Source organism: Paenibacillus sp. NPDC093718, assembly GCF_050279985.1.
GTDB lineage: Bacteria > Bacillota > Bacilli > Paenibacillales > Paenibacillaceae > Paenibacillus_AQ.
Genome location: NZ_JBNNUS010000018.1, coordinates 1 through 57671, shown reverse-complemented (window position 1 = coordinate 57671; position 57671 = coordinate 1). Strand labels below are relative to the sequence as shown.

Here is a 57671-nt window from a genome sequence, read left to right as displayed (position 1 = left end):
CCGGTGATTAACGTTGGCAGCGGCGTGGTCATGCATGATCAGACGAACCATCGAATACATATTTTGATTGGTGAAGAAGAGTTGGCTTTTGTGGCCCTTGTGTAATCACTCCAGTTATCAACAGATACAGGGCAGAATAGAATAGATGACAGATAGCCCATATTACGTGTTAGTCGGCTTTAAGATAGGTTTTTTTCGGGGAGGAAGATAAAAGATGCTTTATACGCAGCAAGAAGTAGAGGCTCATCTGGAAAAGCTTGAGGGTTGGGAATTTGAACAAGGGAGATGGATTGTACGAAAGTATACCTTCTCCTCCTTCATGAAGGGAATCGCTTTTGTTGATGAAGTGGCAGCTATTTCGGAAGCTTTCGGACATCACCCCTACATCACCATAGATTATAAAGTCGTTACACTTCGTCTCACTTCTTGGGACGACGGTGGCATTACGGCTGTGGATATTAAGGAAGCGCAGCAGTTTAACGAAGCCTATGAGAAGAGTCGTTCGAAGGATGGCAAGGCGGCACAATAGAAGGGAAGACCATTAATCCCTTCAGAGGCCCCGAATATGTAAAAAACACGCTTGCACCGGGAACAACTCCAGGTGCAAGCGTGTTTTGCGTTTAAGCTGATTTATTTTTTCTCAGCAAGGTACAGCGCGATGTTTGCGATTTCATCAGGTTTAAGTTGGTCTTTAAAGGAAGGCATTCCCTTACGACCTTTGGTTACAACGTTGAAAATCGCGTCCGCATCCATGTGTCCGCCTACTTGATTCAAAGCCGGCCCAGCGCCGCCTTGAAGTTGGTCGCCGTGACAGCTAATGCAGCTTGCTTTCAGTGTGGCTTCCGCTGCGGCTGCATCGAGAGTCACTTCCGGCATGGTCGGCTTCTCTTCCTGAGCTACCTGTTCCTTACCTGGGAGCGTAAACATCAGCGCGATAGCCAACGCACATGCGACGAAGAACAATCCGCTCATGATCCATTTTTGCATCGTCATATCGTCCCTTCTATGTATACTGCACTTTTGCACTTGTCTCCATTATAAACCAACATCCATAGACAGCATAGCCAGTTGTGACAAAAAAAGCAACTATACGGCGTAGCTTCATAAAAAGTACACAAAATTGTGCTTTTTCATATAGACAAAGATTACTATTCCTCATTTGCCGGGGGCTCATACACCATACAGTGGAAAAGGGCGTTGCCCGTTGGCGTAAGCCGCTCATACGTATCGGTGATGTGAAAGCCTGCCCTTTGATAAGCGCGGATTGCTCGCTCATTCCAGGTCATTACCTCAAGGTCAATTTCGTCGGCAGGCCGCCTCCGTTTGGCTTCCTGGACAATCGACTGCATAAATCGTTTACCCATTCCACGCCCGCACCAATCAGGCCGCATGCCAAGTCCAATTCGTGTAACCTCATGCATCGGAAACAGCTGGGCAAATCCCCAGAGGGCCTCCCGCTCATCCAGAACCGAGATGTACTGTCCCAGGCGAATGTCCGGATCGCCAAACTCCACCTCAAGCCCTTTCATCTGCTCCCAGGGAAGAAAGCCATAGATATTATAGGGAGGAGGGTAGGCCCAAGCGCATATTTCTTTGGCGTGCTCTTCACGCATGACTACGGCGTGAAATGTAATCGGTGTGGCATCCATTTGCGAAGTCCTCCTATCGTCTGCATAAATAATAACCATATTACGAACATCCAAGTCGCATCAAAAAAGCCCGCAAAAGAGAGGTAAGGGCTCCTTTAACGGGCAAGCAGTATGTATAGGGAAGAATAGCCTCTATAGCTTAGGATGATTCACCGACCGACTCTTCATACTTATCATCACTCATGATACGCTTTGCACCCACGTATCGCTGATCGTAGTAATCCTCTGCCAGGCGGTTGATAACCACGCCGCGGTTGGAGGAAGCATGGGCGAATTTGCCATCACCGACATAAATGCCGACGTGGGAGATGCCCTGGCCCGATGTGTTAAAGAACACCAAATCGCCAGCGCGCAGCTCCTTACGGGACACGCTTGTCCCCATGTCGAATTGAGAGCCGGATTGATGCGGGAGCTTCAGACCGAGTTTAGCATAAACATACATGGTGAAGCCGGAACAGTCAAATCCGCTCGTGGTTGTACCGCCGTAGCTGTATCTTGTACCTAGAACTTTATCGATTTCCTGATCCAGCGCACGATCAGCAAACACGCTGCCAACGCCCAAAGTGAACAGCAGCGTGATACTTAGGGCTGCTGTCGATAATGTTTTCTTCAGCATGGTAAGCTCCTTTTTCGTTTGCCGCGAGGCATAGCAATCTATATATTAAAGCACTTACATTAATGACAAAGTTGTTACTGCGTCCATTCTAGCAGACAGCAAGCGAGATTGGCAATTATTTCTTGATGGATTTCGCTATTTTTCAATAGCATTAGCTGTCGAAGCAATAAAAAAATCAATATTTTTCCAAAATGGGTGTTTAATGAAGGGAGAGAAGGGTATATAAAGGATAGAAGATGTGAAGACATGGCAAAGTGAAGTGAACTTGTATAATAAATTTCATTTTTTTTCGAAAAGCGGGAACTTTTTCGTTGTCCTGAACGTTATAAAGGTATAGAGAGAATAAACAAAAGAAAAAGCCGCTGGATGAGATCGGCACAATCTCATAAACCCAGGGCTTTCTTGTAAGAGTAAATCAATTAAGTTCCAACATTAATTGTAGTTTACAGCTACGGATTTGTACGTATTCTGACTCATAATTCTCTTAGCGCCTACATATCGGTTGGCGTAATAGCTCTGGCTCAGCGGACTAATAATGACACCACGCGAAGATGAAGAATGAGCGAATTTGCCGCTCCCGACATAAATACCCACATGAGATACACCTCTACCGGATGTGTTGAAGAACACGAGATCGCCAGCTTTCAGGTTGCTCTTGGATACGGCCGTACCTACTTTGTATTGAGCTGCAGACGTACGGGGCAGGCTAAGGCCAAGCTTCTTGTAAACATAGCTGGTGAATCCGGAGCAGTCAAAACCATTCGTTGTAGTTCCACCTGTTTTGTAAGAGACACCAATGGCTGGTTTGATTGCAGTATTTAATTTGGAATCGGCGAAAGCGCTTCCGGTCCCTAATGTGAGTGCGAGTGCGAGGCCTAGAGAAACAGCCGTTAACTTCTTTTTCAAAACAAAAGCCCCTTCCATTGCCTGCGAGGTTAGCTTAAGGGTTCGGTTGAAGGTCCCCTATGATCCCTCTCTTGCGAGATCAATTCACCCAAAACGGATCCCCCGCTTCCCATATCGTTATGGGAATTCGGCTCCTTAAAATGTTGATGAACCCATTCATTGACGTTTGACGTTCCAACATAGTTAGCGAATTACATCGTTCCAATAAAAAGTTACAGTAAAGATGACAAAGTTGTTACTAACATATTCGTTATTTTAGCAGAGTATTAACAATTTGGCAAACGAGGAAAGATTATTTTTAAACAAAAAAACCTGTCCCCCTCTTGGGGAAACAGGTTTTTTTGTAATTTGGCGTTCAGAAATTTGTAATATGGAGGATAAAAGAACTCTTATTCTCTGTAAAATCAAGCCCGGGATAGAAACGTGTCGCTTCCGATTACAGCTTATTCGCGAGCATGTTTCATTATTTTAGGGTGACGAATTGTAACCATTAAGGATGCTGTGAGGAGGAATCTCTCCACAAATGATATTGAGCGGACATTGCCCAAATTTGGAAAAGTCCATTCAGGAAATAAGAGGCTTGCTGAATAATTAAGCCGATCAACCCGGCCCAGAAGAGCGAGGCCGAGCTCAGGAGCAGCAGAATGACACAGGCGGATCCACTGATGGTGATGGATAACAGCATTGCCATGCCCAAGCGGCGGAAGAGCGCATGGATCGAGCTGATCATGCTGGAATCGCCTGTACGGCCAAATTGCATATAGAGTAATAACAAGCGGATCAGATAGGCGTACAAGAACCAGCCAGCTGCATAGGGCAGTGCATGAAGCAGCAGAACAGGCTCCTGAATTCCATTCAGCAGAATCGGGAGGATTTTGGGCAGAATCCAGTAACCGGGCGCGAGGGTGAGAATAAGCTCAACCAGATAGAATAGCGTTACGGGTTTCCACAGTTTCCGCATGCCAGTGAAGAAGAATAAACCGCGCTCGCCCTTGGCTTCCTGGTGAAGGTTGTAGAAGATGCCAGCCCGAATGAGCGGGGTGAGGCTCATCCGGATCAGGAGCAAACCGGCCAGAAGCCATCCGTAGGTGTGTACTGTGCTGCTCAAGGATAAGCTCATCTCGCCCTCGTAGAAGAATAAAAGACGGCTGAGCTCGTTAGGGGCGGAATCCGGATATCGCATCAGCAGGGGGACGACTGCCGATTTTACGAGACGGTACAGGCAATATCCCCACAGCAAACGATATAAGAAGAGCAGGATCGAGACGTATAGCTGGTCTTTAACACTGGTCCACCCTTGGCCTGCGTAACTTTTCATGTGCTCCCCCCTCACCATGACAGGCTGCCGAACAGCGTCTCCACAAGCTTGGTAATACTGAGATTCCAGCGTGTAACCACCGTCGGATCCATTCCTGCCTTCATATAGTTATTAATGTGTTTGTTCTCTAGGACGATGGAGTACTTCGGATCAACCATGGCCCAGGCGAGCGGAGAGCTGTACTCCAGGGTGTAAGCAACTTTGCCGTCTTTGCCGCTCCAGGTTCGTTCCACCGTTTTGCCGTCCTCAAAGGCGAACACGATCGGCACATCGCTGATATCCCCGTCCTTGCTCGTAATCTGGACCGTGGACTCATATCGAGGATTTTCAGCCGTGCCTTTATTTTTGGTTTTGATCACGTCGATGGCGACATCCGCCATCTGGCTTCCATATACATATTGGTCAAAATACGACTGCCAGGACGTTTTGCTTACTTGCTCGACGACTTTCTGAAAGTCAGATGTGGTTGGATGCTTGAACCGGTATTTTTGGGCATAGGTGTGCATAATCTTGCCCATCATCTGTGGACCGACCTGCCGTTCGATGCCTTGCAGCACCAGCTTGCCCCTCGTATAAACATTCAGTGCATAGTTTTCGTGAGAACTGTATTTCCAGGATTCCATCTTCAGCGGTGCAGGGGAAGAAATGGATGCTCCCTGAGCCGCCGTATTGGAGGTAATACCGTATTCTTTTTCCATGACTCGTTCTTCTGCATAGGTTGCAAAGGCCTCGTCCAGCCAGGCTTCCTCAAATTCGTTACTTGCGATCATTCCGTAAAAATATTGATGGGCGATCTCATGAATGACGGTCCGTTCGAGCTCATAACCCGGCGAATCGTTCTTGGCACCGAAGGCCGTGACCAGCGTCGGGTATTCCATACCGCCTGCACCGTTGCCTGATTCCGGCGGAACGACGATGGACAACGTGGAATACGGATAGGTTCCGTACCATTTTCCAAACGAAGCGAGTGCCGACTTAGCGGCATCAAAGTAACGCTCCTTTAAGTCTTTATGGGCTGGATCGAGATACAGCTTGATGCGGACGCCGGGTACGCCTGGTGCGGAGAATGCTTCTTCTGCCGTGACAAAGTTTGGCGATGCCGACCAGGCAAAATCATGCACGTCATCCGCGTAAAACTGATAAATTTTTTCCCCGTTTGATTTTTGGGCAGGCTTGGTAGGGAATCCGGTCGCGGCGACAATGTAATTTTCGGGCACTCGGATGCGAACGCTGTAAATGCCGAAGTTGGAGTAGAATTCAGAGTTGCCGTGGTATTGATGAAGATTCCAGCCTTCCTCTGCTCTTCCGCGATGACCGGCCGGTTCATAGACCGAAATTTTAGGAAACCATTGGCCAGCCATAATAAAATTCTCGGTGGTTCCCATGCGAGCAAATATTTTGGGAAGCTCGACCTCGAACTCCAAGTGAATGGTAACACTCTCCCCGCTCTTGATGGGTTTAGGCAATCGGAGCTTGGCAAGGCTGTGATCCTTGATGTTGCCATCATCGGGTTGAACAAATTGAAGGCGATGGGTCAGGGCCAGTCCTTCGGTTGTTTTCACGCTGGTAATGGTCATGGAGCCGTATCCGTCATCTGGCATGGGATCGGAACGAAGCCTGCCGCCCGATTCCTTCATAAAAGTCGTGTCATTGGAAGCAAATGCATTGGGATACAGATGAAAGTACAGCTCGTTTACGCTTTTTTTGCCTGGATGAGTCCAAGTGAGTGTCTGTTTGCCCTTGAGCTTGTTCTCCTCAGGCTCGTACCGAACATCCATATGATATTCCACCAACCGGTCGCTTAAGGCCGGAGCGAGAATATTAGGCTGCACCTTAGGCGGTGAGAGCGGGGCCTTCTCCACGGCAGAGGCGGAGGGCTTGCCCGCATTTGGGGCAAGAGCAGACGCTGAGGACCCTGGATTCAGAAATATCGGCATCGATCCTGCAAGCAAACCTAGGGCAAGCAGGGATGATAGAAAGACTTTGGCACGTGGTGGGACCATATCGAACAACCTCCCGTTGACAAGCATCTAGTGCATGTATATGTTTGCTTTTGGGGGATTATTAGTTAAAATAAAATTATTGGGACATGGTTATCAATTTAGCAGCTGATACGTAAAGAATCGGCTCTGATATAGGAGGGCGGCAGCAGTGGAGAATGAAGAGCAGAAGCAGGGTGCGAAGAAACCGATTGCTTTGAATATTATTAATAGCAAGAGTAAGCATAAAGGGTTTGGATCAGGCTCCATCGATCTGAACAGTCTGTCACCCGTCATTATCGATAATGGCGAGGCCCGAGTGGATATTGGGGCCATGCATGCCAAGAGTAAGGTGGAGAAGGGTATCCGTTTCAGCATGAACCGGGATGAAGTGCCTAATGGACGCCAGGTATGGATCGTGTGGGTGGCTGTAGATCGTACCGCGGAAGGACAGCATTATGCAGGCATGACCGCCTGTGAAATGTGGATCGACCACGAGGCCCGTCGTGGCTGGAAGATCCTCGCCGATCATGTGAATAAAATGGACGCGGCGATGAAGCGCAAGATCATTCTGGATGGCCTTGGCGACGTCGAGAAGAAGGCACTGCGCGAGCTGCTGATTTCGCGTAACGAGGAATGGTGGAATGCATCGCCAGAGGAAATTAAGGAAGCCCTTCGAACAGAGGAATAATACAATAAATAAAAGCAATTGTTCTAGATGCGAAAGTGGAAAGACCGGTTGGATTCGTAATCGAATCCCGCCGGTCTTTTTGTAATTGCGTATGGTTAGAATGGAAGGGCGTAGGTCAGCTTTTCTTTTTGATCAAGAAACGGATTTTTGTATTGGAACGTCAGCTTGCCGCCAGCATATCCGAGATACGTAAGGCCGTCACCAATGAAGCCCACTTCATTCGGCGGCATTTCCTCAATGACCTTGATGGTTTCCTCGTTCAGAAGCTCAGGATAGATAAGCTTGGCTGTCTTGCCTGTTGGATGGACGATATACAGGGTCGCCTTCGTGTATGGTCGGACGAGCAGGAAGTCCTGTTCAATCGCTTCTACGATAAAACTATCCTTTACTCCCGTGAGCGCGGCCAGGTCATAAGTTTTGACCGTTTTGCCCATCGGATGAACCAGCGCAAGCGTACTGCCGTTCATCATGGCAATATTGCCTTTGTAGCTGAGTTGGTCCGGATGGTAGTTGATCCCGGCAAAATTGGAATGATTGGTTTTGGATAGCTTCAGGATTTTCTTGTCCTGAATGAGCACCCGGTATCTTCCCTCATGAATATGAGGTTCGCCGTAATAATTGGACAAGTCGACCACATAGGTATTGCTATTGATGCGATGTGCGCTTAAGCTGACTTGATCGATCTCCTCAACCGGGATTATACCAACTTGGACTGGCGTGGATCCGGCTTTACCCATCGACAGCATACCATTCTCGCGATTTACCCAGAACAGCATATTGGCCTTGGAAGCATAGGCGTATTTAGACCAAGCATCAAAGGTCGTTCTAAGCCCGGATTTGCTGTCATATTTCAGAGGGATGCCGAAAGCTTTGGTAATCAGACTGGCTGGAACATAAGTCACGCCTTTCTTCACGACCGGAGCCGCCTCAAGTTTGAGAGGGGTCCCCTTGGCATTGACTGCGCGAGACTGTCCGATGATAATGCGAACAGACTGTGTCGGGCTGTTAATATACAGCTCTTTTTTCCCCGGGATCGTCAACTGCAGCTGCAGTTGTTCGGAAACTTCCTTCAATGGAATGAATACGACGCCTTTATTCGTATAAGGTTTATGTTTTACATCCAGCGTGCTCCAGTTTGTCTTGCTCTGTGATGTGGAGGCTGCTGCCGCATGGGCAGGAATCGTTGCGAGCGATGAGGACGTAAGCAATAAAGACATGGCTATGGATGCAGTACCTGCTAATTTGATGAGTTGCACGGATTTCATATCATTTCCTCCTTCTGGTTTACACTCCCGCCTATATAAACGACTAAATAATGGGAAATGTTTCACCATAATCGCAAAACCATGTAAAAAATGATATATGCGATGGCGTAAGATCAGAGCTAGTGCGCCAAAGGACGAATAAAAACCGGAGCTGCCCTGAAAGGGCGAAGCTCCGGTTATATTAATATCCTGATTTCAGCTCCTGATCCTTGCCAAGCAGGATGGTGAGACCAAGCAAGGTAACGATAATGGTTGCGCCCATGTCCGATATGATTGCAATCCACAGGGTCAGCCATCCCGGAATCGTTAGCAGCAAAGCAATGGCCTTCAGTGACAAGGAAAGACCGATATTCCACTTGATAATCTGATTGACCCGTCTTGCGGTTTTGATGGCCCCCGGCAGCTTGCCGAGGTGATCCTGCATCAATACAACGTCGGCGGTTTCTATGGCACTGTCCGTCCCTTTCCCCATCGCGATACCCAGATCAGCAGCGGCCAATGCAGGGGCGTCGTTAATGCCATCGCCAACCATGCCGGTTTTTTTGCGGGAAGAAAGCTCCTTGATCTTGGCAACCTTCTGTTCCGGCAGGAGGCTTGCGAATACCCGAGCTACACCGGATTGCTTCGCGATCGCCTGTGCGGACTGCTCATGGTCGCCTGTCAGCATGACCGTATCCGTGATACCGGCCTCGTGAAGCTTGCTGACAACGGTTGCGGTCTCCGGTCTGATCTCATCGGCAAGACCGAATTGGCCTAATACGCGATCCTCGCTTACGGCAGCAACGATCGTATAACCTTGGGACTTCATTCTCCGGATGTCTTCCTCCACGGAGCTGATATGGTCTTGCGGGCCGTTCACATGCTGCAGCACTTCCTCGCTTCCGACCCAGAACAGCTTCCCTCCGATCTCAGCCCGAATGCCTTCGCCCGGCAGTACCGTTATCTGTTGAGGTTCATTAAACATGCACTGCGGATTCTTGATCTCCAGATGTTTCATGACGGCTTTAGCCAACGGATGGAGAGACGATTGCTCCAGTGCGCCTACAACGGCATAAAACTTGGTTTCATCATAAACCGTCTCCGCATAGACGGCAGGCTCGCCTTTGGTCAAGGTTCCCGTTTTGTCAAAAGCGATGGCTTCCAGCCGGCCAAGCTGCTCCAGGTGGACCCCGCCTTTGATCAGAATACCGTTGCGTGCCGCGCGGGTCATCCCGCTGACCAATGCAATCGGAGAGGAAAGCACAAGCGAACAAGGGCAGCCGACAATGAGGATGGACAGCCCCTGATAGATCCAGGTCATCCAGGGCTGATTCAGCAGCAGCGGAGGAATCAGCGTAACCGCCAGCGCGATGATCATAATTGCGGGAGTATAGTACTTAGCAAATTTATCGATAAAGAGCTCTGTCGGCGTCTTGCTGTCCTGTGCCTCCTGTACAAGATGCATGATCTTGGCCAGGGAGGAATCCTCATAGGCTTTAGATATGGCGATATAGAGCACGCCATCGGTGCTGACACTGCCGCCAAACACAGCATCGCCTTCCCGTTTCGTAACAGGCACCGATTCCCCGGTAATGGCGGCTTCGTTCACTGCCCCGGTTCCTTGGGTTATGGCCCCATCGGAAGGGATCTTCTCCCCGGGTCTTACCCGGACAACGTCCCCGGGAGTGAGACTCTCGATCGGCACGCGCTGGGTTTGACCGTCTTTCCATAATTCCGCTTCCTTCGGCGCTGCGGCCAGCAGCGCTTCCATCGATTGCCGGGCCCGGTTCATGCCGTAGCCTTCCAGCAGCTCGTTAAGACCAAACAGAATGGCAACCAGTGTGGCTTCCCGCCACTCCCCGATGATGACGGCGCCCACGAGCGCAACGGTCATCAGGGTATCCATATTGAATTTAAAGCGGGTCAGATTACGCAGTCCGCGCAAAAATGTCGTATATCCGCTCAAAATCATAGCGCCAGCATATAATGCGATCACAACCGGTTCGGCGACTTTTCCTTCCAATAGAAAGGTGGAGAGATAGAAAACAGCGGAGATGGACAGCAGCCACTTCATACTCCCGATGCCGCCATGACTGTGTTCATGAGCGTGATCATGGCCATGTTCCTGATCATCTCCTTGTGCCGATCCGTGAGAATGCAATGAATGGATAGGCTGCACTTCAGCACTGGCGGCCGATAAGGCTGTCTGCGGAGCATGAACGATGCGCGCACCGTCACTTTTCAGAATGGTTTCTACTCGGCTTAGATTGACATGGGGAGAGAGGGTCAGCTTCCCGCTGTTGTAACTCAGTCGGGCATTGTTCCCATGATCCAGCTTCTGGATCTCCTCCTGCATTTCACGTGTACAGTTAGGGCAGGAGAGCCCCTGTACCCGGTATTCAATAAGTTCGTCGCTTGTCTCCGGAGAGGATTGGGCATGTTGATGGTTGTCCTTGCTCATCTACATCTTCTCCTTCTGGTGCTCCAGCGTCATGTGAAGCAATGTCCGGATATGGTCATCTTTAAGCGAGTAGTATACATTCTTTCCGGCCTTGCGCGACTTGGCGATATCTTTGTTCTTCAGCGTACGAAGATGATGGGAGGCCGTTGCCGTTGAGCTTCCAAGAACTTCAGCCACATCGCAAACACATAGCTCGCCGCCTCGGTCCAGCATATAAGCTACCTTGACCCGCGTCGGGTCGGCCAAAGCCTTAAAGATTTCTGCCATGCCGATCATATCCTCATCGGAGATCGTTTCTTTTAAGGAAGCAATTCTTTCAGTTGAAGGACATTCCGTTTCACACAGCTCAAGGGCGACTTCTTCGTTCATCGTCCGTACATTCATAAGAACAACCTCCTTGGATTAGGAGCAATAAGTGCTCTTTATTCTATATATTCAAACGTTGATTTGATTGTTAGTCATAATATACCCGATTTACACTCGATATTCAAACGAATATTTGATTGTTCACAAGCATTTCACAGAACAAGATTGAATCAACAAGTCATATAGTATGAACCAATTCCAAGGGTTAGGCGCAGTATCGCTCCTCAGAAAATCCTTCCATTTCATAACACGCCAACTTATACTATTAGCAAAAAGATGTAAATTCGCATAGAAAGAATACCTGGGCCAGGGTGCCTCATGCGCTACATAGCATCCTTCTACGGGCCAAACGTTTCGACTCGAATGTGTACATTATCTAATACCTATCCTTCGATTTGCGGATGTGTATGAACAGGGGAGGCCAGAGTATGACTTGTCCAATATGTCGATATGAAACGGGAGATGGGAAGTATTGCAAGAAATGCGGGGCAAGGCTGATTATCGAGGATTCGCCCGTATTTGCCGCCATGAAAGAGCAAGCAGCAACGTCGGAGGCGTACAGTATCACTAGGCGAAATGCCAGCAGTAGAGGGGAGTTACCTCATGTACGCCAGACCGAATCTGTTCTGCCGGTATATACCCCACCGGATATTCCGTTCCGAGCGGCAGGCCGGCAGCATTCTGAAGAAGAAGAGGAACCCAATCCTTATTGGACCAGCTTAAAATTGTACGGACAGCTATACGGTGATTATTTTGTGAAGGGATTAAGAAATCCCTTTGGCGCAGCTGTCGGAACGGAAAGCAGCCAGTTCTTCAACGCAATCGTGTCCATGCTGCTCTATGTTGTTCTTTTTCCACTCGCACTGTATGCAGCGCTTCATCATGAGCTGCAAGGGCTGCCTGAGGGTGCATTTACAGATCTTGTCCTAAAGCCAACCGTTTGGACTGCGATTTTCTTATTCTTGCTGAACGTCTTTACCTTCGCTGCGGTCAAGCTGTCCTTCAACCCGGCTGCGAAGCTAAAAGAAGTGATGGCGAGATTCGGCGCTTTGCTGCCCTTATTCCTCGTGTTGTATGTGGTCAGTTTTCTGTTCCTGTTCCTGAATGGCGATATCTCGAAGGTTATCATTCTTCTGTCGTTCATCAGCACCGTGATGACCGTGCCGTTATTCGTCATGACCAGCTACAAAAAAAGAATGGTTGGCGGCCTGGATCCGCTGTATGCGATCCTCTTGGTCTACGTTGCACTGATGCTCGTGATTGTGATTCTGGGTAGTTCCATGATCGAATATATAACCGTTTTATAATGAAGCCATCTACATAACATATCGTGAAAAAAAGAAAAACAGCAGGTCCTCTTTCGGGAAAATCCCGTTAAAGGAGCTTGCTGTTTTTTTGATGTGACGGGTTCGATCCGAGTTACTCGACCCACCATCGTTTGAAATCCTTCCACCAGGAACGCTCTTCCTGTTTCTCGGCCGCATCTGCAGGGTTTGCCTTCTTGGCGGGCTCCCCGCCTTCATGTTCGTCGCAATATTCCGTAGGCTCCGTTCCTTTGACGAAGACCTCCAGAACTTTGTCCGGACAGCCGGCGCCGGCGAGCTTGCCGGTCTTCGGATCCACATACGCGCTGACAACTTCGTCCGGGATCGGAAAAATCTTAGGCGGTACGTTCTCCAACGCCTTCTCCGTAAACTGCGCAAAGATCGGAGCCGCCCGCCGTCCGTCCACTTTACTAATCTCCCGTCCTTTGTCATACCCCACCCATACCGCCGTCGACAGCTCCGGTGTATAGCCAACAAGCCAAGCGTCGGTGTCGGTGGTGCCTGTCTTCCCGGCCACTGGTCGTTTCATTAGGGTAGAGACACGGTTACCCGTGCCGCCAGTCTCGAATACACCCTCCATCATGCGCGTCATCACGTAAGCTGCGGAAGGCTCAACCACTTGTTCACCTGCATCTTCCGGCGCTGTATACAAGCTGCGGCCGGCAGCGTCGGTGATGCTCAGCACGGCGACAGGGGAGAGCCGTTTGCCGCTGTTAGCCATGACGGCGTAAGCAGAAGCCATCTCCAGCGGGCTGACGGGCGAGGTGCCCAGGGCCAGTGAAGGAACAGGCTCCAGCGGACTTGTGATGCCCATCTTTTTCGCCATGTCGGCTACTTTATCCGGGCCGATCTTCATGATGGTGTTCACGGCATAAATATTATCCGAAGCGGCGATAGCTTTCCGCATGGGGATTTCGCCCAAATATTTATCGCCGAAGTTGCTGGGCTGATACGTCTTGCGGTTGTTATCGTAATGAAACAGGGTGGGCTGGCTGTTGAACACGCTTGTGCTCGTCATTTCCTTGGATGCAATGGCCGTTAAGTACATGATCGGCTTAAATGACGACCCGGGCTGCCTTGTTTTGGCTAACGCGTGGTTATACTGATTCTCCCGGTAGTTCTTACCGCCAACCATGGCTTTGATGTGCCCGTTTCGCGGGTCGATGGATACAAGTGCCGTTTCCAGCTCGCTCTTGCTGTCGATGCCCTCGGATACAGCCTCTTCGGCTGCCTTCTGGGCTCGCGGGTCCAGGGTCGTATAGATGTTCAAGCCGCCTTGTTCGAGCTGCTGATCCGTAATGTTCAGCTGTTTAGTAACGAGGCTCCGGACATAGTCCCGGAAATAGGAAGCAATCACCTTATTCTCCTGCCGGTCCTGAGGAAGCAGGGCGAGCTTGGCCGAGGCGGCTTTATCGGCCTCGGCCTCGGTAATGAATCCGGTCTCCGCCATCGCATTCAGGACAATCTGCTGTCTTTTGAGCGCATTGTCCTTATGATTGTAGGGGGAGTAATACGTCGGGCCCTTTGGAATGCCGGCCAGCATCGCGCTTTCGGCCAAAGTCAGGTTTTTTGCCGACTTGCCGAAGTAGAGCAAGGACGCCGATTCGATACCGTAAGCCCCATGGCCGTAATAAATTTCGTTCAGGTACATTTCAAGAATTTGATCTTTCGTATATTTCATCTCAAGCTGGGCGGTGAATTTGGCCTCCTTGAGTTTGCGTGTCCACGTTTTTTCATGAGATAGGTATAAGTTTCGAGCAAGCTGCTGGGTTAATGTGCTTGCGCCTTGTTTGCGATCCATATGCTGCAGGTTGACCAATACGGCTCGGGCCATGCCCTTCATATCAAACCCCGGATGATCATAGAATTTCCGGTCCTCCACCGCCAAGGTGGCCTGGATCAGGAGGGGAGATATATCGGTCAAACTTACTTGCTCGGATGTATGTCCCGTGGTGGAGAAGGTGGCGATTAAATCTCCTTGGCTGTCGAGCAGTCGGGAGTAGCGGGATGTTTCCGCGACCGGCAGCGGCGTTATAAATAAATAGGCGAGCAGAATGCCGCCGGCGATGATGGAAATGCATAGGAGTACGAACAGAAATGTAGCAAGCCGGACGAAACGACGTTTGCGCTTTGGTGATTTTTTTTGTCCCGGCATCAGTGGTTCTCCTTCCAGTCCTTTTTGTAGAGTCGAGGCTCTTGCGCTGCCAAAACGGAGATATGCTGAAATTCCCCTCGGCTGCCTTCTTTTTCTATACATTATGGGGCTAGAGCTGGCAGGATATTCATGGGAAGCCATGAGGATTTTGCTTCTGTCCGTGCGATCTGGAACTTTTGGTTGCAATTTGGGCTTGATTTAATATAATCTAATTTGTTTGGTACAATAGAAAAAGTGTGAAACTGTAAGCTAAAGGCATCTGCCCCGAATAAAGTTTTACGGCTTGGATCTGGACGGCTGAACATTATTCTAGCGGAAAGAAGGTAGTGACGATGGAATTATGGTACACAGAGAAGCAAACCCCGACTTTTGGCATCACGGCTAAAATCCGGGAGACTTTTGTACATGAGAAGACGGAGTTTCAACAACTGGATATGATCGATACTGAGGAGTTCGGGCGCATGCTCGTTCTGGACGGTATGGTTATGACTACAATTAAGGATGAATTCGTCTATCATGAGATGGTCGCTCACCCCGCGCTAAACACGCATCCAAATCCAAAGAAGGTTCTTGTTGTCGGCGGAGGAGACGGTGGCGTCATTCGCGAAGTGATCAAGCATCCGGGCGTAGAGAAAGCAGTACTCGTTGAAATTGATGGAAAAGTTATTGAATATTCGAAGCAGTATTTGCCTGAGATCGCCGGCAAGCTGGATGATCCGAAGGTCGAAGTGCTGGTTAACGATGGATATATGCACATTATTGAGCATAAGAACGAATACGACGTCATTATGGTAGACTCCACCGAGCCTGTGGGCCCGGCTGCCCCGTTGTTTGAGCGCGGATTCTACCAAGGGATCTACGAAGCGCTGAAGGAAGATGGTATTTTCGTTGCGCAAACGGACAACCCGTGGTTTAAAGCGGATCTGATTCAGCAGGTCAACAAAGACGTGAAGGAAATCTTCCCGATCGTTCGTGTGTATGGAGCGAACATTCCAACGTACCCGAGCGGTCTGTGGACCTTTACATTGGGCAGCAAAACGTATGATCCGCTTGAAGTGGACGAGTCCACCATTGATGAGATGGATACGAAATATTATTCGCCTCGCCTGCATAAAGCCGCATTCGTGCTGCCGAAATTCGTTGAAGACCTGGTGAAATAAGGAGGAGCGTATAAACTGATGAAACTGGATCAAGGTTACTCCGGCAACGTGTTTATTCTGAGCTCCGAGGATTATGAAGGGTCCAAGGCCGTCATTTACGGCATGCCGATGGATTTCACGGTTAGCTACCGTCCCGGCTCCCGTTTTGGCCCGGCCCGTATTCGCCAGGCTTCCGTAGGCTTGGAGGAGTACAGTCCGTACTTGGATAAAAGCATTGAAGACATGACGTATTTCGATGCAGGCGACCTGATGCTGCCCTTCGGCAATGCGGGCCGCAGTCTTGAAGTGATTGGCGATTATGTAGGCAAACTGCTGGATGACGGGAAATTCCCGATCGGACTTGGCGGCGAACACCTCGTATCCTGGCCGATCATTCAGAAGGTGTATGAGAAGTATCCGGATCTTATTCTGATCCATATCGATGCCCATGCTGACCTGCGTGAGCATTATGAGGGAGAGCCGTTGTCCCACTCCACGCCAGTCCGAAAGGCGGCGGGCATTATGGGCGGAAAGAACATTTATCAGTTTGGTATCCGTTCCGGTTCCCGCGAGGAGTTCCAATATGGACGCGAGAACATTAACTTCTATCCGTTCGAAGTGGCGGCACCTCTTAAAGAAGCCTTGCCTTCCATGGGTAACCGTCCGGTTTACGTGACTATCGACATCGATGTGCTTGATCCATCTGCCGCACCGGGCACCGGTACCGCAGAAGCGGGCGGCATCACGTCGAAAGAGCTGCTGGAAGCTGTGCACCTCATCGCGGGCTCCGACGTGAATGTGGTCGGCTGCGATCTCGTGGAAGTGGCGCCGATCTACGATCCAACCGAGCAGACCCAGATCGTGGCTGCGAAGCTGATTCGTGAGATGCTGTTGGGATTCGTTAAGTAGTCCACCCACCCAAACCCTCCCTGCCAGGGAGGGCCCCAAGGGCGCTGCCCTCTGGACACCCGCAACTTTGGTGTTCGGAGTGGGTATGAGGATATGGGCGGAGCTGGTGCTTGTGCCCGGCCACCGCTCGGTCTCCCCTGCGGGGACGTCCTTGTGGCCTCTTGTGCGCCCATATTTCAGCCGAGGCTATTCGCCCTCGGCCTTATGAAGAAAAAGCAAGCCGTCCCTATCTAAGCCTTCGGCTATCGGGGTTGGCTTGCTTTTTCGCATCTGTGCGGCCCCCTCGATAGCTCCCCTGACGGGTTTGCTCGCGGGCCGGTTCGAGTGCGTGTCAGCCGAGGCTTCACCTCTCGGCCTTATGAAGAAAAAGCAAGCCGTCCCTACCTAAGCCTTTGGCTATCGGTGTTGGCTTGCTTTTTCGCGTGTGCGCGGCCCCCTCGGGCGGCTCCCCTTACGGGTTGCTCGCGGGCCGGCTTAAGTGCGTGTCAGCCGAGGCTTCACCTCTCGGCTGCTGAAGAAAAAGCAAGCCTCTCCCACCTAAGCCTTCGGCTATCGGTGTCGGCTTGCTTTTTCGCGTGTGCGCGGCCCCCTCGGTCAGCTCCCCTGGCTGGTTCGCTCGTGAGCCGGCTCAAGTGCGTATCAGCCGAGGCTTTGCCTCTCGGCTGTTGAAGAAAAAAGGAAGCTTCACTTGCCTAAGCCTGCGGCTATCGGGGAAAGCTTCCTTTTTTTTACTGACGTAAATGGTGAGCATAGATGCTAGGGAAAAGGGTGAAAACCGGATAGGTTTACCGGATAATCAGCCAACTTAACAATTATGAAACCAAACCCATCCTCCATCCCATCAACAAATCCTTTTTACCCTCCCTCCGTTTGCTTGCTCCTCCTTAATTTCAAGTTCTACTTCAAGTCCATTCATGGGTACACGGTACGCGTAGTTGTGGGAAGAATCGGCGATCTGCTCATTGCGTGTCGGATTGAACGATTGTGCCGATATACCGGAAGCCGTTAATATTGGCGTTACATCGACCATATTGACGAAAAGGAGGTACGAATACGATGGCAGCCCAGTCACCCGAAATAAAGCGCGAAGATTTGATAACCGCCCGGCACCCAGGGACATCCCGCAACCGGTACATAGCCAACATCCGCAAGCATTGGATGCTGTATCTCATGATCATTCCCGGAATTCTCTATTATATTGTGTTTAAATATGTACCGCTGGCGGGCAGTGTCATCGCATTTCAGGACTATCAGATTTTCAAAGGCATCCTTGGCAGTCCGTGGGTGGGCCTGGACAATTTCGGATTTATTTTTTCCTACCAGGATTTCTACAACGTGCTGCGCAATACGGCGGTGATCGCTTTCTATCAGCTTGTTTTTGGTTTTCCGGCCCCGATCGTGCTGGCTCTCCTATTCAATGAGATTCGCATTATGCTGGCAAAACGGGTCGTACAAAGCATGTTCTATCTTCCACACTTTTTATCATGGGTTGTTGTCGGCGGGATCGTCTTCGAGCTGTTATCCAACCAAGGGGTTGTGAATGCGGTGCGGGACTGGTTCGGCCACGAACCCATTCTGTTCATGCAGGAGGAGCGGTATTTCCGGGGGATTGTCGTCCTGTCCTCGATCTGGAAGGAAGTCGGCTGGGGAACGATTATTTATTTGGCTGCCATCGCCGGCATCAATCCGAATTTATATGAAGCAGCCGTCATGGATGGAGCGAGTCGGTGGAAACAAACGATCTATATTACGCTGCCCACGATGTTTCCGACGATTCTGGTGCTGTTCCTGCTGCAAATCGGTAATTTCCTGGAACTCGGCTTCGATCAGATTTACAATTTACTGACACCGATGACGTACTCGGTAGGGGATATCATCGAGACGTACGTCTATCGTGCGGGTGTGCTTCAGGGACAATACAGCATGACGACGGCCATTGGGCTGTTCCAGTCCGTCATTGGGTTTATACTGCTGTGGATTTTTAACCGGTTGGCCAGAAAAACGGATCAGGGGTTGTGGTGATGAAAGCGACATTCGGAGAAAAAATGTTTCAGACGCTGAATTATGTGTTTCTGTTCGCTGCTGCGGTGACGATGCTGTTCCCGCTTCTTCAGCTGCTTGCCGTATCGCTCAGCTCCCCGGTAGCTGCCGATTCGAAGGAAGTATTCCTGCTCCCCGTGGAGTTTACAACAGCATCTTGGGAGCATGTATTAAAAAATAAAGGCTTGTGGACATCTTTCGGGATCACCGTATATATTACGATCGCCGGGACGCTGCTCAGCATGCTGTTTTCGGTCATGACGGCATACCCGCTCTCACGACGGGAATTTCTGATCCGCAAACAGGTCATGTTCGGCATTGTGTTAACGATGATATTCAATGCGCCGATGATTCCGTTTTTTTTGACCGTTCGCGAGCTTGGCATGATGAACTCCTTGTGGGCGCTCATTATTCCCGGCCTGGTGGGCACGTTCAACATGATCATTATCCGGACCTTTTTCATGGGAATTCCCAGTGAGCTGGATGATTCGGCGCGAATCGACGGATGCAGCGAATTCGGCATATTGTTCCGCATGTACTTGCCTTTATCCAAACCGGTGATGGCGACGGTCAGTCTGTTTTACGCGGTTGGATACTGGAACACCTTCTCCCGTGCCGTGCTGTTTATAAGGGATCCGGAGAAATGGCCGCTTCAAATGAAGCTGAGAGCATACCTCCAGTCTCCCGAGGAGCTGGCTGCGGTCAATCTGTTTCTTGGGGATTACGATTTCAACACAACAACATTGAAAGCGGCAACAATCCTGTTTGCTACCATTCCGATCATTCTGGTATACCCGTATCTGCAAAAATATTTTGTGAAAGGGTCTATGCTGGGTTCGTTAAAGGAATAAAGCAAAGCGAGGCATGCGATATGAAATCGGCTTTGCGGCCGGTTTGATATAACTACCAATCCGAAAAAGGGGAGGATTTACTCATGTCGAAATGGTTTTTCCAGAAAGGAGCATGGAAACCGGCGCTCACGGCGACACTTGCGGCAGCGATGCTGTTTGGCTGCGGCGGCAAGGGCGACGGCGAATCGCAAGCGGATCAGAGCGGGGAGGGAAATCAAGAACTTACACAGGTAAAGGTATTCAAAAGCCACATGGGTGTCGGCACGATTCCGGGTGCAGATAATCCGCATGTCCAATATGTGGCGGAACGGACCGGCGTAGAATATCAGCTGGTGACGACCCCGCCGGGCTCGGAGCCGACCGAATATCTCAATCTGATGATTGCATCCGACGATTTGCCGGATATTCTTCGTCCGATCGGCGGGATCGAGCAGACCTTGATCCGCCAAGGAGGTGCGCTGGCACTGGACGATTTGCTGCCCCAGCATGCCCCGAATGTCTGGAAGAATATCCCGCAGGAGGCATGGGATGTCGTTCGATCCGCTTCGCCGGACGGCAAAATTTATTATGTGCCTAAAGTGTTCCTGGTGCCGGAAAGAGCACCGCTCATCCGGCAGGATTGGCTTGACAAGGTAGGCATGTCCATGCCGAAGACAACGGAGGAATACAAGGAGGTGCTGCGAGCCTTTCTTGACAAGGACCCGAACGGCAACGGCCTGAAGGACGAATTGCCCACAACAGGCCGCGAATTCGGCAAATGGATGGATCATTTGTTTGCCATGTTCGGTGTCGCCATGTGGGAGGGGAATCCGGAATGGGACATCTACGACGGTAAAATCCAGTATGCCGGCGTAACGGACAATATGAAGGCCGCCATTGCATTTGCCCGTGAGTTATATGACGAGAAGCTGCTTGACAATGAGACGTTTCTGAACAAAGGCGATGTTTGGACGGCTAAAATCAATAACAATTTGGTCGGCAGCTGGTACCATCTTCCCGCCAACCTGCGCGATCGGTTTACAGCCATGCAGCAAAAGGCACCGGATGCTTATATCGTTGGCATGCCGCTTCCAAAGGCCGAAGGGTATGAAGGCTTCGTAACGCAGAAGAGCATGGGCGAACCGGAGTGGATCATTCCGGCAAAGGCCCAGGATAAAGCCCCTGCAGCCTTGAAGCTGCTCGATTTCTTCTATGATAGTTCGAATGACGAGTTTATCCGCTTTGGCATCGAAGGACAGCAGCATGAAGTTGTCGACGGCAAAAAAGTGCTGCTTCCGGCAGAGGACAGCCGTCCGCTGGCGCTTGGCATGCGCAACCTGACAACAAAGGAGGACATGGACATTCGGATTCAGGAGACGATTCCGGAAGACATGCAGCAGATGGTGAAGGATATATTTGAGGTAAGTACCGCGGACGCGAAGCGGATCGCCGGAGACGGACTTCCGAGCACGGTGTATGAAGGCTTCCCGGATATCCAATCGCATAAGCTCTTTCAGGAGTATGTAACCAAGATCGTTATCGGCGAATGGCCGCTGGAGAAGTTTGATGAATTCGTCGACCGCTGGTATAAGGCAGGGGGAGACGAAGTGACGAAGAGGGTGGAGGAATGGTACTCAAGGATGTGATCATACAGTGAAAAAGAAATATGCCATATGCGGTGTAAGCGGTCGTGCACTCGGCATGTTCGCCAAGCCGATACTGACGACCCATGCCCGGTGCTGCGACCTGGTCGGCATGCTGGACAGTGATCCGGCCCGCTTCGAGCTCTACCGCTCCCGCTTCCCGGAGCATACCGCCGTTGGAACTTACGGTGAAGAGGAATTCGGGAAGATGATTGACGAGACAAAGCCGGACGTGGTCATCGTGGCGGGGCGAGACGATACGCATGCGCGTTATATTGTTGCCGCACTGGAAAGGGATTTGGATGTCATCACGGAAAAACCGATGGTCACGACGGGGGAGGACGCCCGGCGAGTGCTGGATGCGGAGCGGGTGAGCAAAGGCTCAGTGACGGTCACGTTTAATTACCGTTACGCCCCGATTCACACCAAAATCAAAGAGATGGTATGGGAGGGCAAGCTCGGTCGGATTACTTCCGTCGATCTCAACTGGTATCTGGATACGTACCACGGCTCCAGCTATTTCAAACGGTGGAACCGCCGGCGCGAAATGTCAGGAGGTCTCTCCATCCACAAAAGCACGCATCATTTCGACCTGGTGAACTGGTGGATCGGGCAGAAGCCGGTCGAGGCCTTCGCCTACGGGGCGCTCCATTATTACGGCGCCGAAGGGGAGCTTAATCCGGGCAAAGAAGCCGGCCGCCATTGCGGAACCTGCCTCTCAGCCAGCCGCTGCGCCTATTACTCACGCTGGAACGCAAGTCATGTGCCGGACGATCATCTCGGTCTGCTGGAGAGCGGAGGGCCGCAATTCCCTTATACAGGCTACCGCCCGGACAGGTGCATTTTTGATGATGAGATCGACATTGAGGATACGTATGCGGCCACCGTCAAGTACGACGGAGGAGCACTGCTCAGTTATTCCGTCAACTTTTCGCTGCCGTATGAAGGGTATCGCCTGGCGATTAACGGTACGAAGGGCCGGCTGGAGACGATCGAATACCATGCGCCGTCCCGAACCCCGTTTCCAACGCCGGTCCAGACGATCGACTACTTCCCGCTGTTCGGCTCCAAGGAAACCATCCATGTTGTCCATCGGGAAGGCGGTCATGGAGGAGGCGACCCGCTGCTGCTAAACGACCTGTTTCTGGGTGAAAACCGGGAAAAGCCGTTCCCGACCTTGTCCGGAGCGGTGGATGGCGCCTATTCCGTGGCAACGGGCGAAGCCGTGTGGCGTTCCGTGAAGGAGCACCGTCCAGTGGCCATAGCGGATGTTTTGGCAGGATGGAAGGAGAGTGAACCTATTGAACGACAGAGGATATTTTGACCCGGCGGAAAGCCTGGCTTCCCAAACAGAGGGCAGTATCATCGAGCATGCGCTTACGGTCATTGTCCAGCGTTATGTGGGTGACCATCCGCCTCATGCTCCGGTTTACCGGGTGACGCGCAAGAGTCCGATCCGCAAGCGGGCCGACCACTGCTATCAACTTCCCATCGCGGAAATGTTCCCCGAGATGACGGGGAGTCAGGTGGTCTACGCCTGGGCTAAGCTATGGGCGGCCGAGCAGCAGAGCTTTCCCTTTCTGATGGAATGGACTGGGCACGTTCGGCTGTACCATAACGGCCGGAAGCGGTTCGGATCGGCGCCCGGGGAAGAAGCGGCAGCGGGCGGATTGCCCCTGAAGCTCGGGATTCAGCTTACCGAGGGGTGGAATCATTTTGTCCTGGAATTCCGCCGGAGTCCAAGCGGCTGCGGAGCGGTATTTGGCACAAGCAACCGCAAGAACAAGCCGTTTCACTTTCTGGCTCCATCCATGGAGCGGGAGGGCGAGGAAGGATGGATTGTGACGGTACCGCTGGACCGGGCGCTTGCCCGCATCCCCGATTCAATGGAAAGCGAATCATGGACGGGTGCACAGTGGCTGCCCGTGCCCGCAAAGCACGGTGGGGAAGCAGTTGGCGGCCCCATGTTGAGAATGTACGGACGGAAGCCGGGGTATGCCGCTTACGCCTGGACTGCCGTTGTCAACCGGACCTTAACGGCCAAGAAGGTGACCCTGTCGGGAACCTCCTATGGTCCGGTCCGGTTTGAATGGAACGGAAGGGAAGTTTACGCCAGCCGGGAGGCAGGCATGTTCCGTATTGCCATCGATGTGGCTCCGGGTCGCGGGGAGCTTACCGCACGCTGCGAATGCGGCGCAGAGGGCTGGGGGTTTGAGATCGGCGCAGCTTCGCCTGAAGGGACGCTGACCGCGCCGCGAAGGGTGCACGGCCTGACCGGCGAGTGGCTTTATCTGGGCCCGTTCCGCACAGAAGCCGAGCTTGAGCTGTCCGACTATTTCGGACTGGACACGGTCGCTGTTGACGGCGGAGAGAGACTGTTCTGGACAGGAAGCGAATCGGGCGCCTGCGTGAGACCGTTTTTGGAGAATGAGCTTTTCGGCCGCTGGAATTATCCGCTCGGCGTCACGATGTATGGCTTGCTGGAGACGGGGAGACTGCTTAATCGCCCGGACATCCAGGAATATGTGCTCCGCCATGTCGAGTTTGCAGCGGGCCATTACGAATATTCCTTATGGGACCGAGAGGAATTCGGTGCGGCAGGGCTGAACAATCAGCTGTCCGACATCGACAGTCTGGACGATTGCGGATCATTCGGCGCGCTAGCCATTCTGGCAGACCAAATTCGATCCTTGAAAGGGGTGCACAAGGCGGCGGACGACATCGCCCGGTACATCATGGATAAGCAATCACGTCTTGAGGATGGGGCGCTCTATCGCGAAGTCGGCGTTTCGCCGAGCATGCACCTTACGATGTGGTGCGACGATATGTACATGAGCGTGCCGTTCCTGTGCCGATACGCCGAGCTGTCCGGCGATTCCCGCTATCTGGACGAGGCAGCACGCCAGCTTCTGCTGTATAAGTCCTATCTTTACCTGCCCGACCTGCAGCTGATGTCGCATGTATACGATGTGCGTCATGGGCAACCTTCCCGAACGGTATGGGGGCGAGGCAACGGATGGGTGTTTTTCTCGCTGTCAGAGCTGCTTGCCGTGCTGCCAGTCGGTCATCCCGACTATGAGGAACTGCTGCTTTTTTATCGCGCGCTGGCGGAAGGGTACCTTCGTGTGCAGGGAGTAAACGGGTTATGGCACCAAGTGCTGACAGACCCTGAATCCTATGAGGAAGCCTCGTGTACCGCGATGTTTATTTTCGGCATGGCGCGGGGGATTCGCCGCGGCTGGCTGGAGGACCCGGATCCGTACTTGCAATCAGCCGCTGCGGGGTGGAACGGTTTAACCAGCAGGGCCATCGACCGCCGGGGAAATGTGTATGGCGTGTGCAAGGGCAGCAGCTGGTCGACCTCGCATGCTTACTACAAGCACGATTTATCGTGGAACTTGAATGATACGCACGGAATCGGCATCGTGCTGTTGGCCGGAGTCGAGCTGCTCGGACTGATGCGGGCCAGTCGAATTGTAAACGCTTAAATTTGGGTGACGGCAGGAGCGGAACGTGAGCTATAATGGAACCATTCTGGTAGTAAAGCGGGGGTTGATATGTTCCTATCGATCGGCAAGTGGCTGAAATACACGCTGGCCCATACGCAAGCGCGGCTGGTGCTCATTTTGACCGTTTCCGTTTTTATGATCATTTTGGCCGTCAGCCTGACATCATATTACACCTCCAAATCGGTGCTTCAGGAAGAGCTCAGCGAGCCGCAGCACCAAATGCTGCAGATCAGTATGAAATATATCGACGATTTGATCCGGGAGAGCGACAAGATTGCGGTCCAGGTCGCAGTGAATGACTATATCTACGATTTTCTGACTAGCGAGAATCAGAACTCGGTGTCCAATATATCGACATTGTACCGACTGCTCTCAACCTGGATCAGCAATTCAAAATACATTAACAGCATATACGTATACGATGTCGAGCGGGGGAGCTTTATTTCGCTTCCGCAGGGATACAGCTCGAGCAAGCTCACATTCGTGGATTCCGAGTGGACCGGTATCGCTGACGAATTCGGAGACGACATGATGATGATCCGCAAAAGGCATGTCCCCGAGGGAGCGGGCAATAAAGGGTCAGAGCTGACGCTGTTCCGCAAAATCATGATCCAGGGCCGATTAAGAGGCGTCGTGGCGGTCAATTTGCTGGATGCTGAACTGTTCGCGAAATTGAATCCGCCGGCACTGTCGCAGTTGGACAGCATGCGGTACATCGTGGACCAAAATAATAACATTCTTTATTCGGTTTCGAATTCGGAATTCAAACCGGAAGCGGTGAGGCAGGCACTGTATGAGCTGAAGGAAGACCACTACGGCGATTTTTTCCATGAGGGGCGGAAGCTGCTGGTCAATCAGATCGAATCGCCGCTGACCGGATGGAAATATGTATCCATCGTCTCCCAAGACAGTTTGCTTGCACAGTCCAAAAAGGTGCGCGACACGGTGCTGTATGTATCGGTGGCGGCACTTGCGCTCGGCGTGCTGACCATTCTGTATGTAAACTCCGCGGCCTTCCGCCCGGTGCGCAGGCTAAAGCAGCTGTTCAGCGCCTATAACGGGAAGGCGACCAGCCCGGATCGCATTGATCTGGAAAAGCTGGCCGGCGAACTGCTCAGCAATCATGCGCACCTATCTCAGCTGATCCGCGAGACGATATCCGATGCGGCTTCCAAGTTTCTGTATGACATTCACTCCGGTCATATGAGCGGCAGACGCGAAATCCGCGAGAAGTGGAGACGGTACTTTGCGGAATGGACGGATGCGCCCGTCACGGTAGCGGTGCTGTCGATTGACCGCTATGATTCGTGGTCGCGCAGGTTTCCGGCCAGTGACCACTCGCTGCTGAAGTTTGCCCTGGCCAATATCATGGCAGAGCTGCATGAGCCCGAATGGAGGGTGGCCTGCGCCGATTTCGGGGCGGACCGGATGGCTATCCTGCTTCAACCGCGGAGCGGCGAAACTCGGCCTCCGCTGGCCGAGGCGATCGAAACGGTGTCCCGTCTGCTGAAATTCAGTGTATCCGCCGGTGTGAGCATGCCGCAGAGTGAGGTTTGCCGGTTAAAGCAGGCCATGCTGGAAGCGGAGAATGCGTTAACCTACCGTTTATATAAAGGGTATGGTCAGCTCGTGCCGTTTCAGGATGTATCCAGTCACGAAGTGACGGATATGCAGCCGCAGGAAGATGGCGTACGGGAGCTGATGACTGCTGTGGAGACCGGTGATGGGGAGCGGGCTATAGACCTGCTGGGGCGTATTATTGGCGATATCCGCAGCCGTTACTGGTATCCTTCGGAGGCGCTTGCCTTGCTTCAGGCGCTGCTGGAACGTCTAAAAGGGATATGTCCAGAGGGCGATGGTCCCGAGGGGGATCCGGCCGGTCGGCTGGGCACGCTGTACATCGAAGATATCGAGGCGGAGCTTTCTGGCCTGATTTCGGCCTTGGCCGACCGCTACCGCCGTTTAATCGGCAGCAAGGATTTCTTGATGTGCCAGCGGATGATCGAATTCATGGAGCAGCACCTCGGCGATCCGATCGGCATTCCGGAAATTGCGGAATCGACCGGCATCAGCAGCAGCTTGGCCAGCCAGCTGTTTAAGCAGGAGACAAACGAAACGATCTATAACTACTTAACCCGGCTGCGGATGGAGCGGGCTAGCGAGCTGCTGGTCAAAACCGACCGCAAAATATCCGATATCGCCCAAATGGTCGGCTACCAGCATGAAAATAGCTTCATTCGCAGCTTCCGCAAATTCAAGGATATCACCCCGGGCAAATACCGGGATATGATGAGAACCCGGATAGATGCCTTGTTTGAATGAAGGAGCCGGGAAGGGAGGAGCTATGGAAATGGAGAGAAAGCAGATTGTTTGGCGGCATAATCCTGAATTCGACAGGTTGGATCCGCTTTCGCCACTGTCTGTAGGCAACGGGGAATTCGCGTTTACCGCCGATATTACCGGGCTGCAGACATTTCCTGAACAATATGAGGTGCCGCTTGGCACCCAGTCGAACTGGGGCTGGCATTTTACAGGGGGGCGCGGAAGGTTCTCCGCGAAGGATGCAGCGTTGCAGATGTTCGAGACCCATGGCCGGCAGGTCGGCTACCCGATGAAGCCGGGGGATAAGCCGGAAGCTTACCAATGGCTGCGGCAAAATCCCCACCGTCTTCACCTAGGCCGGCTGTCGTTCCGATTTCTGGACGAAGCGGGAGAAGAGCTCGGTTACAGCGATGCAGGCCAATTCCGTCAAAAACTCGATCTGTGGACGGGTATTCTATCGAGCAAGTTCGAAATTCGCGGCGTTCCGGTCGAAGTTACGACGGCGTGCCACCCTGAAGCTGATATTTTGGGCGTGCGGGTGATCTCGCCCCTTATCCGCGAAGGGCGGCTTCAGGTATTCATCCGCTTCCCCGCACCGGATATGACTCATTCGGCTTGGGCGAAATCGGTGTTTCCCGATTGGGAAAACGATCAACGACATGATACCGTTCTCGTTCGACAGGAGAAAGGAACGGCCCTGATGGAGCGGATGCTGGACGAGGAGCGTTATGCAATCCGCTGGCATTGGAATATTGGCCGGCTGGAGCAGACGGAAACACATGAATTCACGCTGTATCCCGGCGAGTCTCCGGATGAATCCCCCAATGAATCACCGGATGATCTGACGTTTTCCGTCGGTTATGCGGCTGGGTCGCCTGGTGTGGCCGACTTTGAAGCTATTGTTTCGGCGAGCATCCGGCATTGGGAATCGTTTTGGCAGAGCGGCGGCGCAGTCAGCTTCGCGGGCAGCTCCGATCCGCGAGCCTTTGAGCTGGAGCGCCGCGTCGTCTTGTCGCAATGGTTATGCGCCATTCACAGCGGGGGCTCGATGCCGCCCCAGGAGACTGGTCTTATGTATAACAGCTGGTTTGGCAAATCGCATTTGGAGATGCATTGGTGGCATGCCGCCCATTTCGCGCTGTGGGGCCGGGCTTCCATCCTGCGGAGAAGTTTGGACTGGTACAACGGCATACTGCCGGTCGCTCGCGAACTGGCGTTGTCGCAGGGATACGAGGGAGCGCGCTGGCCGAAAATGGTCGGTTTTGACGGCATCCCGTGCCCCTCGCCGGTCGCTCCGGGCTTGATCTGGCAGCAGCCGCACCCGATCGCCATGGCGGAACTGTGCTACAAGGCCGACCCGACACAAGAAACGCTGCGCCGGTTCCGTGACATCGTCTTTGAATCGGCTGACTTTATGGTTTCCTATGCCCACTGGAATGAGTCAAGAGATGCCTTCGATCTCGGACCGCCGCTCATTCCGGCTCAAGAATGCCATCCGATGAACGCAAGCGCGAATCCGCCTTATGAGCTGGAGTATTGGAATTTTGGCCTTGATATCGCTATAAAGTGGGCTGATCGATTGGGTATCCAGCCGAATCCGCGCTGGGTTGAGGTGGCAAGCAATCTGGCGGCACCGCCCCGACTCGACGGCGTTTACCTGGCGCATGAGTTGGCTCCGGATACGTTTACGGAGAAGAACCATGACCATCCGTCCATGCTCTGCGCATTAGGCGTGCTTCCAGGCAAGCTTGTCGACCGGGAAACGATGCGGCGTACATTGTGGAAGGTCAAGGACGGTTGGAAGTGGGAATCGGCCTGGGGATGGGATTTTCCCGTATGCGCCATGACCGCTGCTCGGCTCGGCGAGCAAGATCTGGCCGTCGATTTTCTGTTAATGGATGAAATGAAAAACACGTATTTGCCAAACGGGCATAACTATCAGCGACCGGGTCTGTCTGCTTATTTGCCGGGTAATGGCGGACTGCTTACGGCGGTGGCCATGATGGCCTGCGGCTGGGAAGGAGAAGAGGAACTGCGCTGTCCGGGATTTCCGGCAAGCGGCTGGACGGTGCAGTGGGAGGGGCTGAAGCCGTGGCTTTAGCTTCGGCTTCGGCTTGTACAACTTGCGGACAGGAGGGCTGAATATGGCCAAGGGAACGGTGTGGAAGCCGGAACGTAAGCAGTATCGCGACCGATTGACCGGAGTCGAAGTGGTGCAGCTGACCGACTATAAGGCTCATAGTCATCATCTATATTTTACAGAGAACGGATGGTATGACGGCGGCAAGCGGCTGTTGTTCGTATCGGATAGGGAAAACAGTTCGAACTTGTACAGCATGGATGTTAACAGCGGCGAAATGCTTCAGCTGACGGATTACCCGGACAATGATTTTGTGGATGCCTGTCTGTTACCGGATGGCCGGGCCGCCTTCGTCAAAACGGGTCGGAGCGTACGCCGCCTTGATCTGACAACATTGGAGGAAGAGCTTGTCTACGAAGCTCCAGAGGGGTACAACATCGGCAACCTGAGCTGTCCTGCCGATGGTCGCTCGATCGTCACCTGCATACAGGAGGATCTGTCCCATCGCATGCAGCTAGACCTCGGCAATGGCTATGTCGGCCATAGGGAGTTGATGGAGGCAGCTCCTCACAGCCGGATCGTGCGGATCGATTCGGAAGGGCAGTCGCAGCCGGAAACCCTATATGAAGCCCATCGCTTTATAACCCATATTAATGCGTCACCCGTTGAACCATGGTTGATCACCTTTTGCCACGAAGGGCCTTGGCAATTGGTTGATCACCGGATATGGGGCCTGGATCTTCGGAGTGGAGAGGCCTGGAGAATTCGTCAGCGCCTTGAACCTGGAGAAAAGGTAGGCCATGAGTTTTTTTATCCTGACGGCGTTACAATTGGTTACCATGGCTTCCGTACGGATGGAACCAATTTCTTCGGAAGCATCCGGTATGACAATACGGCCAAGGAAGAGACGGATTTCGGGTTTGATACGTGGCATGCGTATGCGGATGGCCTCGGTCAGGCCGTTGTCGACGGCAAAGGGGCGGTCAAAACTCTCTCCGTATGGCGTAAAGACGCTAAAGGAGTTTACCAAGGGCCGAGGATGCTGTGCGAGCTACGATGCAGTTTTCATTCCCAGAAGGTGCACGCGCATCCGCGTTTTGATCCGGACGGTAAACGAGTGTTGTTTACAAGCGATAAAAATGGTTATGGCAATTTGTATTTGGTCGACATGCCGGAAGATTTCGATTCGCTGCCGCTTCAGTCGGTCTAAAGCGAAGGAGAGGGAGTGGTCAACCGTGGCTGAAGTTACAGTCCTGGAACGAATACCGATTCGGGTGGCAGAGACGATCTTGTCCGCTTGCGTGGACGGATACCATCCGAATATCGCCAACAAATGGGGCTACGTGGCGGGCATGGCTTTGAGTGCACTGGGCCGCCTGGCCGAATGGACGGGTGAGGAGCGCTATAATGAAGCAGTCAAGCGGCATATGGACGTCTTCATACAAGAAGACGGGACGATAGCAGGCTATACACTCGAGGACTATAATCTCGATCACATCAATAAAGGCAAGAATCTGCTGCCCTTGTGGCGCACGACAGGAGAAGAGAAATACCGCAGGGCTGCCGAGCTGCTGGCATCTCAGCTGGTTGGACAGCCGCGGACAGACGAAGGCGGATTTTGGCATAAGAAAATCTATCCGTTTCAGATGTGGCTGGACGGCCTCTATATGTCGTCACCGTTTATGGCGGAGTACGCAGAAACGTTTGATGCGCCGGAATGGTTCGACGAAGCGGCCCGTCAACTGCTGCTCATCGAGCGGCGCACGCGGAATCCGCAGACGGGCCTGCTGCATCATGCTTATGATGAGAGCCGGGAGCAGCGCTGGTGCGACACGGAAACGGGCCGCTCGCGCCATGTGTGGGGGCGGGCCATGGGCTGGTATGCGATGGCGCTCGTGGACTCACTGGAGCATTTCCCCGTTAGGCATCCGCAGCGCGGCCAGCTGATGGGCATTTTCGAACGAATGGCTAATGCACTCGTACGCGCCCAGGATCAAGACAGCGGGCTGTGGTATCAGGTGATGGACTGCAACGGACGGCAGGGCAATTATTTGGAGGCTTCGGGTTCCTGCATGTTGACCTATGCCTTGGCCAAAGGCATTCGGCTTCATTATTTGGCCGAGATCGACATCGGGGTGGTCGAACGTGCTTATGACGGGATCAAGAAACGTTTTCTCACCGCCGATGCGGAAGGACTGCACCTTCACGGCATTTGCCATGGCGCGGGATTAGGCGGACGCAAATACCGTGACGGATCATACGAGTATTATTTGAGTGAAAAGGTAGTCAGTGACTCGCTTATGGGCGTCGCTCCGCTCCTGCTGGCCAGCATCGAAATGGAGAGGCTGCAGGCGGGGGACGAGGTCGGGCATCGGGGATGAGTCAAGAGAACATGTTAACCATGAGGTATCCCGCATCTTGGTGGCGTAATATGTGGCGTGAGGGGTTACCCTCAGGCAATGGGATTGTCGGGGCCTCGGTATTCGGGGGCGTGCAGGAAGAGACGGTGCTGCTGAATCATGAGGGATTGTGGCATTGGGGCCGGAAGGATCCGCTGCCGGATGTGAGCATGACGCTCGCCGAAACGCGCAGGCTGATGGATGAAGGACACTATGCGGAGGGCAGCTGGAACTTGGCGAACGCTTTACGGGAGCGGGGATACGGGACGAGGCTGGCCTCCCGCTTCCCGCTGGCGGCGATTAAACTGTTCATGCCCTGCACACGGGCGTTCCGCCATTACCGAAGAACCCTTAATATGGAGACCGGTGAGGTTTCGGTAGGCTGGACGGACGGTTCAATCCGATACGTAAGGCGGTTGTTCGTCTCCCGTGCAGATAGGGCCATCGTTTACGAGATTGGCTCCGAGGGATGTGCTAACCAAGAAGTCCCTGAGGGCAGGAAAGGGATCGGTAGGGATCTCGAGGTTCAAGCCGGGACGAGTCACTGTATTTCGGGAGAGATTGGACTGGCGCTCTATCCAAGCGACCGATGGGGGGATACGCCGGAATTCAAGGAACTGGCTGAATCCGTGGTCACTTCGGCGAAAGGGACGTTTATCCGGTACGCCGGCCGCAATGATGACGGTACAGATTTCGGGGCCGTGCTGCGGCTTATTTGTGAAGAAGGAGGTTTACAGCCAACGAATGAAGGAACGATGTTGAGGTTTGTTAAGGCCCGACGGGCGCTGGCACTGGTGAAAGTTTTTATCCGTGGCAAACGTGAACAGGAATGGGAGCAGCTTGAGCGCGAGCTCAGCGACTTCCCTGAAAATTGCGAATATGACCTGCTTCTCAAGCGCCACGCCGAGCTTCATAGTCCATTGTTCCATTCCGCATCCCTGGAGCTGAACGTTACCAGCGGGGACGTGCGTTCGAACGAGGAGCTGCTGCTGGAGGCATACGAGGGCGAGGCGCCCGATTCGCTTGTCCGTAAAATGTGGGCTTATGGAAGGTATTTGTTTATTAGCGGGACGGCAGCCGAATCGGGGCCGTTCGGACTGTACGGTTTGTGGGGCGGAGACTACCGGCTTGTCTGGTGCCACCATATGGCGAATGAGAATATCCAAATGATGTATTGGCACGCGCATGTTGGAGGCTTGGGAGAACTAGTGCCCCCTCTGTTCCGCTACTACGGCAGCCTAATGGACGACTTCCGCGACAATGCCCGCAAGTTGTATGGTTGTGGCGGAATCTACATCCCGGCCGGGACTACGCCAGGGATCGGAACGCCGAATCAAATCGTACCCGTCATTCTAAACTGGACGGGAGCGGCCGGGTGGCTGGCCCGGCATTATTATGAGCATTTTCTGTATACGGGCGATATTCGGTTTTTGCGGGAGGAGGCGCTGCCGTTCATGCGTGAAGCCCTTCAATTCTACGAGGACTTCGCAGTCGTTGGTGAGGACGGCACCTACCGTTTGTATCCTTCGGTTTCGCCGGAGAACACGCCGCTCAATTTCATGCCGGAGGACGGAAGGCAGCTGGCTCACCCGATGCCGACAACCGTCAATGCCACGATGGATATTGCAATTATGAAGGAACTGCTTACCCATCTGATCCAAGCGAATGGGCTAGTCGGCGGCCCAGTTTTGGAGGAGGCGCGGTGGAGGCGAATGCTGGAACGCATTCCGCCTTACCGGACGAACGGGGACGGAGCCCTTGCGGAATGGCTGGATCCCGCGTTTGAGGACCGATACGATCACCGTCATCTATCCCATATCTATCCCTTGTTCCCGGGTGATGAAGTGACTCGGGAATCAGCACCGGAGCTGTATGTCGCTTTTGAGAAGGCGGTGCGTCTTCGCCGGCTTGGAGCCCAAAGCGGTTGGTCGCTTGCCCATATGGCTTCCATTTACGCGCGGCTGGGGGAAGGCGATCGTGCGCTGGAGTGTCTTGATACACTGGCACAATCATGTCTTCTGCCGAATTTGTTTACCCTCCATAATGATTGGAGGGGGATGGGGATATGCATGGATATGCCGGCAGCGCCGATACAGCTCGATGCAAACATGGGATGGGTGAATGCCGTACAGGAGATGCTGCTGCAGGTGTCGCCGGATATGGTGAAGCTCCTGCCAGCGCTGCCGGAGCGTTGGCGTAGTGGCCGGCTCTCTGGCTGGAGATACCATACCGGTCGGGTCACCGTGGAATGGAACCGGGATGCCGGTGTGTTCAACGCCAAGCTTGAGGCTGAACGGGAGACGCACATCCTCCTTTCCCTGCCGCCTTGGGCAGGGGAATGTAGCATGTCCGGCCAGGGAGTCTCCATCCAGCCCTCAACGCAAGGACTCCTTTTTCACGCGGTCCGTCTGCGCCCGGGGACACAGCTGTTGATCCATGGCAGCCCGCAAGTCGAAGCAGACGTAAGCGGTCCTCGAAACTGAATTGGCCAAAGACCGGTTCATCGCAAAAAGCACCTCAACCATAGGCATGAGCCGTTGGTTGAGGTGCTTCTTTTTTTAGGTTATCTTGGCTTGACAGGGAATCATGCTACCCCGCTGCCCACCTTCATTACGGCTGCAGGGTGATACCGAATGCCGAACCAGGGGCACCGGCAAATACGACAGCTCCATTAGCAGGAAGCTTCACTTCGTTACTGCCGCTGACGATGCTGTAGTTCACAATGGCACCTTTTTCGTCATACACGGCGAATGCGCCTTGTGCTGGCAGGGTGACGGTCATGGTTTTGCCTTCAGCTTGTTTAGGGACGGTGTACCATTTGGCATAACCATCGGCTTGCAGGGTGACGGTTGATTTTTTTCCTTTATAAAGCGGCTTTACGTTCTTACCGCTCACAAACAGGGAGCCTGCCCCTTCGAGATACTCTACGCCCTTTTCTTTATAGAAGCGGAATTCGGCCGTATCCCGGCTACCGATAGCCGGAACCTGATGCTGGCTTACTGCGGTATCCTGGTCAATGATCTTTTTGTCGATCATATAACCTTCCAGACCGCTCTTGCTGCTAATCTCAACCGTCGGTTTCGTAATAAAGTACATCAGCGATGTGAATTTCTCGTTCAATGGATAGAACGTTTCGCCTTCCCGCTTGGCCCAAGCGGCAGCGGTCTCCTTGGATAACGGGTTCGCTTCCATTTTCTCGGCGGTATAATGCGATAAGGCCATTTGCCCAAGTCCAGGAATCGTTACATATTGCCTTACCCATAAGTAGAGGCGGTCATTCTTTTCTTTGACGAAGCTGACCTTTGTGCTGCCATCCGCGCTGACAAAGGTTCCATCCGCAGTGTAGACATATTTCTCCGCAGGATAATCCGGCACCATCGGTACGGTAATGGACAGTTCACCGTCTTTGATGTCGACTTTCATCTGCTGATTCGTCACGCCATAGTAACCGGCATATTTCGCGATGTCGCTAGGCATGTCGGCCTTGACCGGTTTGCCGAAGGATTTTTCCGGCTTGAATTCCTTGATGGTGCCTTTCTCCTTGAGCGCTTGCAGCAGAATGTCATTGGCCAACAGTTGGTTGGTTGAGCTGGAACCGCCGGACGACAATACAGCGGCAGCCATGTTCTGCTCCGGAAGAACAACGAGGGAAGCGTGATACAGGATGGTGTCCCCACCTTTGGTTACGGCTTTCATGTCATATTGGTTAAATGGGAACAGTCTTACGCTGTCCCAGCCAAGACCGTAATCGAACGAGTTATCGGCATCTTCGGGCCACAGACCCTTTTTATATTCTTCCTGCTCCATGGCTTTAACGGATTTGTCGGAAAGAATGCCTTCGGCTTCTCCGGTGAAGATCTGCGCGAACTGCACCAAGTCTTCTGCGGTAGAATAGATGCCGCCGGTGCCGATCACATTGATCGTCTCGTTAGGAAGCTGTCCTTGGTGAGTAGGAAAATACAGACCCGCCATTTGGCTTAAATCCAACGTATCTTGGGATGTCTTCGTGTGGTCCAAATCTAATGGCTCGGTAATATATTGATGAATGAAGGCGGTGAAATCCTTGCCGCTCACTTTCTCTACCAGTATCTCAGCTAGCGTGAATCCATCATTACAATAAACGGAGAACGCACCCGGGTCCGCTTTCAGGTTTTGGGTGGACAGCTGCTTCAGCAGCGTGTCATGTGCATGAGGGTCATTATCTTCGAACAAAAATGCATTGTTCAGGCTTCCGCCTTGCAGTCCGGAGGAATGGTTGAGCAGCATGCGCGGCGTGATTTTTTTGTAACGTTCGTCTTTCATCGTGAATTCGGGTATGTACTGAACCAGAGGTGTATCCAGGTTGATTTTCCCCTCATCCACCAATTTCATTACCGCAGCGGCGGTGAACACTTTACTCGTGGAGCCGATGCCATACATCGTATCCTTGGTCAGCGGTTTCTTTCCTTCGATATCATTGACGCCTGCTTGCCCGGACACTGTAATCTTGCCGTTGTCGATCAAGGCATATTGAACGCTTGTCGTTCCATACGTCCCGGTGAGCAGCTTGGCTTTCTCTGCGGCGGTTTTCTCAAGGCTTCCTCCAGCGGCAGCTTGGCTGTTATCTGCTGCCATTACCCCAGCCGGAAGGATCATCGTAACGGCGAGTAGGGTAACCAGCATCCGTGATAGTCTTTTCTTCAATGAATAAATACCTCCTTATTATGAATGTACTATTAGTACGATTTACCAGCCGGAATGGTTCAATCTTTTTTCATATTTCTGCGAAATTATAATGTATACGTGTGGGAAAGATGTGAAAATTCCTATGTAGCAGCCTGGATAGAGGGGCAGGAAAAACAAGTGAGTGAAGCACAAAAAACAGGCATTCCATCCATAGCCGTAAAGCCATGAGGGAGATGCCTGTATTTTAACTGAGCACGATAAGCAGCGCCGAGGTCGTTCCGACGAAACAGCCGGCCAAACAATCCGAAGGATAGTGAAAGCCAAGATAAATGCGTGACAGGCTGACCGTAAGGGCCAGCAGGATCAAGAGCAATGACAGCCAAGGCGTTATGAACAGAAACGGCGTGATAATGGAAAAGATGGCCGTCGAGTGCCCGGAAGGAAACGAGTGATCCTTCATCGGTTTTTTTTCGAACCGCACCTTTTCAAGTGCCAGATAGGGCCTGATGCGCCGCATCTTTCTTTTGATGAGGGCCGTAATCAGGAAGCTGAGGGAAAGCGCAATAAAGCTCTGCCACCCCATCGTATTCCACGGCTCAGGTGCAAAAAACGCTATCGAAAGTGTCAGCACAATGGTAAAGATAGCACCCCCCATATGGGTGACCAGCGCGAGCATCGAATCCACCGTTTTGTTGCTGATCTTGCGGTTTAACCAGCGGAAGATAAGGTGGTCATGTTGCTGAAGCCAATCCATCGAACGAGTAATCATTGTGAACAGAACACCTCACATTATAATTTTGTAAGCTGTCAGCCCAAAGTCCAATCGGGCTGCAATATATGCTTGTAAGGCTAAAGATTCATAGTGTAGACAAGAGGCTTACATACGACAGTATACAGGAGAATTGTTAAGCGTGGGTATGAATGACGTGTATTTTTTCAGAAATTGAGATTTCTTTGTCGCACGGCGAGTTGATGATATCCGTTTGGGGTGTTGGAAGCACGCTTCACAAGATTATGGTTTCCAAGGGATGACGACTTCATGTTCCCATGTTCTCGAAGCTCGGAATCCGATATAATGAAAGCATCTAACTATGCATAAGGAGGAGAAGCATGAAATTTCGCGTTTCTGCCGTGCAATATCATCTGCACACCATTCAATCCTTTGACGATTTTGCCCGTCAGTCGGAGCATTATATCCGGACGGCGGAGGAATTTGAAGCCGACTTTGTGCTGTTTCCGGAATTTTTTACGACCCAGCTGATGTCCATCGGGGATGATCAGGGCAAGGCATTGACGATCAATGATCTTCCGGATTTCACAGACCGTTACCGCGAGCTGTTTCAAGGCTTTGCGAAGCAATATCATCTGCATATCATTGGCGGGACGCACGTCATTCGCCGGCAAGGGAAGCTGTACAATGTAGCGCATCTGTTCTATCCGGACGGCCGCATTGCGGAGCAGGCCAAGATTCATATCACACCTTCGGAGATTAGCGGATGGAATATGGGAGCGGGCGAAGGGCTCGAAGTGTTCGAGACAGAAAAAGGCACCATTGCGATGCTGACCTGTTATGACATCGAATTCCCTGAGATCGTGCGCATGGCCAAGGCTAAAGGGGCCGACGTCATTTTCTGTCCGTCCTGTACGGATGATCGTCACGGATTCCACCGCGTTCGTTACACCAGCCATGCCCGCGCCATTGAGAATCAAATTTATGTGGTGCTGACGGGTACCGTTGGCTCGCTGCCAACCGTGGATCTGATGCGTGCCAACTTCGGACAGGCGGCCATCATTACCCCGAACGATATTCCGTTCCCTCCGCAGGGCCTGCTGGCCGAGGGAGAGCTCAACAACGACATGATCATTACAGCCGATCTCGATCTGGATTTATTGTATCAAGTGCGGGAGAAGGGATCCGTCACGACATGGCGCGATCGCCGCACGGATTTGTATCCGGATTGGGAGTAAGCCGTTTATCGTCACTTGAGGAAAATAGGACAAAGGCGGTGTAGAGGAAATGGCCCGGTTTCATCAACAGTTTTATGTATTTGACGACGCCCGGCCGGTGCCGGTTGTCATACGAAGCTACACGGAAGTGGATTTTGACGAGCTGATCGTCATCCAATCCGAGACGTTCCCGCCCCCGTATCCGCAAGAGCAGTTGTGGAATAAGGAGCAGCTGAAGCAGCATGTCACCCTGTTCCCCGAGGGCGCTCTGTGCGTTGAAGTGGAAGGCATGCTCGCCGGGTCGATCACCTCGCTCATCGTGGATTACGATCCGATGGAGCCTGCCCACTCCTGGGCGGATACCACGGATAACGGGTATATCCGGACGCATAAGCCGGACGGGAATACGCTATACATTGCCGATATTTGCGTCAGACCGCGCTTCCGTAAGCTTGGACTCGGCAAATGGCTGATTCAGTCGCTGTACCATGTGACGGTGAATCGGGGACTGGACCGACTGCTTGGCGGTGGACGGATGCCCGGCTATCATCGGCATGCCCATGAAATGTCGGCTGCGGAATATCTAGACGCTGTTATCCGGGGTGATCTCAAGGATCCGGTAATTACTTTCCTGCTGCGCTGCGGCCGGACGCCCGTTGGTGTGGCAGCGGAGTATTTGGAGGATGAGGAATCCTGCAATTATGGGGCTCTGATGGAATGGAAAAATCCGTTCAGTGGGTGAAGTAGTTTCGCTGGAACGATAATGAATTGGCTTCATATATAAAATGGTTTTTTTGATTACATATATAAGGAGGCTTTTATTTAATGGAATATATCCGTATTACAAGCATCGACGATCCCTTGTTTCGAAAAATGCACAATCTAATGAAGGAAGTGTTCCCTCCGGAAGAGGTGCTGGAATTCAGTCTATGGAAAGAACCGTTGGAGGATCCGGGTATTCGGGTGTTTGTTGCTCTGCATGAGGACGAAGTGGTGGGTACGACGGAATACCGCTATTACGAGGATTGGAATGTAGCGATGACCGATTTTACCATCATCGGGCGTGAAGGGCTTGGCATCGGCCGATTCCTGGCACAGCATCGTTTAAAGGATCTGAATCAGCTGGCGGCCGCGAACGGCAAAGAGCTGTTCGGCATGTTTGCCGAGATTTACGATCCATATCGGGTGCAGGACCATGCATTCGGCGGCGTGAAGCCGATGGATCCTTTCGTTCGCCGCGAAGTCCTCTCGCATCTTGGCTACAAACGCACAGATATCGCCTACGTGCATCCTTCCTGGAATAATGATGGTGAAGCGGTGAGCGGGCTCGATTTCTGCTTCATGCCTGGCGATGATGCCGTTGATGAGCTCCCTGCAGAGCTGATCGTCAACTTCCTGAGACGTTACTATTCGGTACTGCCTGAGAAACCACAGGCCTGGAACGATATGGTGGCCAAGCTGGAATTGCGGGAGAAGGTATCGTTGCTGCCGTTGTAATCTATACGATCGTTCATGCCTGATTCGTTACGGATCAGGCATATTCTTTTCCGGTTACGTCTACAGCATGTGATATTTTGGTATTCTAGTCGCAGGATGGCAGAGGGTGAGATTATCGTGGGAACCTCGTTCCCTGATCGGGGCGATATAGCCGTTCTGCCTATTCTATCGACGGGAAGACTCTGGAGGAAATCAGGGGTGTAAGTTATCGTGAGTGGCACAAGCAATGGGCCGAGAAATACGGGGATTGAGGATGCACCCGATCTTTCGTGTAAGCACGTGGATGGACGTTTACTTCACATTTGCTAAAATCCTCATTTGAATTGCAGGGCTATACTGGATATAGTAATACAATAGGTAAGGAAAAGAGGAGCGAATATGAACGACCGAAAACAAGTGAGCATCCGTCTTCAAAGCCTTCACGAAGGGGAGAATACGATACAGGAGCTTCCGGCAGAGGCGTTTATCAAAGGGAATGTCCTGTATGTTCGCTATACCGAACCAGCGCTTGGACCGCATCAAGGGGAAACCCGGGCCATGCTCAAGCTGACGGAGGACGAGCTGAAGCTGATCCGTCACGGCGAGGTGGAGTCCGAGCAGGCATTTAAGCTGGGTCAGCGATTGCCTGGGTATTACCGCTCCCCGTACACTTCATTTAATCTGTCTACGCACACCCAGCGTCTGGAGCTTGCGCTTGAAGGCGTGTCCGGACGAGCGGCTTGGGCGTATGATCTATATGTGTTTGACGAGTTTTCGGGACACTTTTCTATCAGTTTGACTATTCAGGAGGAACATGAATCATGACAATGAATCCATTAGATCACATTAACGGGCTGGTTGCAGAAGCGGTGGCGGACGCTGCCGTAGCTGCAGGGCTGGTTTCCCGTGAGGAATTGCAAGGCATTACGCTTGAAGTTCCCAAGGATAAGTCGCATGGCGACTTGGCTACGAACGTAGCGATGCAGTTGACACGAATCGCCAAGAAGAACCCGCGACAAATTGCGGAGGCTATCCTGGAACATCTGGACATGGCGAAGGCTTCCATTGAAAAAGCAGAAATAGCCGGGCCAGGATTCATTAACTTTACCTTGGACAAGGGCTACCTCTATCCGATCGTTGCGTTGGTAGAAGAACAGGGCGACAACTACGGGCGAATTGCTACGGGAGAGGGGCAAAAGGTTCAGATGGAGTTTGTCAGCGCCAATCCCACGGGAAGTCTGCATCTGGGACATGCCCGCGGAGCGGCGGTAGGCGATGCCCTCTGCAATGTGCTTGATTTTGCAGGCTACGAAGTGACGCGCGAATACTACATCAATGATGCAGGCAACCAGGTGGTCAATCTGATAAAATCCCTCGAAGCCCGTTATCTGCAGGAGCTCGGACAGGATGCCGAAATGCCGGAAGATGGATACCATGGCGAAGATATCAAAGGGTTTGCCAAAGAGCTTGTAGCCGAGAAGGGCGACTCTTTGCTGTCCATGGATCCAGGCGAGAGAGCGGCATTCCTTCGCCAGTTTGGACTTGAGAAGGAACTGGATAAAATCAAACGCGATTTGAATCGATTCCGCGTTCATTTTGACGAATGGTTTAGTGAGACATCCCTGTACGAGAACGGACTCGTGGAGAAATCCCTGGAAGAGCTGAAATCGAAGGGCGAAGCTTATGAGAAGGATGGGGCAACCTGGCTTCGTACCACCGACTATGGGGATGACAAAGACCGCGTCCTCGTGAAGAATGACGGAACCTATACTTACCTGACGCCGGATATTGCTTACCATCGCAATAAATACGAGCGCGGCTACGACAAGATCCTCAATATTTGGGGAGCCGATCACCATGGTTACATTCCGCGGATGAAGGCAGCTATGGAGGCGCTGGGCAATGATCCGGACAAACTGATTGTATTGATCGCCCAGATGGTCAGCCTGTTCCAGGATGGCGAGAAAGTGAAAATGTCCAAGCGTACCGGTAAAGCGGTCACGATGGAAGACCTGATGGATGAGGTCGGCGTAGACGCAATCCGCTATTTCTTCACTATGCGCAGCATGGATTCGCATCTGGATTTCGATATGGATCTGGCGGTGTCTACGTCCAATGAGAATCCGGTCTTCTATGTGCAGTATGCTCACGCACGTATCTGCAGCGTATTCCGCCAAGCGGAGGAGCAGGGCGTTAATCTCCTGCCGCTTTCGGAAGTGAACCTGAGCGTTCTGACAACCGAGCATGAATACGACATTTTGCGCAAAATAGGAGAGCTTCCGCAGGAAGTGTCGCTTGCTGCAGAGAACTATGCTCCGCACCGACTTATCCGGTATGTATACGAGCTGGCCTCCTTGTTCCACAGCTACTATCGAGCTGAGCGCGTGATTACGGAGGATACGGATCAAACGCAGGCTCGCCTGGCTTTGCTTCGAGCTGTTCGTACGGTCATTGCTAACGTGCTTCGCCTGATGGGCGTATCGGCGCCGGAACGGATGTAAGGAGCCTTAATTTGAATATGTGACAGCAGCCGTCTTTCCGTGGAAAGGCGGCTGTTTTTAATTTGTAAACGGGCTTTCTTTTCTAACTGCTGAAGAATCAGTCTATAATTTCATGCCCTCGCGCAAAAATTTCAAGGCATTTACCTCTCCATCGGAGACGCTGTATCCTTTTTTAAGCTTAAGGGGAGAGGAGGTGCGTCGCAGCAGGGCCTTAATGGTAGCCGTTTTTTTCAGGTCAGGCTTTTGCGCAAGCAGCAGAGCGATCGCTCCGCTGACGTGCGAAGTCGCCATAGAGGTGCCGCTCATCTCGTGGTATTTTCCTTGCAGCCAAGCGGACACGATTTTATCTCCAGGCGCATAAATATCGACAAATTGCCCGCGATTGCTAAAGGCAGGGATCTTCCGGTTGCGGTCGGTAGCTCCGACGGATATGGTTTGAGGATAACGGGCAGGATAGTCCGCGGTACGGCGTTTGCCGTCATTGCCGGAGGAGGCTACAATAATGACGCCTGCTTGGTTGGCCTTGCCCACAATATCCAGCAGCGTACGGCTTCGGGTCTGCATACCGAAACTCATATTAATGATATCGATCTCGGCCCGCACGCACCAGTCGATGGCCAGAATGATATCCGACACAAAGGCGGATCCGTTGTGATCAAAGGCTTTGACTGGATACACCACAGATCTTGGAGCAACGCCAATCATGCCCTGCGTACTGTTCGCAGCAGCGATGGTACCCGAAATATGTGTTCCGTGTCCGTTGTCATCATATGGCGGTATGTTCCGGTGGACGAGATTAATCCCTCGAGTCAGCGAATACTTCAGATCGGGGTGAGCGAAATCCACCCCCGTGTCGATAACCGCAATCTTCATGCGGTGTCCTGTCGAGATCGACCAGGCTTGAGGGGCTTTGATTTGCTTGATACCCCATGGGATCCCGGTTAGCGTTCCAATTGTCCCTTGTATGGCTTGGATATGAACCTGGTCATCCTCTTCTACCATCAGTTCATTCCGGAACTCCGCTTCAAACTTCGCGGTTTGGGGAGCTGGAGCGATGATGGTTTGGGTAAGCGGCGAATAGCTGACTGAACTCGGGAAACGCCTTTTCCCGACAAGTCGTATCCATTCGCGGATACATTCCTGGTACAGCTGAGGGTCATGAAACGTGAGGAGCCGCCGGTTCATTTCCCGGACGTTCCGCATAGGGTTCGTCTCTGTAAGTAGTGATTGCATGATCCGGGTGTAATCCATATGTGGCAATCTCCCTTCTCGATGAACCGTTGCTTCAGTATTGTATGAACCGGGGAGAGTGCCCGAATGGGATGTTGCCCTTTTTCCGGGAAATAGGCCCTGTTTACCGTGTCAAAGGAGCAGGGCTAACATAAGATACATGGAGAGAACATCAAGGTTCTCTTATCTAATCCCGTAAGGAGTCGATCCTTGGGGCGGATACAGTCAGAAGACGGAGACAATTGTCTCCGTCTTTTTCCTTTTGGTATCTGATGGGTAATGGCGCAGAAAAACTTGATTTTTATTTCCAAATAGGTTTTACTTAGTTTTGATAATGGATATGTTGAGGGTATAACGTGAAGATTGTGTGAGAGGAAGTGTGCGTTAGTGAGTAATCCGCTCAATTTAAAGATCGATCCGGAGAAGATTCAGGAAATCCCAATGGTTGACCTGGCTTTTATGGTTCTGAAGGCGGCGAATACGCCGTATTATTACCGTGACCTTATGAATGAGGTGGCCAAGCTTCGCGGCTTTACGGAACAGGAAATTAACGAAACGATTGCCCAGTTATATACCGAGATCAATATAGACGGACGTTTCGCATGTGTAGGAACGAATCTGTGGGGACTAAAGCGCTGGTATCCGCTGGAGAAGTCCGAAGATCCGATTGCGAACGCCAAGCGTCCGCGGATCATCAACGATGAAGATGATGATGACGATGACTTCACCGATGAAGAGGATACTTATAGCGGTGACGATGTCGAGGAGGATTTCGACAGTATCGATGAAGATGATGATGATCACGACGATCTCTTCCCGGATGATGACGATGCCGATGATGAAGTAGACGAAGAGGTTGTTCTGGATGATGACGAATTGGATGACGAGGATTCCGAATCCGATGAGGAAGATGATCTGGAAGATGAAGCATTTGAGGAAGACGATAAGGATTAATCCCACATGCAGCAGGGACTTTCGTACTTGTCTGCGCTGATTATGACTGTGTTTTACAGTGTCAGCCGATTGGGGAATTTTGAGGTTGCTTCTTCTCTTGACAAGCAGACAAGGCACAGAGTAAACTATTGCTTGGGCTTATGATTGTGGATTAAATATGTTTAATATAAAAGTGCCCCGTTATTTATTCGGGGTCACTTTTTTTGTTTTTAAGGCTCAGAAAGTGTAAACGACGCTAGCTTCTGGGCCTAATAACGCAAGAGAAACTACCTTATCAAAAGCGGTCTGTCTTCTGGAAGTTTGTCGATAGACATTTTTTCTTTGGACTGTGGAGGCATCCTTCCTGTAGGGACTGGACTTTCATGGTCTCTTGCAGTGAGTATTCCGCCGGTGGGGGAAATCCGCTGTTAAACCTTATGTTCACAGACTCAGGTTTGCAGTTTTCTAAGATGAGGTATGGAAACCGCTCGTCTTGATGCCTCATAACGCATGGCGTGTTAAGCAGCTCGACATGATACGAGGATCATTTAAGCGTCAATATATGCGGTTTGTAATAGGTCGGAGGTCAGCTCGCTCACCATTTTTGGAAGCGAGCGATGCTTTTTTGTTGGTCCCTCTGATGAATCAGGGGAAAACGGGTTAGGATAAACATCATATGTCGCCTGAAGTTATGGAGATTATATAGGAGGGTTTTTACAGTGACAAAGTATATTTTTGTAACAGGCGGGGTCGTGTCATCTCTTGGTAAGGGAATTACCGCCGCTTCGCTCGGTAGATTGCTTAAGAACAGAGGGCTCAAGGTAACGATTCAGAAATTCGATCCGTACATTAATATAGATCCGGGCACCATGAGTCCTTACCAGCATGGCGAAGTATTCGTTACGGACGACGGTGCGGAAACCGACCTGGACCTGGGACACTATGAGCGCTTCATCGATATTAACCTGTCGAAGAACAGCAATGTGACAACAGGGAAAGTATACTCTTCTGTTATCAGCAAGGAACGTCGGGGAGAATATTTGGGCGGTACCGTGCAGGTGATTCCTCATATTACGAACGAGATCAAGGAGCGCGTGTTCCGTGCAGGCCGTGAAGCGGGTTCGGATGTGGTTATTACCGAGATCGGCGGAACGGTCGGCGATATCGAAAGTCTTCCTTTCCTTGAGGCGATCCGTCAAATTAAGAGCGACGTTGGCCGTGAGAACGTAATGTATATTCATGTAACCCTCATTCCATATATTAAGGCAGCCGGTGAAGTGAAAACGAAGCCGACCCAGCATAGTGTAAAAGAACTCCGCAGTATCGGCATTCAGCCGAATGTTATCGTATGCCGTACGGAGCATGAGCTTTCAACCGAGATGAAAGCAAAAATCGCGCTCTTCTGCGATATCGATCCTAACGCGGTTGTAGAATGTCGCGATGCCTCCTCGCTGTATGAGGTACCGCTGAATTTGCGTGAAGAAGGTCTTGATGAAATTGTTGTCAATCATTTGAAATTGACTACCCCTGCGCCGGATATGAGCGAGTGGGAGGATCTGGTGGAGCGTGTATCCAAGCTGGAGAAGACCGTTGAGATTGCAATCGTTGGTAAGTATGTCGCACTGCACGATGCTTATCTAAGTGTTGTTGAATCCCTGTCTCATGCAGGCTTTGATGCTAATGCTGACGTGAAGATCCGCTGGGTGAATGCCGAAGAGATTACGGCAGACAACGTGGAAGAGGCGTTGAGTGGCATTGGTGGTATCCTTGTACCTGGTGGATTTGGAGATCGGGGTATCGAAGGTAAGATCAGTGCGATTCGTTATGCCCGCGAACGCAACATTCCATTCTTCGGCATTTGTCTTGGGATGCAAGTGTCCGTTATTGAATATGCCCGTTCGATTGTTGGTCTGAACGGCGCGAACAGCTCGGAAATTGATCCGGCTACCGAATATCCAGTCATCGACCTGCTGCCGGAGCAGAAGGATATCGAGGATCTTGGCGGAACGATGCGTCTGGGTCTGTATCCATGTAAGCTGGTTCCAGGATCGCTTGCAGAGTCCTGCTACCAGGACGAGCTGGTATATGAAAGACATCGCCACCGGTATGAGTTCAACAACCAATACCGCGAAGATATTGAAAAAGCAGGTCTGCGCATATCCGGTACTTCTCCGGATGGACGTCTGGTTGAAATTGTAGAGCTGCCAGGACACCCTTGGTTCCTCGCCGTGCAATTCCATCCGGAATTCACTTCCCGACCGAACCGTCCGCAGCCGCTGTTCCGTGAATTTGTAAAAGCCTCGATCCAGCATCAGGCATAATGAGAAGAGCCTCTTTTGAAGAGGCTCTTTTTTGCGTAGAAATCCATTATCATAATGACGTAGAGGGCAAGCTAACGTTCAGAGCGGATGTCCGGAGCTGTCGATTTCGTATACAACAAATTCGTACATCTTTTTTTCTTACTTTTTTTAGGTTAGGAAGGAATTCGACATCTACAGGCGAATACAAATAATGGTCGGTTTATGGGAAAGTTAGGAACTTTCGAGTTTGCATATACTCATTGTACGATTTAAGTATCGGGGAGGTTGAAGGGATGAGCAAGGAAAGCAAACACAAAGTGCTGATTGTGGATGACCAGAATGGTATCCGCATCCTGCTTGTGGAAGTGTTCAGCAGTGAAGGATATGAGACGTTTCAAGCGGCAAACGGCAAGGCCGCACTTGAAATTGTGAAGATGCATGCCCCGGATTTGGTGCTGCTGGATATGAAAATTCCTGGAATGGACGGGCTTGAGATTTTGAAGCATATAAAACAGATGAATCCGGACATTAAGGTGATCATGATGACAGCCTATGGAGAGCTTGACATGATCAAAGAAGCAACCGATCTTGGTGCGTTGATGCATTTTACCAAACCCTTTGATATTGACGAGATGCGTCAAGCCGTCAATATGCAGCTGAAAGGGACCGCCAGTAATATCGGTTGAATGATGAATTCTGCTCAAAGGGCGGAATTCTTTTTTTTGCCAGAATGTGAGGTCCTTCGCAGCATTTTAGGAAATGCTTGTTTAGTATTTATGACGCGATGTGGTATAATAAGTCCGTATGTTATATCGGCTAAAAACCATAGACAAACTAAGCATCTATAGGAGGATGAAACCATGCCATTAGTATCAATGACAGACATGCTGAACAAAGCACTTGAAGGTAAATATGCTGTTGGTCAATACAACATCAACAACCTGGAGTGGACATATGCGATTCTTGAAGCGGCTGAGCAAGAGAAATCACCGGTAATTCTTGGTGTTTCCGAAGGGGCAGCTCGTTATATGGGTGGATTCAGCACCGTCGTACACATGGTAAAAGGTTTGATGGAGGACCTGAAAGTTACAGTTCCTGTTGCCATTCACCTTGACCACGGTTCAAGTGTTGAGAAATGTAAAGAAGCAATCGACGCAGGATTCACTTCGGTTATGATCGATGATTCCCACAGCCCGATTGATACGAATATTGCAACAACGAAACAAGTCGTTGAGTATGCTCATGCTAAAGGCGTTTCCGTTGAAGCTGAAGTCGGTATGGTCGGCGGACAAGAAGATGATGTTATCGGAGACGTAATGTACGCGAAGCTTGACGATTGCGTTCGCATCGTGAACGAAACAGGCATCGACACATTGGCACCTGCGCTTGGTTCTGTTCATGGTCCTTACAAAGGCGAACCAAACCTTGGTTTCAAAGAGATGGAAGAGATTCGCAATGCTGTGAAACTTCCGTTGGTGCTTCATGGTGGTACAGGCATTCCGACGCATGACATCAAGAAAGCTATCTCCTTGGGTACTTCCAAAATCAACGTGAACACCGAGAACCAAATCTCGTTCTCTAAAGTTGTTCGTGAAGTGCTTGCTGCTAAACCGGAAGCTTACGATCCGCGCACATTCCTGAAACCAGGCCGTGAGGCAATCAAGGAAACCGTTGTTGGCAAAATCCGTGAGTTTGGTTCCAACAATCAAGCTTAATTATTTATAGTTAAGTGGCTTGTAGTCCTAGTGGCTACGACATGACGATTGGAATCACCTAAGATATTTAGGCTGTCTTATGCTGCATACAATGAAATGGAAAGCACACCGCGTAGCCGGTGTTTTTCCATTTCATTTATTAAGATATCAAAGTACAAGCGGGTTGTGAGCTTCACAACCGGATCATCGAGAACAAAAAGAAACGCTAAATGCGGTCTGTCATCCTTAAGGAACGTCGATAAGACGTTTTTCTTGTATGACGGCCATCAGAACCATTTCCGGCTGCGAAGTGATGTAGGGGGACCCGAAAGCTTATGGAAAAATTGATGATCAGCGGTGGACGCCCACTGCGAGGTACTGTAACAATCAGTGGTGCCAAGAACAGCGCGATTGCGTTAATTCCCGCCGCAATTCTGGCGGAATCGGAAGTCGTACTTGATAATTTGCCGCTTCTCAGCGATGTGGCTGTTTATGCTGAGATCTTGGAAGAATTGGGCGGGCAAGTTTCATGGGAAGGCAATCAGATGAGAATTGACCCTTCTGATATCAAATCTATTCCGATGCCTAACGGACCCGTTAAGAAACTGCGCGCGTCCTACTATATGATGGGCGCCATGCTTGGAAGATTTAAAGAAGCCGTGATCGGCCTGCCGGGCGGCTGTAATTTCGAACCTCGTCCCATCGACCAGCACATTAAGGGTTTTGAAGCGTTAGGCGCAACCGTCACCAATGAACACGGTTCGATTCATCTGCATGCTAAAGAGCTGCGAGGCGCGAAGATCTATCTGGATGTGAGCAGTGTTGGTGCAACGATTAATATTATGCTGGCGGCTGCTAAGGCCAAAGGCTCCACAATTATTGAAAATGCGGCGAAAGAGCCTGAAATTATAGATGTTGCAACACTTTTGAATTCCATGGGAGCTGTCATTAAGGGCGCCGGAACGGAAACGATCCGGATTGAAGGCGTAACCGAGATGCATGGCTGCCGCCATTCCATTATTCCAGACCGGATTCAGGCCGGTACATATATGATTGCTGCCGCAGCTACTCGCGGTGATGTTCTGATTGACAACGTCATCCCGAAACACCTTGAAGCCCTAACGGCCAAGTTGATCGAGATGGGTGTTGGTATTGAGGAGCTGGACGAAAGCATCCGCGTGATCGGTAAGGACCGATATCAGCACGTGGACGTGAAGGCGCTTATATATCCTGGATTTGCAACGGATTTGCAATCACCGATGACCAGCCTGCTTACCCAAGCGGAAGGCGTCAGTGTCCTTAGTGATTTTGTATATAGCAACCGATTTAAACATGTTCCGGAGTTAGTTCGCATGGGTGCCAAGATCCGCGTGGAAGGACGCTCGGCCATTATAGAGGGTGGTCCGCTGAACGCAGCCAAGGTCAAAGCGACCGACCTGCGCGCAGGCGCGGCTCTTGTGATTGCGGGACTAACCGTACCCGAAGGGGTGACGGAGGTAAGCGGCGTAGAATTCATTGATCGCGGCTATGACCATCTGGTATCCAATCTGCGCTTGCTGGGTGCCGACGTATGGCGTGAGACCGAGGAAGAATGATTTTTTACCAAAATGAGGGAAATGTGTGGTTGAAACTGCATATCTCCCTCAGATTTGGGTAATGCTCCTAGTAAAGCTCTCATAGAATAATAGACTACATGACAGCAGGGTCTGCTGTGACAGAAACAAATAATTGAATAGGTGGTTATTGAATGGATTTACAAATAGCCGATTTGGAAGGCATGAAGCTGACGGATCTGTATAAGCTGGCCAAAAAGTATCAGATTCCTTATTATGGCCAGTTGAAGAAAAAAGAATTGATATTTGCCATTCTCCGGGCGCAGGCCGAACAGAGCGGCTTGATGTTCATGGAGGGCGTACTCGAGATTTTGCCGGAAGGTTACGGTTTTCTTAGACCGATCAACTATTTGCCGAGCACGGAGGACATCTACATTTCGGCCTCCCAGATTCGCAAATTTGATTTACGGACCGGAGATTTGGTTTCGGGCAAATGCCGGACACCTAAAGAGAACGAACGTTACTTCGGGCTGCTGCAGGTCAACGCCGTGAATGGTGAGAATCCTGCCGTCGCAGCGGAACGATTGCACTTCCCAGCCTTGACTCCTCTATATCCGCAAGAAAAGCTTGTTCTTGAAACATCCCCTAATCAGTTGTCAACCCGAATTATGGATCTGCTTGCACCTGTAGGTTTAGGACAACGCGGTTTGATCGTAGCACCGCCAAAAGCAGGGAAAACGCTCCTCTTAAAAGAAATCGCCAACAGCATCTCAACTAACAATCCAGAGATTGAACTGTTTGTTTTACTCATCGATGAACGGCCTGAAGAAGTGACGGATATGCAGCGTTCCGTTAAGGGCGAGGTGGTTGCTTCTACTTTTGACGAGCTTCCGGAGAACCATATTAAAGTGGCGGAACTGGTATTGTCCCGTGCCTTGCGGCTGGTGGAGCATAAGAAGGACGTTGTTATATTGCTGGACAGCATCACCCGTCTTGCGCGTGCATATAACCTGGTCATCCCTCCGTCCGGCAGAACCCTGAGCGGCGGTATTGATCCTGCTGCGTTCCATCGTCCGAAACGCTTCTTCGGTTCGGCGCGTAACGTGGAGGAAGGCGGAAGCTTGACGATTCTGGCTACAGCCTTGGTTGAAACCGGATCGCGAATGGATGATATTATTTATGAGGAATTTAAAGGTACGGGCAATATGGAGTTGCACTTGGACCGCCGCTTTGCGGAACGCCGTATTTTCCCGGCGATCGACATTCGTCGCTCCGGTACCCGGCGTGAAGAGGTGCTCTTGAACAAGGATGAACTGGATACCATTTGGGCGATCCGTAAAAATATGAATGACTCTGCTGACTTCGTGGAAGGATTCCTCAAAAAAATGCGTGACAGCAAGAATAATGCGGAGTTCTTGGCATCATTTGATGTGAATGCCAATAACGGGAGCGGGACCGGGACTCAGAGCCAGACAGCCAGACGCCCGTCGCGTGCATCTGCAGCGACGGCACCTCAGAGCTAAGCCTGAATCAACCCGGAGAATAGGAGATCAACATGTATTTGGTTTATGCAGATGAGCAAGGGAACGTATATGATCATTCCGAGCTGTTCGGGCTTGCCCGAAGCGGTGATATGATCGTTGAAATATTGGATGATGAATTGATACCTCTGCCGGAGGGAGCTACACTGGTCGGGCTGCCGAGCACCCGAGCGATCGGGATGGATCCGGAGACCGGTGAAATGATGCCGCTTGAGGATGGGTATACCGCTGTCGGAGCGCTTTTGCCGCAAGGCTATACCCGCTTGTGCCTGCCAGGGTACGTGAAGTCGGACAAGGAATATAAGCTGCCGCTATTTGGTTACTCGGCGGTGGTATGGAAGGATGGCGCCTTCTATACGACGGCGCGTTTATCCGATGACCCCGAGAAGTGGAACCCTGTGAACTGCGATCTGAACGATCTTGAGCTTGGGGTTAAGACGCTGAAGGAGAAATATCCGGAGAATCGGCTCTATGAGCATCTGTCTAACTGTGCATTAGGATATGAATGCCTGACGGCATCCAACACCTTCCTGAATCGCTGGGAAGGCGCTGTTCCCGTATCTTACTCCTGCAATGCCGGTTGCTTCGGTTGTATATCGGAACAGCCGGATGACAGCGGCTTTGTCGCGCCGCAGACCCGCATGAACTTCCGTCCGAGAGTGGATGAGCTGGTGCAGGTCATGCTGGAGCATCTGAAGACGCCGGAATCGATCATCAGCTTTGGACAAGGTTGTGAGGGAGAACCCTCCACGCAGGCGAAAATCATTATAGAAGCCATGAGAGAAGTTCGGGCGCAGACTGATATGGGCTACATCAATATTAATACCAATGCGGGACTGACCGATTTTATCCGCGGCATCGTGGATGCCGGCCTTGATCTGATGAGGGTCAGCACGATCAGTGCATTGGATGATCATTATAACGCATACTACAAGCCAAGGGGCTATACGCTGGCCAATGTAGAGAAATCCCTTCGTTATGCAACCGATCAAGGCGTGTATACATCCATCAACTATCTGATCTTCCCGGGCGTGACCGATCGCGAGGAAGAGCTGGAGGCCATGATTGAGTTTGCCCGCCGCACGGGCCTCAAGTTAATCCAGCTCCGTAATCTCAATATTGACCCTGAGAGCTATCTCGAGCTTATTCCGCCTGCGCAAGGCGAGATTCTGGGGATGAAGCAGGCTATTGAGATTATGCAGGAGGAGCTGCCGGATGTGGTGATTGGCTCCTATACGCATGTGCCGCCTGCGGGACAGGCAAGACCGAAGAAGAGACCTTCGATTATCTAGCAGAATCGTGCTGGCATTGCTTGTGTTAAAATCAGGTTAAAATTCCAGTTGTGGACTTGTCTGATGATTTGTGTATGGGCTATTGCGCATTCAATATGCTCGTGATATACTCCATTTATGTGTCCATATAACTCTGGGTCCGCATGAGGCTCAGGGCGGAAAGAGGTGAAAGCTACAATGAAACAAGATATTCAACCGAAATATCACGTTACTACAGTTACTTGTGCTTGCGGTAATACGTTTGAGACAGGTTCTGTAAAACCAGATCTTCGTGTAGAGATTTGCTCGAACTGTCATCCGTTCTTCACAGGTAAACAGAAATTCCTGGATGCTGGCGGTCGTGTTGATAGATTCAAGAAGAAATACGGTATCTAATAAACAAACCCTTCGCCCTTGTGGTCGAAGGGTTTTTGTCTGTTTACAGGGCTGGTGGTATATGCAACTTCTTCCGTCGGTTGCTTTTTTGATAGCCATGCGATATACTAAAGTTCGCCGTGCTAGACGGGGAGGTAGCGGTGCCCTGTAACTCGCAATCCGCTGTAGCGAGGTTGAATTCCTGTTAGAGGTATTGTCGATGTGAGGCTGGTCCCTGCGCTCAACGTTGACGGTTGGGTCCTCCGCAATGAGCACTTGTGAACCTGGTCAGGTCCGGAAGGAAGCAGCCATAAGCAAGATCGCTTTTGTGCCGGAGGGGTGCCTAGCCCGAGTTGTTGCTCAGGATTGCCGCTCGGATCGCAATTATCAATAACAGGTGCACGGTATACATATCTGCACATAACACCTTTGCCATATTGGCAAGGGTGTTTTTTGTCGAGATGGCTATACACTTAAGCTAATCCTTCATGTGTACTTTGGATAAAGTTTTCCAAGTAAACGTTTTGCTAAGGCAGGGGAAAGTAGTATAGAATGTAGTATAATATAACCGTTAAACTCACGCCTTTTGGGCTGGGATTGACCATGAATGCAACAGTAAAAGCACGCGAGGATCGGGCTTAGTATAAACCTTAGGTTTTCTCGATCTCGTGAAGTGGAAGTTGAAAGAGGGTAAAGCACAGTGGAACATATCGCGTTATATCGTGCTTGGCGACCACAGTCGTTCGGCGACATGGTGGGCCAGCAGCATATTATCCAGACCCTGCAGAATGCCATTCGCGAGCAGCGGGTTTCCCATGCCTACCTGTTCAGCGGTCCACGGGGTACGGGCAAGACCAGTGCCGCTAAAATTTTGGCCAAAGCCGTGAACTGCGAGCATGGTCCGGCTGAGGAACCCTGCAATGAATGCGAGGCCTGCCGGCGTATAACGTCCGGAGCCGTCATGGATGTTCAGGAGATCGATGCTGCATCCAACCGCGGCGTTGAGGAAATCCGTGATTTGCGGGAGAAAGTCAAATACGCACCGACCGAGGTGCGGCGCAAGGTTTATATTATCGATGAAGTACACATGCTGACGACGGAAGCGTTCAATGCCTTATTGAAAACGCTGGAGGAACCGCCGGCACACGTGATGTTTATACTAGCGACAACAGAGCCGCACAGGCTTCCGGCAACGATCATCTCACGCTGTCAACGGTTTGACTTCCGGAGGGTTTCCTTGGACGAACAAACCGGGCGTCTGGAGCAGATTTGCGGAGAAGAAGGCATTACGGCAGAGCATGAAGCGCTGCAGTATATCGCACGTCTGTCGGATGGCGGTATGCGGGATGCGCTGAGCATTCTGGATCAGATTGCTTCCTTTACCGGAGGTACGGTATCTTACCAGCAGGTCATGGACATGACGGGCGGCATTGCCTCGGAGCAGTTTGGCCGTCTGGCCAGTGCCGTGAAACAGGGGGATGCCGGGCTTGTGCTGCAGATCGTGGAGCAATTCATGCAGGAGGGAAAAAGTGCAGATAAATGCATGGAGAATCTCCTGTATTATTTCCGCGATTTGCTCATGATCAAGATGGTTCCAGGCGCTGACAAGCTGACCGATCGGGTTTTGAATCCGGCAGAGTTTCAGGAGATGGCAAATGCCTTCAGCCGAGATGAACTATTTCAAATGATTGATACGCTGAACCGGTATCAAAGTGAGATGAAATACGCCTCGCAGCCGCAAACTCTGTTTGAGGTAGCGTTGCTTAAGCTCTCCGGTATAACCCAATCTGCGGGCGGGGCCGCAGCTGCCCATAGTACGGCCGATGCTGGTGAACTCGCTCAGCTGAAGCAGCACGTAGCTGCACTTGAGAAAAAGCTGGAGCGACTGATACAAAACGGTGTCCCTGCATCAGGTCAACGTGAACCGGCCAAGTCTGCTCGTACACCTGCACCGAAAGCAGCTTCAACAGCCAAGATTCCGCAGCATATGGATCAGTATGTATCCTGCCGGACCGGAGAGGATTATACAGCTGTACATCGGCAGTGGGCCCAAATTCTGCAGAACGTGAAAGAGGAGAAGGTAACGGTCCACGCATGGCTGATGGATGGTGAGCCCGTATCCGTATGGGAAGACAAGGTTCTTGTCGCTTTTAAAAACAACATCCACCGCGAAACCACGGAGAAACCTGCCAATAAACAGGTGATTGAAGGGGTTCTTGAGTCAACGCTTGGCAAGCCGTATCATCTGGTTACCATGATGCTTCGTGATTGGAGTGACGCGGTAGAAGGAGTTGGCAAGCCTCAGGCAGAAGAACTTAAGCTTGAGCACGAAGAAGCGGAGGCCGGTGGGGAAAAACCATGGATTGATGAGGCGATCCAGTTGTTTGGAGAAGACCTCGTTGTCATAAAAGACTAGCGCGTCCCTACGTGCACCCTATTATAAGGAGAGATGAATCATGAATAATATGAACCAAATGATGAAGCAAGTGAAAAAGATGCAGGAGCAAATGCTCAAGGCTCAGGAAGAGCTCGCTACGAAAACCGTTGAAGGAACTTCCGGCGGTGGCGTGGTTACCGTGGAAGCGAATGGTCATAAACAAATTTTGTCCATCAACATCAAACCTGAGGCGGTTGATCCGGATGACGTGGAAATGCTGCAGGATCTGGTATTGACTGCGGTTAACGATGCTCTTGCCAAGGCTGAAGAAATCGCAAATGCTGATATGGGCAAATTCACAGGCGGCATGAAAATTCCGGGCTTGTTCTAATCTAACCTAGAAGGAGTAGTTACATTTGTACTATCCTGAACCGATCGCGAAGCTCATCGACGCCTTTACGCGACTGCCGGGTGTGGGGCCGAAGACGGCCGCCCGCCTGGCTTTTCATGTTCTAAACATGAAGGAAGATGACGTTATTGATTTTGCCAAAGCGCTAGTCAGTGTCAAAAGGAATCTGCATTACTGCTCGGTCTGCTGCAATATCACCGATACGGATCCATGCCGGGTATGTCAGGACAAAACCCGGGATGCTTCGACCATCTGCGTTGTTCAGGATGCGAAGGATCTCGTGGCTATGGAGCGTACAAAGGAATTCGAAGGCTACTATCATGTCCTCCATGGAGCCATATCTCCAATGGAGGGGATCGGACCGGATGAAATCCGTCTGAAGGAGCTGCTGACGCGTCTTAGCGACGAGAGAGTGAAAGAGCTGATTCTGGCCACGAATGCCAATATCGAGGGAGAGGCAACGGCGATGTACATATCGCGTCTGGTCCGCCCTTTTGATATTAAGGTGACCCGAATTGCCCATGGACTGCCTGTTGGCGGTGACTTGGAGTATGCAGATGAAGTGACTTTATCGAAGGCACTCGAAGGCCGAAGAGAACTGAACTGATATTTTGTGATTTTTTGCAACAACTGTTTGAGATATGAAAGCTATACGAGAACGAGCATCGGAAGCAATTCTGGTGGCTCGTTTTTTTGTTTGCTCACTTTAAGGTATAGGAAGCAGAGATTGAAAGAGTTATTTTGGTTCTAAGTTTGTCCCTCTCTCGATATGAATGTTACAGACGGTCTAATTAATGGCATTTATTTAACATTCATATTCATAGGGAGTGAACGGAATGAAGATATGGTGGAAGCAGTCCAGGAAAAAAGTAGAGGAAACGTATATCACTGCAGAGGATCAGGAACGGATGTGGCATGTCTTCCTGGACGTCCAGAGATCCCAAATGGAGTGGGAGCGGGCGCACTTGCTGTTTCAAGAGGCGACGGGACAGGATCAGATCGATTATGCGATCTATATGCTGGAGGCGGCGGAGCGCAAATACCAGATGAATCTCAAACAGGCCAAGCAGCTCAACCTGGATGGGGCAAGGATGCAATATATCGAGCAAAAAAGGGAGAATGGTTAAGCCAGGGCTGAGAGGATGTCTAATGACCATTGAAGGAGGAGTATCTATGAAAATGATTGTGCTAGGCGTGCTATGCATATCGCTCTTGCTGCTTATCTATGTAGTGTTTAGAAAGAAGCTCGGGCTGGGATGGTTAACCGTATTCGGCGCCCATCTTGCTCTCTCGGCAGTGGCTATCTATGTTGTGAATTTCTCCGGATTGGCGGCTGAAACGTATATTCCTCTGAATCCGATGACCATAGGAACCGTCATGGTTTTGGGCTTGCCGGGCGTGGCCCTTCTTGTTGGATTAAAAATAACGATATTAGGTAGTTGACGCAGACTTATATTCTATGATACATTAATGTTCGCCCGTTTGATTCCGGGTGATAGAGATTCACTGGTCAGGTAGAAAATTGGTTGAAAAAATAATCAAAAAAACCTCTTGACCAACAGCAAGCTAGTATGATATATTATAAAAGTCGCCGCTGAGATGCGGATGACAATAAAAAATGATTGATCTTTGAAAACTGAACAACGAGTGAGCAAGGATTTCACTAGTGAAATCCATTCGAAATCATCCTGTACAAGCCTTGGTTTGTCGGATGGTGGAGCATAAAGAGAATTGAACAAATTCTCGTCAGTTAAGAAATGAGCAAGTCAAACACTTTATTGGAGAGTTTGATCCTGGCTCAGGACGAACGCTGGCGGC

The 57671-nt window shown here is 51.3% G+C and carries 47 protein-coding genes, 1 other RNA gene and 1 riboswitch (1 of these 49 running past the window's edge); of the genes, 35 read left to right on the top strand and 13 right to left on the bottom strand.

Annotated features, from left to right (window positions below):
- Positions 1-105, top strand: the 3' portion of a protein-coding gene (locus ACQKPA_RS31565) for a hypothetical protein (RefSeq protein WP_071221117.1). 189 nt of this gene lie to the left of the window's left edge; 105 of the gene's 294 nt are visible here — the last part of the coding sequence; the start codon falls outside the window, past its left edge; the stop codon is at positions 103-105.
- Positions 106-214: 109 nt separating this feature from the next.
- Positions 215-529 carry a 4a-hydroxytetrahydrobiopterin dehydratase gene (locus ACQKPA_RS31560; RefSeq protein ID WP_098741259.1) on the top strand — a complete coding sequence of 105 codons (315 nt, stop codon included), beginning with the start codon at positions 215-217 and terminating at the stop codon, positions 527-529.
- 101 nt (positions 530-630) lie between these two features.
- On the opposite strand, the gene ACQKPA_RS31555 is transcribed toward ACQKPA_RS31560, so the two are convergent.
- The 6 genes from ACQKPA_RS31555 to ACQKPA_RS31530 all read right to left on the bottom strand — a co-directional run bounded on the left by ACQKPA_RS31555 (position 631) and on the right by ACQKPA_RS31530 (position 6492).
- On the bottom strand, positions 631-987 hold the full coding sequence (locus ACQKPA_RS31555; RefSeq protein WP_096777305.1) for a c-type cytochrome: 357 nt from the start codon (positions 985-987) through the stop codon (positions 631-633).
- Between the two features lie 161 nt (positions 988-1148).
- On the bottom strand, positions 1149-1649 hold the full coding sequence (locus ACQKPA_RS31550) for a GNAT family N-acetyltransferase (RefSeq protein WP_427496256.1): 501 nt from the start codon (positions 1647-1649) through the stop codon (positions 1149-1151).
- 139 nt (positions 1650-1788) lie between these two features.
- The gene (locus ACQKPA_RS31545) at positions 1789-2262 is read right to left on the bottom strand and encodes a C40 family peptidase (RefSeq protein WP_427496262.1); all 474 of its coding nucleotides are present in this window, start codon (positions 2260-2262) and stop codon (positions 1789-1791) included.
- A 435-nt stretch (positions 2263-2697) separates the two neighbouring features.
- Complete coding sequence (locus ACQKPA_RS31540) at positions 2698-3171, bottom strand: C40 family peptidase (protein ID WP_100541613.1); 474 nt, start codon at positions 3169-3171, stop codon at positions 2698-2700.
- A gap of 3 nt (positions 3172-3174) precedes the next feature.
- Positions 3175-3314: riboswitch (cyclic di-AMP (ydaO/yuaA leader) on the bottom strand.
- A 347-nt stretch (positions 3315-3661) separates the two neighbouring features.
- Positions 3662-4489: a hypothetical protein gene (locus ACQKPA_RS31535; RefSeq protein WP_427496255.1), complete on the bottom strand. Its 828-nt coding sequence runs from the start codon at positions 4487-4489 to the stop codon at positions 3662-3664.
- An 11-nt stretch (positions 4490-4500) separates the two neighbouring features.
- The gene (locus tag ACQKPA_RS31530) at positions 4501-6492 is read right to left on the bottom strand and encodes a M1 family metallopeptidase (RefSeq protein ID WP_427496254.1); all 1992 of its coding nucleotides are present in this window, start codon (positions 6490-6492) and stop codon (positions 4501-4503) included.
- Between the two features lie 148 nt (positions 6493-6640).
- Here ACQKPA_RS31530 and ACQKPA_RS31525 point away from each other — a divergent pair, with 148 nt between their 5' ends.
- On the top strand, positions 6641-7159 hold the full coding sequence (locus tag ACQKPA_RS31525) for a YwhD family protein (RefSeq protein WP_127596210.1): 519 nt from the start codon (positions 6641-6643) through the stop codon (positions 7157-7159).
- Positions 7160-7254: 95 nt separating this feature from the next.
- Here the strand turns inward: ACQKPA_RS31525 and ACQKPA_RS31520 are convergent, their stop codons facing one another.
- From ACQKPA_RS31520 to ACQKPA_RS31510, 3 genes are all read right to left on the bottom strand, one after another.
- Positions 7255-8424 (bottom strand): copper amine oxidase N-terminal domain-containing protein, encoded by a 1170-nt coding sequence (locus tag ACQKPA_RS31520; protein ID WP_427496253.1) that lies wholly within the window; start codon positions 8422-8424, stop codon positions 7255-7257.
- 181 nt (positions 8425-8605) lie between these two features.
- Entirely contained in the window at positions 8606-10864 is a 2259-nt protein-coding gene (locus ACQKPA_RS31515) for a heavy metal translocating P-type ATPase (protein WP_427496252.1), read from the bottom strand.
- Positions 10865-11248 carry an ArsR/SmtB family transcription factor gene (locus ACQKPA_RS31510; RefSeq protein ID WP_426200113.1) on the bottom strand — a complete coding sequence of 128 codons (384 nt, stop codon included), beginning with the start codon at positions 11246-11248 and terminating at the stop codon, positions 10865-10867.
- Positions 11249-11658: 410 nt separating this feature from the next.
- Between ACQKPA_RS31510 and ACQKPA_RS31505 the strand changes: the two genes are divergently transcribed.
- Positions 11659-12537, top strand: a complete 879-nt coding sequence (locus ACQKPA_RS31505; RefSeq protein ID WP_427496251.1) for a hypothetical protein — start codon at positions 11659-11661, stop codon at positions 12535-12537.
- Positions 12538-12649: 112 nt separating this feature from the next.
- Here ACQKPA_RS31505 and ACQKPA_RS31500 read toward each other — a convergent pair whose 3' ends face one another.
- Positions 12650-14710 carry a transglycosylase domain-containing protein gene (locus ACQKPA_RS31500; RefSeq protein WP_427496250.1) on the bottom strand — a complete coding sequence of 687 codons (2061 nt, stop codon included), beginning with the start codon at positions 14708-14710 and terminating at the stop codon, positions 12650-12652.
- Between the two features lie 332 nt (positions 14711-15042).
- On the opposite strand from ACQKPA_RS31500, the gene speE reads away from it, so the two are divergent.
- From speE to ACQKPA_RS31440, 12 genes are all read left to right on the top strand, one after another.
- Positions 15043-15870 carry a polyamine aminopropyltransferase gene (gene speE, locus ACQKPA_RS31495; RefSeq protein ID WP_113061663.1) on the top strand — a complete coding sequence of 276 codons (828 nt, stop codon included), beginning with the start codon at positions 15043-15045 and terminating at the stop codon, positions 15868-15870.
- 18 nt (positions 15871-15888) lie between these two features.
- A complete protein-coding gene (speB, locus tag ACQKPA_RS31490) occupies positions 15889-16758 on the top strand; it encodes an agmatinase (RefSeq protein ID WP_100541604.1) in 870 nt (289 codons plus the stop codon).
- A gap of 1056 nt (positions 16759-17814) precedes the next feature.
- Positions 17815-18780 carry an ABC transporter permease gene (locus ACQKPA_RS31485; protein WP_427496249.1) on the top strand — a complete coding sequence of 322 codons (966 nt, stop codon included), beginning with the start codon at positions 17815-17817 and terminating at the stop codon, positions 18778-18780.
- Complete coding sequence (locus ACQKPA_RS31480; protein WP_009595532.1) at positions 18780-19649, top strand: carbohydrate ABC transporter permease; 870 nt, start codon at positions 18780-18782, stop codon at positions 19647-19649. Before ACQKPA_RS31485 ends, ACQKPA_RS31480 begins: the two co-directional genes overlap by 1 nt.
- Before the next feature lie 83 nt (positions 19650-19732).
- Positions 19733-21274 (top strand): extracellular solute-binding protein, encoded by a 1542-nt coding sequence (locus ACQKPA_RS31475; RefSeq protein WP_427496248.1) that lies wholly within the window; start codon positions 19733-19735, stop codon positions 21272-21274.
- Positions 21275-21281: 7 nt separating this feature from the next.
- The gene (locus tag ACQKPA_RS31470) at positions 21282-22595 is read left to right on the top strand and encodes a Gfo/Idh/MocA family protein (RefSeq protein WP_427496247.1); all 1314 of its coding nucleotides are present in this window, start codon (positions 21282-21284) and stop codon (positions 22593-22595) included.
- Entirely contained in the window at positions 22573-24759 is a 2187-nt protein-coding gene (locus ACQKPA_RS31465; RefSeq protein WP_427496246.1) for a glycoside hydrolase family 88/105 protein, read from the top strand. Before ACQKPA_RS31470 ends, ACQKPA_RS31465 begins: the two co-directional genes overlap by 23 nt.
- Before the next feature lie 69 nt (positions 24760-24828).
- Positions 24829-27102 (top strand): helix-turn-helix domain-containing protein, encoded by a 2274-nt coding sequence (locus ACQKPA_RS31460; RefSeq protein WP_427496245.1) that lies wholly within the window; start codon positions 24829-24831, stop codon positions 27100-27102.
- Positions 27103-27124: 22 nt separating this feature from the next.
- Entirely contained in the window at positions 27125-29203 is a 2079-nt protein-coding gene (locus ACQKPA_RS31455) for a glycoside hydrolase family 65 (RefSeq protein ID WP_427496244.1), read from the top strand.
- A gap of 43 nt (positions 29204-29246) precedes the next feature.
- Positions 29247-30392 carry an oligogalacturonate lyase family protein gene (locus ACQKPA_RS31450; RefSeq protein ID WP_427496243.1) on the top strand — a complete coding sequence of 382 codons (1146 nt, stop codon included), beginning with the start codon at positions 29247-29249 and terminating at the stop codon, positions 30390-30392.
- 25 nt (positions 30393-30417) lie between these two features.
- On the top strand, positions 30418-31563 hold the full coding sequence (locus ACQKPA_RS31445; RefSeq protein WP_427496242.1) for a glycoside hydrolase family 88/105 protein: 1146 nt from the start codon (positions 30418-30420) through the stop codon (positions 31561-31563).
- Between the two features lie 50 nt (positions 31564-31613).
- Complete coding sequence (locus ACQKPA_RS31440; RefSeq protein ID WP_427496241.1) at positions 31614-34064, top strand: glycosyl hydrolase family 95 catalytic domain-containing protein; 2451 nt, start codon at positions 31614-31616, stop codon at positions 34062-34064.
- A 127-nt stretch (positions 34065-34191) separates the two neighbouring features.
- On the opposite strand, the gene ACQKPA_RS31435 is transcribed toward ACQKPA_RS31440, so the two are convergent.
- Positions 34192-36264 carry a serine hydrolase domain-containing protein gene (locus ACQKPA_RS31435; protein WP_427496240.1) on the bottom strand — a complete coding sequence of 691 codons (2073 nt, stop codon included), beginning with the start codon at positions 36262-36264 and terminating at the stop codon, positions 34192-34194.
- 226 nt (positions 36265-36490) lie between these two features.
- Positions 36491-37015, bottom strand: a complete 525-nt coding sequence (locus ACQKPA_RS31430) for a phosphatase PAP2 family protein (RefSeq protein ID WP_071221142.1) — start codon at positions 37013-37015, stop codon at positions 36491-36493.
- A gap of 341 nt (positions 37016-37356) precedes the next feature.
- Here ACQKPA_RS31430 and ACQKPA_RS31425 point away from each other — a divergent pair, with 341 nt between their 5' ends.
- The 5 genes from ACQKPA_RS31425 to argS all read left to right on the top strand — a co-directional run bounded on the left by ACQKPA_RS31425 (position 37357) and on the right by argS (position 42170).
- Positions 37357-38214 carry a carbon-nitrogen hydrolase family protein gene (locus tag ACQKPA_RS31425; protein ID WP_427496239.1) on the top strand — a complete coding sequence of 286 codons (858 nt, stop codon included), beginning with the start codon at positions 37357-37359 and terminating at the stop codon, positions 38212-38214.
- A 49-nt stretch (positions 38215-38263) separates the two neighbouring features.
- Positions 38264-38935, top strand: a complete 672-nt coding sequence (locus ACQKPA_RS31420) for a GNAT family N-acetyltransferase (RefSeq protein ID WP_427496238.1) — start codon at positions 38264-38266, stop codon at positions 38933-38935.
- A gap of 83 nt (positions 38936-39018) precedes the next feature.
- Positions 39019-39690, top strand: a complete 672-nt coding sequence (locus tag ACQKPA_RS31415; RefSeq protein WP_113061229.1) for a GNAT family N-acetyltransferase — start codon at positions 39019-39021, stop codon at positions 39688-39690.
- 378 nt (positions 39691-40068) lie between these two features.
- Complete coding sequence (locus tag ACQKPA_RS31410) at positions 40069-40494, top strand: DUF1934 domain-containing protein (protein WP_427496237.1); 426 nt, start codon at positions 40069-40071, stop codon at positions 40492-40494.
- On the top strand, positions 40491-42170 hold the full coding sequence (gene argS, locus ACQKPA_RS31405; protein ID WP_427496236.1) for an arginine--tRNA ligase: 1680 nt from the start codon (positions 40491-40493) through the stop codon (positions 42168-42170). Before ACQKPA_RS31410 ends, argS begins: the two co-directional genes overlap by 4 nt.
- A 102-nt stretch (positions 42171-42272) precedes the next feature.
- Here the strand turns inward: argS and ACQKPA_RS31400 are convergent, their stop codons facing one another.
- Entirely contained in the window at positions 42273-43421 is a 1149-nt protein-coding gene (locus ACQKPA_RS31400) for a S8 family peptidase (RefSeq protein ID WP_427496235.1), read from the bottom strand.
- Positions 43422-43787: 366 nt separating this feature from the next.
- On the opposite strand from ACQKPA_RS31400, the gene rpoE reads away from it, so the two are divergent.
- The 14 genes from rpoE (at position 43788) to ACQKPA_RS31330 (ending at position 57296) form a co-directional block, all read left to right on the top strand.
- Complete coding sequence (gene rpoE, locus ACQKPA_RS31395; protein ID WP_427496234.1) at positions 43788-44354, top strand: DNA-directed RNA polymerase subunit delta; 567 nt, start codon at positions 43788-43790, stop codon at positions 44352-44354.
- Between the two features lie 698 nt (positions 44355-45052).
- The gene (locus ACQKPA_RS31390; RefSeq protein ID WP_071221150.1) at positions 45053-46654 is read left to right on the top strand and encodes a CTP synthase; all 1602 of its coding nucleotides are present in this window, start codon (positions 45053-45055) and stop codon (positions 46652-46654) included.
- 272 nt (positions 46655-46926) lie between these two features.
- A complete protein-coding gene (locus tag ACQKPA_RS31385) occupies positions 46927-47319 on the top strand; it encodes a response regulator (protein WP_071222332.1) in 393 nt (130 codons plus the stop codon).
- 174 nt (positions 47320-47493) lie between these two features.
- Entirely contained in the window at positions 47494-48348 is an 855-nt protein-coding gene (fba, locus tag ACQKPA_RS31380) for a class II fructose-1,6-bisphosphate aldolase (protein ID WP_071222333.1), read from the top strand.
- 314 nt (positions 48349-48662) lie between these two features.
- A complete protein-coding gene (locus ACQKPA_RS31375; RefSeq protein ID WP_427496233.1) occupies positions 48663-49922 on the top strand; it encodes a UDP-N-acetylglucosamine 1-carboxyvinyltransferase in 1260 nt (419 codons plus the stop codon).
- A gap of 152 nt (positions 49923-50074) precedes the next feature.
- A complete protein-coding gene (gene rho, locus ACQKPA_RS31370; protein WP_071222335.1) occupies positions 50075-51403 on the top strand; it encodes a transcription termination factor Rho in 1329 nt (442 codons plus the stop codon).
- A 32-nt stretch (positions 51404-51435) separates the two neighbouring features.
- Positions 51436-52713: a radical SAM protein gene (locus tag ACQKPA_RS31365; RefSeq protein WP_071222336.1), complete on the top strand. Its 1278-nt coding sequence runs from the start codon at positions 51436-51438 to the stop codon at positions 52711-52713.
- Between the two features lie 177 nt (positions 52714-52890).
- Positions 52891-53088, top strand: coding sequence for a 50S ribosomal protein L31 (gene rpmE / locus ACQKPA_RS31360; protein ID WP_006207505.1), 198 nt, complete (start codon positions 52891-52893; stop codon positions 53086-53088).
- Between the two features lie 117 nt (positions 53089-53205).
- Positions 53206-53472: signal recognition particle sRNA large type (gene ffs / locus ACQKPA_RS31355), an RNA gene on the top strand.
- A gap of 295 nt (positions 53473-53767) precedes the next feature.
- Positions 53768-55483 carry a DNA polymerase III subunit gamma/tau gene (dnaX, locus tag ACQKPA_RS31350; protein ID WP_427496232.1) on the top strand — a complete coding sequence of 572 codons (1716 nt, stop codon included), beginning with the start codon at positions 53768-53770 and terminating at the stop codon, positions 55481-55483.
- Positions 55484-55523: 40 nt separating this feature from the next.
- Complete coding sequence (locus ACQKPA_RS31345; RefSeq protein WP_009595540.1) at positions 55524-55835, top strand: YbaB/EbfC family nucleoid-associated protein; 312 nt, start codon at positions 55524-55526, stop codon at positions 55833-55835.
- Between the two features lie 25 nt (positions 55836-55860).
- Positions 55861-56460, top strand: coding sequence for a recombination mediator RecR (gene recR / locus ACQKPA_RS31340; RefSeq protein WP_427496231.1), 600 nt, complete (start codon positions 55861-55863; stop codon positions 56458-56460).
- Between the two features lie 229 nt (positions 56461-56689).
- Complete coding sequence (locus ACQKPA_RS31335; protein WP_071222339.1) at positions 56690-56980, top strand: DUF2508 family protein; 291 nt, start codon at positions 56690-56692, stop codon at positions 56978-56980.
- A gap of 46 nt (positions 56981-57026) precedes the next feature.
- Complete coding sequence (locus tag ACQKPA_RS31330; protein WP_071222340.1) at positions 57027-57296, top strand: pro-sigmaK processing inhibitor BofA family protein; 270 nt, start codon at positions 57027-57029, stop codon at positions 57294-57296.
- Positions 57297-57671: the final 375 nt, after the last annotated feature.

What these genes read in the sequence shown, in the direction of transcription:
- ACQKPA_RS31560 (WP_098741259.1), top strand. Translation starts at nt 215, where the DNA reads ATGCTTTATACGCAGCAAGAAGTAGAGGCTCATCTGGAAAAGCTTGAG.
- ACQKPA_RS31555 (WP_096777305.1), bottom strand. Translation starts at nt 987, where the DNA reads ATGCAAAAATGGATCATGAGCGGATTGTTCTTCGTCGCATGTGCGTTG.
- ACQKPA_RS31550 (WP_427496256.1), bottom strand. Translation starts at nt 1,649, where the DNA reads ATGGATGCCACACCGATTACATTTCACGCCGTAGTCATGCGTGAAGAG.
- ACQKPA_RS31535 (WP_427496255.1), bottom strand. Translation starts at nt 4,489, where the DNA reads ATGAAAAGTTACGCAGGCCAAGGGTGGACCAGTGTTAAAGACCAGCTA.
- ACQKPA_RS31530 (WP_427496254.1), bottom strand. Translation starts at nt 6,492, where the DNA reads ATGGTCCCACCACGTGCCAAAGTCTTTCTATCATCCCTGCTTGCCCTA.
- ACQKPA_RS31520 (WP_427496253.1), bottom strand. Translation starts at nt 8,424, where the DNA reads ATGAAATCCGTGCAACTCATCAAATTAGCAGGTACTGCATCCATAGCC.
- ACQKPA_RS31515 (WP_427496252.1), bottom strand. Translation starts at nt 10,864, where the DNA reads ATGAGCAAGGACAACCATCAACATGCCCAATCCTCTCCGGAGACAAGC.
- ACQKPA_RS31510 (WP_426200113.1), bottom strand. Translation starts at nt 11,248, where the DNA reads ATGAATGTACGGACGATGAACGAAGAAGTCGCCCTTGAGCTGTGTGAA.
- ACQKPA_RS31505 (WP_427496251.1), top strand. Translation starts at nt 11,659, where the DNA reads ATGACTTGTCCAATATGTCGATATGAAACGGGAGATGGGAAGTATTGC.
- ACQKPA_RS31500 (WP_427496250.1), bottom strand. Translation starts at nt 14,710, where the DNA reads ATGCCGGGACAAAAAAAATCACCAAAGCGCAAACGTCGTTTCGTCCGG.
- speE (WP_113061663.1), top strand. Translation starts at nt 15,043, where the DNA reads ATGGAATTATGGTACACAGAGAAGCAAACCCCGACTTTTGGCATCACG.
- speB (WP_100541604.1), top strand. Translation starts at nt 15,889, where the DNA reads ATGAAACTGGATCAAGGTTACTCCGGCAACGTGTTTATTCTGAGCTCC.
- ACQKPA_RS31485 (WP_427496249.1), top strand. Translation starts at nt 17,815, where the DNA reads ATGGCAGCCCAGTCACCCGAAATAAAGCGCGAAGATTTGATAACCGCC.
- ACQKPA_RS31480 (WP_009595532.1), top strand. Translation starts at nt 18,780, where the DNA reads ATGAAAGCGACATTCGGAGAAAAAATGTTTCAGACGCTGAATTATGTG.
- ACQKPA_RS31475 (WP_427496248.1), top strand. Translation starts at nt 19,733, where the DNA reads ATGTCGAAATGGTTTTTCCAGAAAGGAGCATGGAAACCGGCGCTCACG.
- ACQKPA_RS31460 (WP_427496245.1), top strand. Translation starts at nt 24,829, where the DNA reads ATGTTCCTATCGATCGGCAAGTGGCTGAAATACACGCTGGCCCATACG.
- ACQKPA_RS31455 (WP_427496244.1), top strand. Translation starts at nt 27,125, where the DNA reads ATGGAAATGGAGAGAAAGCAGATTGTTTGGCGGCATAATCCTGAATTC.
- ACQKPA_RS31450 (WP_427496243.1), top strand. Translation starts at nt 29,247, where the DNA reads ATGGCCAAGGGAACGGTGTGGAAGCCGGAACGTAAGCAGTATCGCGAC.
- ACQKPA_RS31440 (WP_427496241.1), top strand. Translation starts at nt 31,614, where the DNA reads ATGTGGCGTGAGGGGTTACCCTCAGGCAATGGGATTGTCGGGGCCTCG.
- ACQKPA_RS31430 (WP_071221142.1), bottom strand. Translation starts at nt 37,015, where the DNA reads ATGATTACTCGTTCGATGGATTGGCTTCAGCAACATGACCACCTTATC.
- ACQKPA_RS31425 (WP_427496239.1), top strand. Translation starts at nt 37,357, where the DNA reads ATGAAATTTCGCGTTTCTGCCGTGCAATATCATCTGCACACCATTCAA.
- ACQKPA_RS31420 (WP_427496238.1), top strand. Translation starts at nt 38,264, where the DNA reads ATGGCCCGGTTTCATCAACAGTTTTATGTATTTGACGACGCCCGGCCG.
- ACQKPA_RS31415 (WP_113061229.1), top strand. Translation starts at nt 39,019, where the DNA reads ATGGAATATATCCGTATTACAAGCATCGACGATCCCTTGTTTCGAAAA.
- ACQKPA_RS31410 (WP_427496237.1), top strand. Translation starts at nt 40,069, where the DNA reads ATGAACGACCGAAAACAAGTGAGCATCCGTCTTCAAAGCCTTCACGAA.
- argS (WP_427496236.1), top strand. Translation starts at nt 40,491, where the DNA reads ATGACAATGAATCCATTAGATCACATTAACGGGCTGGTTGCAGAAGCG.
- ACQKPA_RS31400 (WP_427496235.1), bottom strand. Translation starts at nt 43,421, where the DNA reads ATGGATTACACCCGGATCATGCAATCACTACTTACAGAGACGAACCCT.
- ACQKPA_RS31385 (WP_071222332.1), top strand. Translation starts at nt 46,927, where the DNA reads ATGAGCAAGGAAAGCAAACACAAAGTGCTGATTGTGGATGACCAGAAT.
- fba (WP_071222333.1), top strand. Translation starts at nt 47,494, where the DNA reads ATGCCATTAGTATCAATGACAGACATGCTGAACAAAGCACTTGAAGGT.
- ACQKPA_RS31375 (WP_427496233.1), top strand. Translation starts at nt 48,663, where the DNA reads ATGGAAAAATTGATGATCAGCGGTGGACGCCCACTGCGAGGTACTGTA.
- rho (WP_071222335.1), top strand. Translation starts at nt 50,075, where the DNA reads ATGGATTTACAAATAGCCGATTTGGAAGGCATGAAGCTGACGGATCTG.
- ACQKPA_RS31365 (WP_071222336.1), top strand. Translation starts at nt 51,436, where the DNA reads ATGTATTTGGTTTATGCAGATGAGCAAGGGAACGTATATGATCATTCC.
- rpmE (WP_006207505.1), top strand. Translation starts at nt 52,891, where the DNA reads ATGAAACAAGATATTCAACCGAAATATCACGTTACTACAGTTACTTGT.
- ACQKPA_RS31345 (WP_009595540.1), top strand. Translation starts at nt 55,524, where the DNA reads ATGAATAATATGAACCAAATGATGAAGCAAGTGAAAAAGATGCAGGAG.
- ACQKPA_RS31335 (WP_071222339.1), top strand. Translation starts at nt 56,690, where the DNA reads ATGAAGATATGGTGGAAGCAGTCCAGGAAAAAAGTAGAGGAAACGTAT.
- ACQKPA_RS31330 (WP_071222340.1), top strand. Translation starts at nt 57,027, where the DNA reads ATGAAAATGATTGTGCTAGGCGTGCTATGCATATCGCTCTTGCTGCTT.